Annotated in this window: 54 protein-coding genes and 1 pseudogene (2 of these 55 running past the window's edge); 32 read left to right on the top strand and 23 right to left on the bottom strand. The window is 73.0% G+C overall.

Annotated features, from left to right (window positions below):
- The 4 genes in view from Saso_RS35750 to Saso_RS35735 are tightly spaced (at most 5 nt apart) and all read left to right on the top strand, a layout consistent with a single transcriptional unit that may run on beyond the window.
- Positions 1-646 carry the 3' portion of an ABC transporter ATP-binding protein gene (locus Saso_RS35750; RefSeq protein ID WP_189920072.1) on the top strand. 290 nt of this gene lie to the left of the window's left edge, so only the last 646 of its 936 coding nucleotides appear in the window; its start codon lies beyond the left edge, outside the window; its stop codon occupies positions 644-646.
- On the top strand, positions 643-1,383 hold the full coding sequence (locus Saso_RS35745; protein WP_189920070.1) for an ABC transporter permease: 741 nt from the start codon (positions 643-645) through the stop codon (positions 1,381-1,383). Before Saso_RS35750 ends, Saso_RS35745 begins: the two co-directional genes overlap by 4 nt.
- Positions 1,384-1,388: 5 nt before the next feature.
- Positions 1,389-2,591 carry a sensor histidine kinase gene (locus Saso_RS35740; protein WP_189920534.1) on the top strand — a complete coding sequence of 401 codons (1,203 nt, stop codon included), beginning with the start codon at positions 1,389-1,391 and terminating at the stop codon, positions 2,589-2,591.
- Entirely contained in the window at positions 2,588-3,205 is a 618-nt protein-coding gene (locus Saso_RS35735; protein WP_189920068.1) for a response regulator transcription factor, read from the top strand. The genes Saso_RS35740 and Saso_RS35735 overlap by 4 nt, the downstream gene beginning before the upstream one ends.
- Before the next feature lie 29 nt (positions 3,206-3,234).
- Here the strand turns inward: Saso_RS35735 and Saso_RS35730 are convergent, their stop codons facing one another.
- Both Saso_RS35730 and Saso_RS35725 read right to left on the bottom strand, forming a co-directional pair.
- Positions 3,235-4,074, bottom strand: a complete 840-nt coding sequence (locus Saso_RS35730; RefSeq protein ID WP_189920066.1) for a transglutaminase family protein — start codon at positions 4,072-4,074, stop codon at positions 3,235-3,237.
- Complete coding sequence (locus tag Saso_RS35725; protein WP_189920532.1) at positions 4,071-5,114, bottom strand: GNAT family N-acetyltransferase; 1,044 nt, start codon at positions 5,112-5,114, stop codon at positions 4,071-4,073. The genes Saso_RS35730 and Saso_RS35725 overlap by 4 nt, the downstream gene beginning before the upstream one ends.
- A gap of 140 nt (positions 5,115-5,254) precedes the next feature.
- On the opposite strand from Saso_RS35725, the gene fdxA reads away from it, so the two are divergent.
- Together fdxA and Saso_RS35715 are read left to right on the top strand one after the other, a co-directional pair.
- Entirely contained in the window at positions 5,255-5,575 is a 321-nt protein-coding gene (gene fdxA, locus Saso_RS35720) for a ferredoxin (protein WP_003973842.1), read from the top strand.
- Between the two features lie 116 nt (positions 5,576-5,691).
- A complete protein-coding gene (locus Saso_RS35715) occupies positions 5,692-6,837 on the top strand; it encodes a bifunctional succinyldiaminopimelate transaminase/glutamate-prephenate aminotransferase (protein ID WP_189920064.1) in 1,146 nt (381 codons plus the stop codon).
- A 102-nt stretch (positions 6,838-6,939) separates the two neighbouring features.
- On the opposite strand, the gene Saso_RS35710 is transcribed toward Saso_RS35715, so the two are convergent.
- Both Saso_RS35710 and Saso_RS35705 read right to left on the bottom strand, forming a co-directional pair.
- Complete coding sequence (locus tag Saso_RS35710; protein ID WP_189920062.1) at positions 6,940-7,389, bottom strand: ATP-binding protein; 450 nt, start codon at positions 7,387-7,389, stop codon at positions 6,940-6,942.
- A gap of 312 nt (positions 7,390-7,701) precedes the next feature.
- Complete coding sequence (locus Saso_RS35705; protein WP_189920060.1) at positions 7,702-8,730, bottom strand: heavy metal transporter; 1,029 nt, start codon at positions 8,728-8,730, stop codon at positions 7,702-7,704.
- Between the two features lie 93 nt (positions 8,731-8,823).
- On the opposite strand from Saso_RS35705, the gene dapE reads away from it, so the two are divergent.
- Together dapE and Saso_RS35695 are read left to right on the top strand one after the other, a co-directional pair.
- Entirely contained in the window at positions 8,824-9,903 is a 1,080-nt protein-coding gene (gene dapE / locus Saso_RS35700; protein ID WP_189920058.1) for a succinyl-diaminopimelate desuccinylase, read from the top strand.
- Between the two features lie 148 nt (positions 9,904-10,051).
- A complete protein-coding gene (locus Saso_RS35695; RefSeq protein ID WP_189920056.1) occupies positions 10,052-10,810 on the top strand; it encodes an LOG family protein in 759 nt (252 codons plus the stop codon).
- Positions 10,811-10,927: 117 nt separating this feature from the next.
- Here Saso_RS35695 and folP read toward each other — a convergent pair whose 3' ends face one another.
- Positions 10,928-11,788 carry a dihydropteroate synthase gene (folP, locus tag Saso_RS35690; protein ID WP_189920054.1) on the bottom strand — a complete coding sequence of 287 codons (861 nt, stop codon included), beginning with the start codon at positions 11,786-11,788 and terminating at the stop codon, positions 10,928-10,930.
- Between the two features lie 124 nt (positions 11,789-11,912).
- Here folP and Saso_RS35685 point away from each other — a divergent pair, with 124 nt between their 5' ends.
- Both Saso_RS35685 and Saso_RS35680 read left to right on the top strand, forming a co-directional pair.
- Complete coding sequence (locus Saso_RS35685) at positions 11,913-12,275, top strand: DivIVA domain-containing protein (RefSeq protein ID WP_189920052.1); 363 nt, start codon at positions 11,913-11,915, stop codon at positions 12,273-12,275.
- Positions 12,272-12,910, top strand: coding sequence for a DNA-3-methyladenine glycosylase I (locus tag Saso_RS35680; protein ID WP_189920050.1), 639 nt, complete (start codon positions 12,272-12,274; stop codon positions 12,908-12,910). Before Saso_RS35685 ends, Saso_RS35680 begins: the two co-directional genes overlap by 4 nt.
- 37 nt (positions 12,911-12,947) lie before the next feature.
- Here Saso_RS35680 and chcB read toward each other — a convergent pair whose 3' ends face one another.
- Entirely contained in the window at positions 12,948-13,739 is a 792-nt protein-coding gene (chcB, locus tag Saso_RS35675; RefSeq protein WP_189920048.1) for a 2-cyclohexenylcarbonyl CoA isomerase, read from the bottom strand.
- On the opposite strand from chcB, the gene Saso_RS35670 reads away from it, so the two are divergent.
- Positions 13,738-13,968, top strand: coding sequence for a hypothetical protein (locus Saso_RS35670; RefSeq protein ID WP_189920046.1), 231 nt, complete (start codon positions 13,738-13,740; stop codon positions 13,966-13,968). The two genes, chcB and Saso_RS35670, sit on opposite strands and share 2 nt — an antisense overlap.
- 146 nt (positions 13,969-14,114) lie before the next feature.
- Positions 14,115-14,282, top strand: coding sequence for a DUF3117 domain-containing protein (locus Saso_RS35665; RefSeq protein WP_003966491.1), 168 nt, complete (start codon positions 14,115-14,117; stop codon positions 14,280-14,282).
- Positions 14,283-14,471: 189 nt separating this feature from the next.
- On the opposite strand, the gene Saso_RS35660 is transcribed toward Saso_RS35665, so the two are convergent.
- Positions 14,472-15,170, bottom strand: a complete 699-nt coding sequence (locus tag Saso_RS35660) for an O-methyltransferase (RefSeq protein ID WP_189920530.1) — start codon at positions 15,168-15,170, stop codon at positions 14,472-14,474.
- Positions 15,171-15,333: 163 nt separating this feature from the next.
- On the opposite strand from Saso_RS35660, the gene sigE reads away from it, so the two are divergent.
- The 5 genes from sigE (at position 15,334) to Saso_RS35635 (ending at position 21,385) form a co-directional block, all read left to right on the top strand.
- Positions 15,334-16,125: an RNA polymerase sigma factor SigE gene (gene sigE, locus Saso_RS35655; RefSeq protein WP_229901197.1), complete on the top strand. Its 792-nt coding sequence runs from the start codon at positions 15,334-15,336 to the stop codon at positions 16,123-16,125.
- Positions 16,122-17,075 carry an anti-sigma factor family protein gene (locus Saso_RS35650; RefSeq protein ID WP_189920044.1) on the top strand — a complete coding sequence of 318 codons (954 nt, stop codon included), beginning with the start codon at positions 16,122-16,124 and terminating at the stop codon, positions 17,073-17,075. Before sigE ends, Saso_RS35650 begins: the two co-directional genes overlap by 4 nt.
- Before the next feature lie 932 nt (positions 17,076-18,007).
- Positions 18,008-19,894: a S1C family serine protease gene (locus tag Saso_RS38585; protein ID WP_229901196.1), complete on the top strand. Its 1,887-nt coding sequence runs from the start codon at positions 18,008-18,010 to the stop codon at positions 19,892-19,894.
- A 209-nt stretch (positions 19,895-20,103) separates the two neighbouring features.
- Positions 20,104-20,556 (top strand): sec-independent translocase, encoded by a 453-nt coding sequence (locus Saso_RS35640; protein WP_189920042.1) that lies wholly within the window; start codon positions 20,104-20,106, stop codon positions 20,554-20,556.
- 169 nt (positions 20,557-20,725) lie between these two features.
- Positions 20,726-21,385, top strand: coding sequence for a hypothetical protein (locus Saso_RS35635; RefSeq protein WP_189920040.1), 660 nt, complete (start codon positions 20,726-20,728; stop codon positions 21,383-21,385).
- 74 nt (positions 21,386-21,459) lie between these two features.
- Here the strand turns inward: Saso_RS35635 and Saso_RS35630 are convergent, their stop codons facing one another.
- From Saso_RS35630 to Saso_RS35620, 3 genes are read right to left on the bottom strand one after another with little or no spacing between them, the layout of a single operon-like run.
- Positions 21,460-22,593 carry an Mrp/NBP35 family ATP-binding protein gene (locus Saso_RS35630; protein ID WP_189920038.1) on the bottom strand — a complete coding sequence of 378 codons (1,134 nt, stop codon included), beginning with the start codon at positions 22,591-22,593 and terminating at the stop codon, positions 21,460-21,462.
- A gap of 43 nt (positions 22,594-22,636) precedes the next feature.
- Positions 22,637-23,233, bottom strand: coding sequence for a DUF1003 domain-containing protein (locus tag Saso_RS35625; protein ID WP_189920036.1), 597 nt, complete (start codon positions 23,231-23,233; stop codon positions 22,637-22,639).
- Entirely contained in the window at positions 23,223-24,518 is a 1,296-nt protein-coding gene (locus tag Saso_RS35620) for a magnesium transporter MgtE N-terminal domain-containing protein (protein WP_189920034.1), read from the bottom strand. The genes Saso_RS35625 and Saso_RS35620 overlap by 11 nt, the downstream gene beginning before the upstream one ends.
- Positions 24,519-24,720: 202 nt before the next feature.
- Here Saso_RS35620 and Saso_RS35615 point away from each other — a divergent pair, with 202 nt between their 5' ends.
- Entirely contained in the window at positions 24,721-25,479 is a 759-nt protein-coding gene (locus tag Saso_RS35615; RefSeq protein ID WP_189920032.1) for a hypothetical protein, read from the top strand.
- A gap of 53 nt (positions 25,480-25,532) precedes the next feature.
- Here the strand turns inward: Saso_RS35615 and Saso_RS35610 are convergent, their stop codons facing one another.
- Together Saso_RS35610 and Saso_RS35605 are read right to left on the bottom strand one after the other, a co-directional pair.
- On the bottom strand, positions 25,533-26,051 hold the full coding sequence (locus tag Saso_RS35610) for a hypothetical protein (protein ID WP_189920030.1): 519 nt from the start codon (positions 26,049-26,051) through the stop codon (positions 25,533-25,535).
- A 32-nt stretch (positions 26,052-26,083) separates the two neighbouring features.
- Positions 26,084-27,214: a magnesium and cobalt transport protein CorA gene (locus tag Saso_RS35605; protein WP_189920028.1), complete on the bottom strand. Its 1,131-nt coding sequence runs from the start codon at positions 27,212-27,214 to the stop codon at positions 26,084-26,086.
- 523 nt (positions 27,215-27,737) lie between these two features.
- On the opposite strand from Saso_RS35605, the gene Saso_RS35600 reads away from it, so the two are divergent.
- Entirely contained in the window at positions 27,738-28,322 is a 585-nt protein-coding gene (locus tag Saso_RS35600) for a suppressor of fused domain protein (RefSeq protein ID WP_189920027.1), read from the top strand.
- 93 nt (positions 28,323-28,415) lie between these two features.
- Here the strand turns inward: Saso_RS35600 and Saso_RS35595 are convergent, their stop codons facing one another.
- On the bottom strand, positions 28,416-29,639 hold the full coding sequence (locus tag Saso_RS35595; protein WP_189920025.1) for an MFS transporter: 1,224 nt from the start codon (positions 29,637-29,639) through the stop codon (positions 28,416-28,418).
- A gap of 159 nt (positions 29,640-29,798) precedes the next feature.
- Between Saso_RS35595 and Saso_RS35590 the strand changes: the two genes are divergently transcribed.
- From Saso_RS35590 to Saso_RS35580, 3 genes are all read left to right on the top strand, one after another.
- A complete protein-coding gene (locus Saso_RS35590; RefSeq protein ID WP_189920023.1) occupies positions 29,799-30,440 on the top strand; it encodes a DUF6758 family protein in 642 nt (213 codons plus the stop codon).
- Positions 30,441-30,639: 199 nt separating this feature from the next.
- The gene (locus Saso_RS35585) at positions 30,640-31,497 is read left to right on the top strand and encodes a PHP domain-containing protein (RefSeq protein WP_189920021.1); all 858 of its coding nucleotides are present in this window, start codon (positions 30,640-30,642) and stop codon (positions 31,495-31,497) included.
- A 52-nt stretch (positions 31,498-31,549) separates the two neighbouring features.
- Positions 31,550-32,155, top strand: coding sequence for a MarC family protein (locus tag Saso_RS35580; protein ID WP_189920019.1), 606 nt, complete (start codon positions 31,550-31,552; stop codon positions 32,153-32,155).
- Positions 32,156-32,237: 82 nt separating this feature from the next.
- Here Saso_RS35580 and Saso_RS35575 read toward each other — a convergent pair whose 3' ends face one another.
- Positions 32,238-32,390 (bottom strand): hypothetical protein, encoded by a 153-nt coding sequence (locus Saso_RS35575; protein ID WP_189920017.1) that lies wholly within the window; start codon positions 32,388-32,390, stop codon positions 32,238-32,240.
- Between the two features lie 196 nt (positions 32,391-32,586).
- Here Saso_RS35575 and Saso_RS35570 point away from each other — a divergent pair, with 196 nt between their 5' ends.
- On the top strand, positions 32,587-33,483 hold the full coding sequence (locus Saso_RS35570) for an NYN domain-containing protein (RefSeq protein ID WP_189920526.1): 897 nt from the start codon (positions 32,587-32,589) through the stop codon (positions 33,481-33,483).
- Positions 33,484-33,514: 31 nt separating this feature from the next.
- On the opposite strand, the gene Saso_RS35565 is transcribed toward Saso_RS35570, so the two are convergent.
- Together Saso_RS35565 and Saso_RS35560 are read right to left on the bottom strand one after the other, a co-directional pair.
- Entirely contained in the window at positions 33,515-34,408 is an 894-nt protein-coding gene (locus Saso_RS35565) for an alpha/beta fold hydrolase (RefSeq protein ID WP_189920015.1), read from the bottom strand.
- Positions 34,409-34,534: 126 nt separating this feature from the next.
- Entirely contained in the window at positions 34,535-37,363 is a 2,829-nt protein-coding gene (locus Saso_RS35560; protein WP_189920525.1) for a DEAD/DEAH box helicase, read from the bottom strand.
- 495 nt (positions 37,364-37,858) lie between these two features.
- On the opposite strand from Saso_RS35560, the gene Saso_RS35555 reads away from it, so the two are divergent.
- Positions 37,859-38,596 carry a ferritin-like fold-containing protein gene (locus Saso_RS35555; RefSeq protein ID WP_189920013.1) on the top strand — a complete coding sequence of 246 codons (738 nt, stop codon included), beginning with the start codon at positions 37,859-37,861 and terminating at the stop codon, positions 38,594-38,596.
- Positions 38,597-38,651: 55 nt separating this feature from the next.
- On the opposite strand, the gene Saso_RS35550 is transcribed toward Saso_RS35555, so the two are convergent.
- From Saso_RS35550 to Saso_RS35535, 4 genes are all read right to left on the bottom strand, one after another.
- A complete protein-coding gene (locus tag Saso_RS35550) occupies positions 38,652-38,921 on the bottom strand; it encodes a hypothetical protein (protein ID WP_189920011.1) in 270 nt (89 codons plus the stop codon).
- A gap of 249 nt (positions 38,922-39,170) precedes the next feature.
- Positions 39,171-39,398: a DUF3107 domain-containing protein gene (locus tag Saso_RS35545; RefSeq protein WP_189920010.1), complete on the bottom strand. Its 228-nt coding sequence runs from the start codon at positions 39,396-39,398 to the stop codon at positions 39,171-39,173.
- A 146-nt stretch (positions 39,399-39,544) separates the two neighbouring features.
- Positions 39,545-40,186: a TetR/AcrR family transcriptional regulator gene (locus Saso_RS35540; protein WP_020130830.1), complete on the bottom strand. Its 642-nt coding sequence runs from the start codon at positions 40,184-40,186 to the stop codon at positions 39,545-39,547.
- Between the two features lie 179 nt (positions 40,187-40,365).
- On the bottom strand, positions 40,366-40,584 hold the full coding sequence (locus Saso_RS35535) for a hypothetical protein (RefSeq protein WP_189920007.1): 219 nt from the start codon (positions 40,582-40,584) through the stop codon (positions 40,366-40,368).
- A gap of 253 nt (positions 40,585-40,837) precedes the next feature.
- Here Saso_RS35535 and Saso_RS35530 point away from each other — a divergent pair, with 253 nt between their 5' ends.
- From Saso_RS35530 to moeZ, 8 genes and pseudogenes are all read left to right on the top strand, one after another.
- Positions 40,838-41,815 (top strand): alpha/beta fold hydrolase, encoded by a 978-nt coding sequence (locus tag Saso_RS35530; protein WP_189920005.1) that lies wholly within the window; start codon positions 40,838-40,840, stop codon positions 41,813-41,815.
- Positions 41,816-41,984: 169 nt separating this feature from the next.
- Positions 41,985-43,220: a DUF3152 domain-containing protein gene (locus tag Saso_RS35525; RefSeq protein ID WP_372442533.1), complete on the top strand. Its 1,236-nt coding sequence runs from the start codon at positions 41,985-41,987 to the stop codon at positions 43,218-43,220.
- Between the two features lie 57 nt (positions 43,221-43,277).
- Positions 43,278-43,758 (top strand): annotated as a pseudogene (locus Saso_RS35520) (ATP-binding cassette domain-containing protein); the annotation flags it as partial.
- A 235-nt stretch (positions 43,759-43,993) separates the two neighbouring features.
- Positions 43,994-45,832 carry a DUF3492 domain-containing protein gene (locus Saso_RS35515; protein WP_189920001.1) on the top strand — a complete coding sequence of 613 codons (1,839 nt, stop codon included), beginning with the start codon at positions 43,994-43,996 and terminating at the stop codon, positions 45,830-45,832.
- Positions 45,833-46,065: 233 nt separating this feature from the next.
- Positions 46,066-47,277, top strand: coding sequence for a hypothetical protein (locus Saso_RS35510; RefSeq protein WP_307822336.1), 1,212 nt, complete (start codon positions 46,066-46,068; stop codon positions 47,275-47,277).
- Between the two features lie 306 nt (positions 47,278-47,583).
- Positions 47,584-48,546, top strand: coding sequence for an NAD-dependent epimerase/dehydratase family protein (locus Saso_RS35505; RefSeq protein ID WP_189919999.1), 963 nt, complete (start codon positions 47,584-47,586; stop codon positions 48,544-48,546).
- Positions 48,534-49,292, top strand: a complete 759-nt coding sequence (locus Saso_RS35500; protein ID WP_189919997.1) for a spherulation-specific family 4 protein — start codon at positions 48,534-48,536, stop codon at positions 49,290-49,292. The genes Saso_RS35505 and Saso_RS35500 overlap by 13 nt, the downstream gene beginning before the upstream one ends.
- 63 nt (positions 49,293-49,355) lie before the next feature.
- Positions 49,356-50,534, top strand: coding sequence for an adenylyltransferase/sulfurtransferase MoeZ (gene moeZ, locus Saso_RS35495; RefSeq protein ID WP_189919995.1), 1,179 nt, complete (start codon positions 49,356-49,358; stop codon positions 50,532-50,534).
- Positions 50,535-50,620: 86 nt separating this feature from the next.
- On the opposite strand, the gene Saso_RS35490 is transcribed toward moeZ, so the two are convergent.
- The 3 genes from Saso_RS35490 to Saso_RS35480 form a co-directional block, all read right to left on the bottom strand.
- Positions 50,621-52,183, bottom strand: a complete 1,563-nt coding sequence (locus Saso_RS35490) for an alpha/beta hydrolase (RefSeq protein WP_189919993.1) — start codon at positions 52,181-52,183, stop codon at positions 50,621-50,623.
- A gap of 137 nt (positions 52,184-52,320) precedes the next feature.
- Positions 52,321-53,865 (bottom strand): alpha/beta hydrolase, encoded by a 1,545-nt coding sequence (locus Saso_RS35485; protein ID WP_189919991.1) that lies wholly within the window; start codon positions 53,863-53,865, stop codon positions 52,321-52,323.
- Positions 53,866-53,950: 85 nt separating this feature from the next.
- A protein-coding gene (locus tag Saso_RS35480) for a lysylphosphatidylglycerol synthase domain-containing protein (RefSeq protein ID WP_189919989.1) crosses the window boundary here: on the bottom strand, positions 53,951-56,253 show its 3' portion. 415 nt of this gene lie beyond the right edge of the window; 2,303 of the gene's 2,718 nt are visible here — the last part of the coding sequence; the start codon falls outside the window, past its right edge; the stop codon is at positions 53,951-53,953.

The raw sequence follows: 56,253 nt of genomic DNA, 5'->3' as shown, positions 1-56,253 counted from the left end.
ACTGGTGGGCCTGGCCTGCGGTCTCCACCCGCGGCCGTACCGGCCCGCCGACGTGCTGGCCCGCGCCGGCATCGCCCAGATCGCCGACCGCAAGGTCGACAAGCTCTCCGGCGGCCAGGCCCAGCGGGTCCGGTTCGCCCTCGCCACCGCCGGCGACAGCGACCTGATCGTCCTGGACGAGCCGACCACCGGCATGGACGTCACCACCCGGCAGGCCTTCTGGGCCACCATGCGCGAGCAGGCCGACCAGGGCCGCACGGTCCTGTTCGCCACCCACTACCTCGAAGAGGCCGACGCGATAGCCGACCGGGTGCTGGTCCTGCACCGGGGAGGACTGCTGGCCGACGGCACGGCGGCCGAGATCAAGGCGAAGGCGGGCGCCCGCCGGATCGCCTTCGACCTGGAGGGCGACCTCGACGAGGCCGCGCTGCGCGCCCTGCCGTTCGTCACCGCCCTGACCCTGTCCGGCGGCACCGCCGCCTCGGGCGCCGGCCGCACCGTCCGCATCCAGTCCACCGACGCCGACGCCACCGTCCACGCGGTCTACGGCCTCGGCCTCTACCCCCGCAACCTCGAGGTCGCCGGGCTGGGCCTGGAGCAGGCCTTCGTCGCCCTCACCACCGCCGAGGAGGCGAAGTCCGAGTGAACGGCCTGATCAAGCTGGAACTCACCCGCGCCCTGCGCAACCGCAAGTTCCTGTTCTTCTCGGTGATCTACCCGTCGGTCCTGTTCCTGCTCATCGCGGGCAGCGCCTCCGCCACGGAGAAGGTCGACGGCACGGGCCTGACCCTGCCCACGTACATGATGGTCTCGATGGCCTCCTTCGGCGCGCTCACGGCCGTCCTGATGGGCAACAGCGAACGCATCGCCAAGGAGCGCCAGAGCGGCTGGGTCAGGCAGTTGCGCCTGACCACGCTCCCGGGCCGCGGCTACGTCCTCGCCAAGACCGCGAGCGCGGCCGTGGTCAGCCTGCCCTCGATCGTCGTCGTCTTCGCCGTTGCCGCGGCCGTGAAGGACGTCCGGCTCGACGCCTGGCAGTGGGCCGCCCTGACCGGCGCGATCTGGGCCGGCAGCCTCGTCTTCGCCGCCCTGGGCGTGGCGATCGGCTACCTCGCGACCGGGGACGCGGTCCGCCCGATCACGATGATCACCTACTTCGGCCTGTCGATCCTCGGCGGCCTGTGGATGCCGACGACGACCTTCCCGGCCTGGTTGCAGGACGTGGCCAGGTGGGTGCCGACGCACGCGTACGCTGCCCTGGGCCAGTCCATCGAACAGAGTCGGGCCCCGCACGCCCAGGACATCGTCATCCTGGCCGTCTCCTTCGCCCTGTTCACGGGCGGCGCGGCCTGGCTGTACCGGAAGGACACGCTGAAGGCGTGAACGCCATGACGGACGACCCGCTCCGCGAGAACCCCGCCCGGCGGTTCTCGCCGATCGCGCTCGGCGAGACCGCCCGCACCCCGCGCGAGCTGTGGCGGCGCAAGCTGCTGTGGATCGGCGTCTGGCTGGTGTTCCTCAGCTCGCCGGTCCACGACCTCCTGTCGGGCCACCACACCACGGGCGGCACGGTGGCCGGCTGGCTGGGGCTGGCGGTCTTCGTCGCGCTCTATCTGTCGCTGCTCTTCCGCAACATGGGGGCCGCGCCCTTCGCCGACGCGACCGTCACCGCCCTGATCGGCTCCATGGCGGTGCTCGCCACCGTCCTCGGCCTCACCCTCGGCTCCGCCTGGCTCGGCCTGTACTGCTACGTCTCCGTGGCCTGCGGGATGGTGCTGCCGCTGCGGGCGGCGTTCTGGACGATCCCGGGCACGGCCGCGGTGCTTCTTCTGGTCGGGCTGCGCACCGACGAGGAGCAGGCGCTCAACCTGCTCCTGCTGGTCCTGCTCATCGGCTTCGCGATGACGGGGGTCAGCCAGCTGGTCCGCACGACGGTGGAGCTGCGCAAGGCCCGGGCCACGGTCGCCCAGCTCGCCGCGAACGAGGAACGGCTGCGCCTGGCCAGGGACCTGCACGACCTGCTGGGCCACTCGCTGTCGCTGATCACGCTGAAGAGCGAGCTGGCCGGCCGGATGCTGCCCGGACACCCCGACAAGGCCGCGCAGCAGGTCGCCGACATCGAACAGGTCAGCCGCCAGGCCCTGGTGGACGTCCGGGAGGCCGTCACCGGCTACCGGCGCCCCCGGCTGGCCGCCGAACTGGCGGGTGCGCAGGTCGCGTTGACCGCGGCGGGCATCACCGCGGCGATCCCCGGCGAGCCGGAGCTGGACGGCGTCCCCGACGAGAGCGAGGCCGCCCTCGCCTGGACCCTGCGCGAGGCGGTCACCAACGTCGTGCGGCACAGCGGCGGCACCCGTTGCATGGTGGACCTCGTGCGGCGTCAGACCCTGGACGGCCCGGTCCTCGAACTCTGCGTCGAGGACGACGGCTCCGGCGGTCCGGGCAAGGGTCCGGGCAACGGCCTCACCGGCCTCGCCGAACGGCTGGAGAAGGCCGGCGGCACCCTGGAGGCGGGCCGCGTCAAGCGCGGCTTCCGGCTGACCGCCCGGGTCCCGGCGGGCCCGGTGCCGGACGTAGGATCCCGCTCATGAGTGGTGGCACGATCAAGGTCCTGCTGGCCGAGGACCAGTCGATGGTCCGCGAGGCCCTGGCAGCCCTGCTCGGGCTCGAGGACGACATCGAGGTGGTCGCCCAGGTGGCGCGCGGCGACGAGGTCCTCGCGGCCGCCCGCGCCCACGACGTCGACGTGGCCCTCCTCGACATCGAGATGCCGGGCGCGACGGGCATCGAGGCCGCGGCGCAACTCCACAAGGAGCTGCCCGCGTTGAAGCTGGTGGTCCTGACGACCTTCGGCCGCCCCGGCTATCTGCGCAGCGCCATGGAGGCCGGCGCCGACGCCTTCCTCGTCAAGGACGCGCCCGCGGCCCAGCTCGCGGCGGCCGTCCGCAAGGTCCTGGCCGGTGAGCGGGTCATCGACCCCACCCTCGCCGCCGCCGCCCTGGCGGGGGGCGCCAACCCCCTCACCGACCGCGAGCGGGAGGTGCTGCGCGCCGCGGCCGACGGGTCGACCAACGCCGAACTGGCCACGGCCCTGCACCTGTCCCAGGGCACGGTCCGCAACTACCTCTCGACGGCGATACAGAAGCTGGCCGTACGCAACCGCGCGGAGGCGGTCCGCACCGCGAGGGAGAAGGGCTGGCTGTAGGCGGCCGCCGGTCCGCCGGGCCTCGCGGGTCAGTTCAGCAGGGCCCGCGCGGCGAACGCCTCCTTGCGCACCCGCTCGGCGGCGCCCTCGTCCACCACCTCCACCAGCCCGGCGTACTCCTCCAGTTCGGCCGCGCCGCCCAGGAAGTCCCCGCGCCGGACCAGCAACTGCCCCTTCTCGTACCGCAGCAGGGCCGGGTGGGAGGGCACCGCGAGCCCCAGCTCCACGGCCCACAGCGCCACGTCCGACCGCTCCGGGCGGGCCGCGGCCCACGAGCGGATGTTGTTCAGGATCCGCGTCACCACCTCCAGCGGCTCGGCCGGCTCCAGCATCGACGGTTCGAGCCGCGACCCGGTCGCGCCGGAGACCAGCGAGTCGGCGTCGTCCCGCGACAGGATCCGGCCCCCGTCGAAGGGATCGACGAGCACCTGTTCGTCCCCGTCCGGCGGCCCGAGGCCCACCACGAAGTGCCCAGGCAATGCGACCCCGTACACCGGCGCCCCCGCCCGCCGCGCCACCTCCACCCACACCACCGACAGCAGGATCGGCAGGCCCCTGCGCCGGACCAGCACCCGGTGCAGCAGCGACGACTCCAGCCGCTCGTAGTCGGCGGCCGCGCCCCGGAAGCCGTACCGCTCGCCGAGCAGCTCCCGCAGCGCCCGCGCCCACGCCCGCGGCCCGCCCGGCCGGTACGGCAGCTGCCCCGCCAGCCCGTCCAGCTCGATCTGGGCTGCGTCCAGCGCGGCCTCGTCCAGCTCCGGGTCCGGCCCCGCGCCGATCAGCAGGCACAGCAGCGCCAGGTCGGGCCGTTCGGCCCGGGCCTCCTCGGCGAACCGCTCCCGGGCCTCCCGCGCCCCGAAGCCGCTCACGAGGAGCTCCCCGACGCCGGTTCCCGGTAGTGGTGGTACACGTGGTGTTCCGTGAAGCCGAGGCCGGTGTAGAGCGCCCGCGCCCCCGCGTTGTCCTCCTCCACCTGGAGCCAGGCGGCCGAGGCGCCCTCTGCCAGGGCCCGCCGGGCGAGCGCGGCCATCACTACGGTGGCCAGCCCCTGCCGCCGCCGCGCCGGATCGACCTCGACCGCCGCGAACCCGGCCCACCGTCCGTCCACGACACACCGGCCGATCGCGGCGGGAGCCTCGCCGGCCGTCCCCGGTACGGCCGCGAACCACACCGAGGGACCGTCCCCGTCGCCCGCTCCTTCGGCATCCGGGGCTCCTCCCAGCACCTTCAGGGCCACTTCGCTCGCCCCCTTGCGTCCGTACCGGGCGAGCCACCCCTCGTCGGCCTCCCGGGACAGCACCACGCCCTCGGTCCCCGCCCGGTCGGCCAGCGGCGCCAGAGCCCCGACCCAGAGCCCGGCGGTCACCTCACGCACCCACCCGCGCCGCTCCAGCTCCGCGCACAGCGCCTCCTGGGTGCCCTGCGCCCCCGTCGCCGTCTGGACGTAGGCGGGCAGCCCGCGCTCGCCGTACCACCGCCGCACGGCGTCCAGGGCCCTGTCGAGCGGCATGTCCGGGGTGCCGAGCGGCAGTACCGAGTTGGCACGGCGGGTGAACCCCGCGGCGGCCCGCAGCTCCCATCCGCCGAGCCGCGCCGTCTCCAGGGGCCGCCAGGCGCGCGCGGCGGCCCGCGCCAGCTCCTCGTACCCGGCCGCGGGGCCCCTGCGGCGGGCGGGGGCGGCGGGGACGACCTTTCCGGCGACCAACGAGGGCGCGTCCACACGGACGCGCTCCCCGTCCCTTCGTGTGATCACGAGCACATCATCGTCCCATGATGTGAGAACACCTACCGTGTCGGTGAATTTCCCCCCGGGTGCTCCACCGTCGATCAAGCTTCGGACGGAGACACGTTTGCCCACGTCAGCAGCGGTGACACGGACCTCGAGACGTCCGGCGGCCGAGAATTCCACAGGTCGGTTCACCCCTCCTGTTCGGATCATGCCCAAGAACGGAGATACTAGAGGCGGGCATCGACGACGCCGCGCTCCCGCGCGCCAGGCGGCGGAGCCTGGACAGGCCCGCCAGCGCCCTATCGAGGAGGAACGACAGCGTGACCTACGTCATCGCGCAGCCTTGTGTCGACGTCAAGGACAAGGCGTGCATCGAGGAGTGCCCGGTCGACTGCATCTACGAGGGCCAGCGGTCCTTGTACATCCACCCGGACGAATGCGTCGACTGCGGAGCCTGTGAGCCGGTCTGCCCGGTCGAGGCGATCTTCTACGAGGACGACACTCCGGAGGAGTGGAAGGACTACTACAAGGCGAACGTCGAGTTCTTCGACGAGCTCGGCTCGCCCGGCGGCGCGAGCAAGCTCGGTCTGATCGAGCGCGACCACCCCTTCGTCGCCGCGCTGCCGCCGCAGAACCAGTAAGAGCGGCCCGCTTCGCGCCGCCTCGGTCCCGTACGGCCTGATCGCCCCAGATCGCCGTGCGGGACCGAGGCGTTTGCCGTAGCGGCCGTCGCCGCACAGAAAGTGAGCCAGAAGCCGTGTCCGCAGTCTCCGACCGCCCTCCCGTCACCCGCCACCACCCTTCCGGGGAGTCGCCGCGCGACCGCCTTCCGGTCTTCCCCTGGGACAAGCTGGCGCCGTACAAGGCGACGGCCGCCGCCCACCGGGACGGCATCGTCGACCTGTCCGTCGGCACCCCGGTCGACCCGGTCCCCGCGCTGATCCAGAAGGCCCTGATCGACGCGGCCGACTCGCCCGGCTACCCGACGGTCTGGGGCACGCCCGAGCTGCGCGACGCGATCACCGGCTGGGTGGAGCGGCGGCTCGGCGCCCGCGGCGTGACCCACCGGCACGTGCTGCCGATCGTCGGCTCCAAGGAACTGGTGGCCTGGCTGCCGACCCAGCTGGGTCTCGGCCCCGGCGACCGGGTCGCCTACCCGCGCCTGGCCTACCCGACCTACGAGGTCGGCGCGCGCCTGGCCCGCGCCGGGTACGAGGTCTACGACGACCCCACGGACCTGGACCCGGAGGGGCTGAAGCTGCTCTGGCTCAACTCGCCGTCCAACCCCACGGGCAAGGTGCTCGCCAAGGACGAGCTGACCCGGATCGTGGCCTGGGCCCGCGAACACGGCGTCCTGGTCTTCTCCGACGAGTGCTACCTGGAGCTCGGCTGGGAGGCCGACCCCGTCTCGGTGCTGCACCCGGACGTCAACGGCGGCTCCTACGAGGGCATCGTCTCGGTCCACTCGCTGTCCAAGCGGTCGAACCTGGCGGGATACCGGGCGGCCTTCCTGGCGGGCGACCCGGCCGTCCTGGCGCCGCTCCTGGAGATCCGCAAGCACGGCGGCATGATGACCCCGGCGACCACCCAGGCCGCGGCCGCGGCGGCGCTGGGTGACGACACGCACGTCCGGGAGCAGCGCGAGAGGTACGCGGCGCGCCGCACCGCGCTGCGCGAGGCGCTGCTCGCCCACGGCTTCCGCATCGAACACAGCGAGGCCAGCCTCTACCTCTGGGCGACCCGGGACGAGTCCTGCTGGAGCACCGTCGCCCACCTCGCCGAGCTGGGCATCCTGGTGGCCCCCGGCGACTTCTACGGCGAGGCCGGCGAGAAGTTCGTCCGCGTGGCCCTGACCGCCACGGACGAGCGCGTCGCGGCCGCGGTCCGCAGGCTCACCGCCTGACCCGCGCCGCCCCCTGCGGGCGGGCGGCCGGGCGCGGGCGGACAGCGCGACGGGGCCCAGGGAGCACCCTGGACCCCGTCGTCGGCCGCGGAGCCGCCGGCGTCAGCCGAGCGGCAGGCTCTTCACGGGCAGCGTCTCGGCCCCGGGCAGCCCGCCCTTGGTGAGGGAGTCCGTCGGCAGCCCGCCCTTGGTGGCGGTCGACGCGGTCTCCCCGAGGAGGTTCCCGGCGGAGCCCGCCGCCTCGCCGGCCGTCTTCTGCGCCACCGGCGCCGCCTTCTTCACGGCCTTGCCGCCGTTCTTGCCCGCGGCCGGCACCGCCTGCTTGACGGCCTGGCCGCCGGCCTCGCCCGCGAGCCCGGTGACGTGCTGCGTCGCGCCCTCGACGGTGTTGCCGACGCCCGCCGCGTCCAGGGCGGTGAGCCCGCCGAGGTTCGGCGTGGCGGGCAGGGCGGGAGCCGCACCGGCGGAGCCGGCCGCACCGACCCCGGCGGCCGCTCCTGCGGCGACGAGCAGCGCGGCGCGGGCGATCCGGCGGGTCAGGGGGAGGGACATGGTGCTCCTTCGACGGGAGAGAACAAGGACTGTCTGTGACTGCGATGACTGTCTGTCTGTCCGGGCCCGGACGCAGTGACTACCGCTCGAAGCCCACGAAGGTTGCGCACGGCCGACGCAAAGAGTTGGCAATGCGTCGCATTATCGGCTGCGGATAAAAGCGGGCAAAAACCGTCCGATGTGAAAGTCCGCCAAACCCTCGCATCCCTTTGACCGCAAGGGTTTCACCGGTCACGGGGGTGACGGCGCGAAAACCTGAGCAGACGCCCGTCCGGACGTCCCGCACGTGACCCGGCCGGGTGAAGGGTCGTACTACTGCGCGGTGACGATCCGTACGCTGCCGGTCCCGCCGCCCGCCCCGCCGGCACCGGCGGCCTCCGCCCCCGTCGAGTCCGTCGCCCGCCACTTGCTGTCGGTGTTCCCGGCGATCCACTCCCGGCCCGCGTACGACACGCGCTCGATGCGCAGCGCCGACGCGTTGGCCACCGCCCAGTGCGCCAGCTGCCAGCCCCGCTCACCGGCGCTGCGGCCGTCGGCGGAGGTGTCCGCGGTCACCGGCACGGTCACGGTCCGCCCGGAGCTCTCGGCGGCCGGCGTCCCCGCGTCCGTCCCGGTACCGCCCGAGGACGCGGCGGACGAGGGCGTGGCCGACGCGTCCGCCGACACCTCCGCGCCCGCCTGCTGGAGCGCCTCCCGCCCGAAGTCGCGCACCAGCGCCGCCCGCACCCCGTCCGGGCCCGTCGCCTTCGACGTGGCGTCCGAGCGGCCGGTACAGGTCAGCGTGCCCGGCGACGTGCCGGTCAGCGCGGCGGCCAGCACCGTGGCGTCCGGCTCGTGCTTGGCGTACGCCTCCGGATAGCCGCTGCGCTGCACGCGCTGCGCCGCGACGGTGAGCGGGAGCTCGGTGTAGCCGCGGACCTTCGCGAGGTGCTCGTAGAAGATGTTCGCCGCGTACGCCGGGTCCGTGACCTGCTGCTCGGTGCCCCAGCCCTGGGAGGGGCGCTGCTGGAACAGTCCGAGCGAATCCCGGTCGCCGTGGGCGAGGTTGCGCAGCCCCGACTCCTGGAGCGCGGTCGCGAGCGCGATCGCCACGGCCCGCTCCGGCATCGCCCGGTCGGTGCCGACGGCGGCGATCGTGGCGGCGTTCACCGCCTGCTCCGGCGTGAACTCGTACGTCGTCCCGGCCGCGTCGCCCGCGACGACTTTGCAGCCCGGGTCCGCGGTGCCGCCGGTGACGTACTGCACCACGACATAACCCGCGACGGCGGACAGGACCACGCAGGACGCCCCGAGACGAAGGAGGCGGCCGCGGCGCTTGGGGGAGGGGGACGGCTTCGGCACGGGTACAAGGTACTGGAGAGTACTGAGGAGCAGGAGAGCCCTGCGCACACTGTGAAAAGCGTGACGGCGGAGCGGCGCGTTAGGGTCGGCGCCATGGCCGACACCGCACTTGACCTCACGCTGGACGCCGCCGTACTCACCGCGCGGCTCGTCGACTTCCGTTCGGAGAGCGGCACCGAGAAGCCGCTCGCCGACGCGATCGAGACCGCCCTGCGCTCGCTGCCGCACCTCACGGTGGACCGCTACGGCAACAACGTGGTCGCGCGCACCGACCTGGGCCGCGCGGAGCGCGTGGTCCTCGCCGGTCACATCGACACGGTCCCGATCGCCGGCAACGTCCCCTCGCGACTCGACGAGGACGGCGTCCTGTGGGGCTGCGGCACCTGCGACATGAAGTCCGGGGTCGCGGTCCAGCTGCGCATCGCGGCGACCGTCCCGGCCCCCAACCGCGACCTGACCTTCGTCTTCTACGACAACGAGGAGGTCGCCGCCGACCTCAACGGCCTCAAGCACGTGGCCGAGCAGCGCCCCGAGTGGCTGGCGGGCGACTTCGCGGTGCTGCTGGAGCCCTCCGACGGCCAGGTGGAGGGCGGCTGCCAGGGCACCCTGCGGGTGCTGCTGAGGACGAAGGGCGAGCGGGCCCACTCGGCGCGCGGCTGGATGGGCTCCAACGCCGTCCACGCGGCGGCCCCGATCCTGGCCCGGCTGGCCGCCTACGAGCCGCGCCACCCGGTCATCGACGGCCTGGAGTACCGCGAGGGGCTCAACGCGGTCGGCATCACCGGCGGCGTGGCCGGCAACGTCATTCCCGACGAGTGCGTCGTCACCGTCAACTTCCGCTACGCGCCGGACCGCAGCGAGGAGGAGGCCGTCGAGCACGTCCGCGAGGTCTTCGCGGACTGCGGGGTCGCCGAGTTCGTCGTCGACGACCACAGCCCCGCCGCGCTCCCCGGTCTCTCCCACCCGGCGGCGGCGGCCTTCGTCGAGGCGGTCGGCGGCACCCCGATGCCCAAGTACGGCTGGACGGACGTCAGTCGCTTCTCCGCGCTCGGTGTGCCCGCGGTCAACTACGGCCCCGGCAACCCGCACTTGGCGCACAAGGTGGACGAACGGGTGGAAACGGCCAAGATCCTGGCGGGCGAGGAGCGGCTGAGGGCCTGGCTCACCGCCTGAACCGACCTCCGGCGTGTCGGCGCTGGACGGCGGACACGCCGACGTCCCCCGTCCGTAACCCGGGTGGATCTACGCTGAGGCGGTACGACCTTCCCCGGCCCGAGGCCCGCCCCGGCCGGGGAGACCTCAATCGCGGAGGGAGCTCACCATGGCCACAGGGAACCCCGAGGGCAAGAAGCAGCCACCGGACGAACAGCGCCTGGGACCCGTCCTCCGCAGGCGCGACCAGGTGCAGGCGAGCACCACGGACCAGCGGCTGCTCGACGAGCGCGCCCCCTCCGACTGGGTCCACACGGACCCCTGGCGGGTCCTGCGCATCCAGTCGGAGTTCATCGAAGGCTTCGGCGCCCTCGCCGAACTCCCCCCGGCCATCAGCGTGTTCGGCTCCGCCCGCACCCCGGTCGGCTCCCCGGAGTACGAGGCGGGAGTCCGGCTCGGCAGCGCCCTCGTCGAGGCCGGATGGGCCGTCATCACGGGCGGCGGGCCAGGCGCGATGGAGGCGGCCAACAAGGGGGCGAGCGAGGCGGGCGGCACCTCGGTGGGGCTCGGCATCGAGCTCCCCTTCGAGCAGGGCCTCAACCCGTACGTCGACATCGGCCTGAACTTCCGCTACTTCTTCGTGCGGAAGATGATGTTCGTGAAGTACGCGCAGGGTTTCGTGGTCCTGCCCGGCGGGCTCGGCACGCTGGACGAACTCTTCGAGGCCCTCACCCTCGTCCAGACCCAGAAGGTCACCCGCTTCCCGATCGTCCTCTTCGGCACGGAGTACTGGGGCGGACTGATCGACTGGCTGACGAACACCCTGATCGCCCAGGGCAAGGCGTCCGAGAAGGACCTCCTCCTCTTCCACGTCACGGACGACGTGGAGGAGGCGGTGGCCCTGGTGTCGAAGGAGGCGGGCCGGTAGGACTCCCGTCACGCGCCGGGCGGGCTCCACCGGCCCGTCCGGCGTACGAGGACGACGGGGACTGTTCCGGGCCGGCGGGGGTCCATGGGGCGCAGCCCCCGGTACGGCACTCGCGGCCTACGCCAGCCCCCGCCGCGCCACCGCCGGAGGCCGGTGCCCCGCGATCGACGCCACCATGTCCAGCACCTGCCGGGTCTCCGCCACCTCGTGCACCCGGTACACCTGCGCCCCCAGCCACGCCGACACCGCGGTCGTCGCCAGCGTCCCCACCACCCGCTCCTTGACCGGACGGTCCAGCGTCTCGCCCACGAAGTCCTTGTTGGACAGGGACACCAGCACCGGCCACCCCGTCTCCACCATCTCCCCGAGCCGCCGGGTCGCCTCCAGGCTGTGCCGGGTGTTCTTCCCGAAGTCGTGCCCGGGATCGATCATGATCGACTCCCTCGGCACCCCCAGCTCCGCGGCCCGCTCCGCCAGCCCCACGGTCACCCGCAGGATGTCGGCCACGACGTCGTCGTACGTCACGCGGTGCGGACGGGTGCGCGGCTCGGCGCCCCCCGCGTGCGTGCACACCAGACCGGCCCCGTACCGCGCCGCGACCTCCGCGAGCCGCGGGTCCACCCCGCCCCACGCGTCGTTGAGCAGGTCCGCCCCCGCCTCGCAGACCGCCTCGCCCACCTCGGACCGCCAGGTGTCCACACTGATGACCACGTCCGGGAAGCGCCGCCGCACCTCGGCCACGAAGCCGACGGTCCGCCGGGCCTCCTCCCGCGCGGTGACCTCTTCCCCCGGGCCGGCCTTGACGCCGCCGATGTCGATGATCGCCGCGCCCTCCGCCACCGCCTGCTCCACGCGCGCGAGGGCCGGCTCGTCGCGGAAGGTCGCCCCCTGGTCGTAGAAGGAGTCGGGAGTCCGGTTCACGATCGCCATGACCACCGGCTCGTGCGCGCCGAATTCACGCCTGCCCAGCCTGAGCATCCGCTGTGACCTCTCCTAGTACGTCCCGCACATCCACCGCCTGCGACCCTAACCGCCGCACCCGCATGGCACGATCGGACCCAAGCACATCCACTCCGAGCACTCCGAGCGTGGGGACCCACCGATGGTTATGTTCTTGTTCCTGGTCATCGCGCTCGCCGTCGTGGTCGCCGCGGTGACACTCGCCGTGGTGGGCGGCGGCGAGGGCAGCGGCCCGCTGCCGGAGGCCGCCCCCGAGCGGCTGCACGACCCGCTGCCCCCGGACCGCCCGGTCGACCGCTCCGACATCGACCACCTCCGCTTCCCGCTGGCCGTGCGCGGCTACCGGATGGCCGACGTGGACGACGCCCTCAACCGCGTGGCCGCCGAGCTCGCCGAGCGCGACGCGCGCATCGCCGACCTGGAGTCCGCCCTGGCCGGCGCCCGGCACGCGGGCGGCGGCGACCGGATCTCCATGGACAAGCCGGCCCCGCAGGACCACCAGTGAGCGACGGGAGCGCCCTGGCCGGCGCGGACGGCGCGCTGCGCTGCCCCTGGGCCCTGTCCACGCCGGACTACGTGGCGTACCACGACGAGGAGTGGGGCCGCCCGGTCCACGGCGACGACGCCCTGTTCGAGCGCCTCAGCCTGGAGGCGTTCCAGTCCGGCCTGTCCTGGATCACGATCCTGCGCCGCCGCCCGGGCTTCCGCGCCGCCTTCGCCGACTTCAGGATCGCCTCGGTGGCCGTCTTCACCGACGAGGACCGCGCACGCCTCCTCGCCGACCCGGGCATCATCCGCAACCGCGCCAAGGTCGACGCCACCCTCGCCAACGCGCGCGTGTTGGCCGGCTGGGCGCCCGGTGACCTGGACGAGCTCATCTGGTCGCACGCCCCCGACCCGGCGGTCCGCCCGGTCCCGAAGACCCTCGCGGACGTCCCGGCGGTGACGGACGAGTCGACCGCCCTGTCCAAGGCCCTCAAGAAGCGGGGCCTGCGCTTCGTCGGCCCGACGACGGCCTACGCGCTGATGCAGGCGTGCGGCCTGGTCGACGACCACCTGGAGACGTGCGTGAGCCGGGCGGCCCCGGGAGCGGCCCGCGCGGCGGGGCACGGCGCGAAGGGGCCCGCCGCGGGCGCGTGACCGGCCGGTCCGCCGCCCGCGACCCCGCCGCGCCGGCTCAGCGGCCGAGGTACTTGGGCGTGCCCTTCTCGACGAAAGCCCGCACCGCGATGGTGTGGTCCTGCGACGCCCCCGCCCGGGTCTGGAGCTCGTCCTCCTTCACCAGCGTCTCGGCGAGCGAGTGCGAGTACCCGTACGCGACGGCCTCCTTGATCGCCGCGTACGCCACCGTCGGCCCCTCGGCCAGCATCCGCGCGAGCTGCTCGGCCGCCGTCCGCAGCGAGGCCGCCGGGACGATCCGGTTGGCGATGCCGAGTTCGAGCGCTTCCTTCGCGGTGATGCTGCGCGGGAAGAGCAGCAGGTCGGCGGCCCGGCCGGGACCGATCACCCGGGGCAGGGTCCACGAGACGCCGGAGTCGGCGGTGAGCGCGACCCCCGCGAACGAGGTGTTGAAGGACGCGGTGTCGGCCACCAGGCGGTAGTCCGCGGCGAGCGCGAAGCCGAAGCCGGCACCGGCGGCGACGCCGTTCACGGCGGCGACCACCGGCTTCGGCGCCTCGGTCAGCGCCCGGACGATCGGGTTGTAGTGCTCCGCCACCGTGCTCATCACGTGCTGCGAACCCTCGGCGAGCAGGCCGATGTGCTCCTTGAGGTCCTGCCCCACGCAGAACGCCCGCTCACCGGCGGCGGTCAGCAGCACGGCCCGCACCGCCTCGTCGGCGGCCGCGGACTCGACCGCCTCCCTGAGGGCGACCTTGGCGGCGATGTTCAGCGCGTTCATCGCCTCGGGGCGGTTCAGCGTGATCGTCGCGAGCCCGTCGCTCACCTCGTAGAGCACGGTGTCGGCCATGGCGTTTCCCCTCCGTCGCGGCTCGGCGTACTACTGGTCAGTACGTCCGGTGTACGAGGACAGCATGGCGGAGATCACCGTCCGCGCGCCGGACCCGACGTGTGACCTGCGTCAAAGAAATCGGCAGGGTTTCCGGTGCGCGGAAGTCCGTGCGGCGGTGCAGTATCGCAGTCACATCGCCGAATTGAGTGGTTTTGCTCGCGCGCGTTGCCCAAGCGATGCCGACTGATGTTGGTCATCGGGTCCTGAGATGCGGGATAATGGCCTCGAAACAATGTGTTCGATGCCGGTGTCGCGTGTCCCACGCTGGATCGCGGCTGCCCTCCACGGGCCGTCGGCTTTGGCGATGAGCTGGTTTCAGGAAGGGGAACGAGCATGGCGGCCATGAAGCCGCGAACGGGTGATGGCCCGCTCGAGGTGACCAAGGAGGGGCGGGGCATCGTCATGCGCGTTCCGCTCGAAGGCGGCGGTCGACTCGTCGTCGAGCTGACCCCTGACGAGGCCGACGCGCTCGGCGACGCCCTCAAGAAGGTCGTCGGCTGACGCGCAAGCGACCCTACTCTGACAACCGCTCCGGCATCCACGAGGGTGTCGGAGCGGTTGTTTTCGTGGCGCCCGCGGGGTTTGCGGCGACCGCGTGGCCCGAAAGGCCCAACGGCCGCCCACGTCATGTCCGCGGGCCGTGCCCGCTGCGGAGGTCGTGCGGGAGGTGCGGGTCGTGCGGTGGGCGGCTCAGCGCTTGACCGCGCACAGCAGGCCGTCGCCCACCGGCAGCAGCGACGTCACCAGCTCCTGACTCTCGCGCACCGCCCGCAGCAGCTCCCGGATCCGTATGACCTCCGTGGGCTGGGGCCCGGAATCGACCGTGCGGCCGTTGGCGAAGACGCCCTCGAAGACGACCAGGCCACCGGGGCGCAGCAGACGCAACGATTCAGCGAGGTATTCGAGGAGTTCCAGCCGGTCACCGTCGCAGAACACGAGGTCGTAGCCGGAGTCCGCCAGGCGGGGCAGGACGTCGAGCGCGCGGCCGGGGATGAACCGGGCCCGGTTGCTGGCGAAGCCGCAGAAGCGGAAGGCCTGCCGGGCGAACTGCTGGTGCTCCGGCTCGGGGTCGACGGTCGTCAGGACGCCGTCCGGGCGCATCCCGTGCAGCAGGTGGATGCCGGAGACGCCGGTACCGGTACCGATCTCCGCGACCGCCTTCGCGTCCACGGTGGCGGCGAGCATCCGCAGTGCGGCGCCCGTGCTGGGCGACACCGAGCGCAGCCCTGCCTCGCGTGCCCGGTCACGGGCCCACAGCAGCGCTTCGTCCTCGGCGGCATAGGCGTCGGCGAACGCCCAGCTTGCCTGCCGGTTGCCGGTAATGACCCTCTCCTGTCCCCGTGGTTGCCTGGGCGTGACTGTATCCGTTGCCGCCGGGAACCCGCAGATGGGACCGGGCGTTTGAAGGGGTGGGAACGACAACGGGGGGACACGGTTGGATCACGATGAGGGACCCGGCGCAGACCAAGTGCTGACGCAGCCGTATGAGCGGTGTCAGCGCACATCAATTTCTCGTAAAACCGCTTATCCGGAGCTAACGGGCGAGGTGGCTATGGTAGGGGCTCCGCTGGACATCACCACCAGAGCCGACAGGGGAGGTGCGGCCGCGCCTGTGGATCGGGGAGGAGTGCTGCGGCGCTTTCTCGGGTCGGCAGTCAGGCCGAAATCCGTGAACGACACCGCTGCTGACCACAGCCAGGCCGCCGGCACCCCCGCCGGCCCCGCCCAGACCGCGACCTTCTCCACCGACGCGGACGGGCAGGCGTGGACTCCGCCCACGTGGGAGGAGATCGTCAGCATGCACAGCGGCCGGGTCTACCGGCTCGCCTACCGTCTGACCGGCAACCAGCACGACGCCGAGGACCTCACGCAGGAGGTCTTCGTCCGCGTCTTCCGCTCCCTGTCGACCTACACCCCGGGCACCTTCGAGGGCTGGCTGCACCGCATCACCACCAACCTCTTCCTGGACATGGTCCGTCGCAAGCAGCGCATCCGCTTCGACGCGCTCGGCGACGACGCCGCGGAGCGGCTGCCCAGCAAGGAGCCCACCCCCCAGCAGATCTTCAACGACGCCCACTTCGACGCGGACGTGCAGCAGGCGCTCGACACCCTCGCGCCGGAGTTCCGCGCCGCGGTCGTCCTGTGCGACATCGAAGGCCTCTCCTACGAGGAGATCGCCGCGACCCTGGGCGTCAAGCTGGGCACCGTCCGCTCGCGCATCCACCGTGGCCGCTCGCAGCTGCGCAAGGCCCTCGCGCACCGCTCGCCCGAGGCACGGGCCGAGCGCCGCTCCTTCGTGCCGCGCGTTGCCGCCCTGGGAGGAGGAAGGGGCGCGAGCGCGTGAGTGGATCCCGACACAGCGCAGCCGAGAGGCTCCTCGCGGAGCAGCACCTCGGAGACCGTCTCTCCGCCCTGGTGGACGGCGAGCTCGGTCATGACACCCGTGAGCGGGTGCTGGCGCACGTGGCGACCTGTACCAGGTGCAAGTCCGAGGTCGACGCGCAGCGCCGGCTGAAGAACGTCTTCGCCGAGGTCGCACCGCCCGCCCCCTCCGAAAGCTTTCTCGCCCGCCTCCAGGGCCTGCCCGGAGGAGGTGACCCGGACGGCGGTGGTACGCCGCTGGGCGGGGGAGGGTTCGCCGACGGAGTCTTCACGGTGAGAGGGCCGAGACGGGACGAGCCCTTCGAGTTCGGCTACGTGCCCGCCCGCGACCACGGCTCCGTCCTGTCCCCCGCCGCGGAGCGGGGCTTTCGCATCCACCCCGTCGGGCGCGGCGACCGCCATGACGCCGAGCGCTCGCGCGGGATGCGGTTCGCGTTCGTCGCCGCCGGCGCGGTGTCGCTGGCCGCGATCGCGCTGGGCGGGATGACGACCGTCGCACCGGTCGACACCACGGCGGACGGCCGCACGGGATCGGGAAGCAATGTGACACCGGCCCGCACACCGGGCTCCGGCTCGGCGACGAGCCCGGAGAGCCAGCGCCGCCGCACCGCCGGTCCGCTGCTCTCGCAGGGCGGCCAGCTCGGCGACTCCCCGGTCGCCCCGACCGAGGTGTCCGCACCGCTGCTGCCCGGCGTGCCGTCCCCGGCCGGCGGACCGGTCGAAGAGGCCCTGCACCGGCTCACCTCGCCGATGGTGGTCGGGGCCGCGGTGATGTCCCCGCTGATACGTCCGCTGGGCACCACCTCGCCGATCACCCTGACGACCACCGGCCCTGGGGCCGGCGTTCCCGGCCTGCTCGCCGCACCCGTCCCCGCCGGCTCCGCCTCACCCTCCTCGCACCACACCCGTTGACGCGGGGCCCGCGCCGCCGCGCCGGGAACCTGGTTGAATCCCGTGAGAACCGCGTCCTGCCAGGCGGCAGGGCGCGAAGGGGTTCGTGCCGTCGGTCCGGCGCCGCGGCTTCGGGGTGAGGGGCTTCAGTGGGGGAGAACATGGACGAGGGGAAGTCCCCGCGGGCGAAGCGGTGGGGCCGTCCTCGGCCACGGCCGGAGCAGGGCGGCCCCGCGGGTCCGGCAGCCGAGCCGCTCCCCGGGGCCACGGTCCCCGCACCCCCGACCACCCCCGAAGACTTCGAGCTGGCCCAACCCACCCCGAAAACCGCTCCGTCCGACACCACCCGGGCGGACGGTCCCGCGGCGGACGCCGACCCTGCGGCGGGCGGGCAGGTGGCGGATGCCGGGCGGGTGGACGGCCTTGCGGCCGGCACCGACCCGGCGGACGGACCCGTGTCCGACGCCGATCCTGCGGGCGGGCAGGCGGTCGACGCCGACCGTGAGGACGGACAGGCGGTCGACGCCGACCGGGTGGGCGGACGGGTGACCGACGCGAGTACAGCCGAGGTCGGCTCGGCCGAGGCGTGCGGGGCCGACAGGGCTGACGGCGTTCCGGACGCCGTCGTCCCGCGTGCTGTCGCTCCGGTCGGCGCGGGGCAGGACGCCCTTGTTCCGGCCGACGGTGACTACGAACTGAGCCGTCCGGCAGGGCCCGGGCCCGTGTCTCTCCCCACCCCCTCCATATCCGATGCCGTCCGGCCCGACCTCGCCGCCGAGGACGGCCGGGCCGACCAGGCTTACGCTGCCGCCGAGGTGGACCGGGCGCACCAGGCCGACCCGACGCACCTCGCCGCCGCCGAGGCGGACCGGGTGGAGGCCGGTGCCGGTGGGCTGCCCGGCGCCGGAGGCGATGTCGCCTTCACGGCGGAGGTCGCTCCCGCCCAGGGCGCGGTGACCGACCAGCGGCCCAAGCCGCTGCACGACCCCGACCCCTACGGCACCCCGCCCTACGGCGAACCCGGCCCCTGGGCGCCCGCGCCGCCCGTTCAGCACCCGTCGGTGCTGTCCGTGCCCGGCGCCACCGACGCGGTACCCCCGGCGGGGGCTCTCATGGGCGGCGGCCCGGGCCCGGGCCCGTACCCGGCGCCGGGCCCTGCCCCGGCCGTGGGGCCGGCGCCGTCGCCCGCGCCGGCCTTCCCGCCCGCCACCGGCGCCGTACCGCCCGCGTCGGGCTCCGTTCCGGCGGCCGGGCCTGGCCCGTCGCCTGCGGCGAGCCCCGCGACCGCCGTCGAGTCAGGTGCCCCGCTCGGGGCGGCCCTCCAGACCGAGGCAGGTTCCCCGCCCGGGATGGCCGTTCCGCCCGCTGCCGCCCCGCCGGAGGCCTCGCCCGAGGCGCCGTCCGCCGGCCCGGCACCGGCACCCGGCCTGGTACCCGGCCCCGCACCGGCACCCGGCCCGGCACCTGCGTCCGGCCCAGCACCGGCACCCGGCCCGGCACCGGCGCCCGGTCCCGCACTTCTGCCGGGTTCGGCACCTCTGCCCGGGACGACATCCGACCCGGCACTTGTGCCCGGCCCGGCACCTCTGCCCGGCCCGGGACCCGGGCAGGAACAGGGCGTGGATCCCTGGCAGCGGTACGACCCCTGGGCCGTTGCGGCCGGGGGGCCGGGGGCCGGGGTCCTTCAGGTCGGTGGGGGCGCGCACGGCGACGCCGAGGCCGAGCGGCGTCGGCAGGCGCGGACGCGCCTGGTGGGCGCCGCCCTGGCCCTCGCGCTGGTCTCCGGCGTCCTCGGCGGAGTCGTGGGCGCCCACCTGGAGCGCAACGGCGGACTCAACCCCGTACGGCTGCCGCAGGCCTCCGCGGAGCCCACCGGCCGCCCCGCGGACAGCGTGGCCGGGATCGCCGCGCGGGCCCTGCCCGGCGTGGTCACCCTGCACGTCAGCGGCAGCGACGACTCCGGCACCGGCACCGGATTCGTGCTGGACGGGCTCGGCTACATCCTCACCAACAACCACGTCGTGGAACCCGCCGGGGGAGACGGCCGGATATCCGTCGTCTTCAGCGGCGGGCAGACCGTCCCCGCCGAGGTCGTGGGCCGGGACAGCGGGTACGACCTCGCCGTGGTGCGGGTCAGCGGGGTGAAGGGGCTGAAGCCCCTCGCCCTCGGCAACTCCGACAACGTCCGGGTCGGCGACCCGGTCGTCGCCATCGGCGCCCCCTTCGACCTGGAGGGCACCGTCACCTCCGGCATCATCAGTGCCCGGGAGCGGCCCATCACCGCGGGCGGCCGCAGCGGGGACGGGAGCGACGTCTCGTACGTCGACGCGTTGCAGACGGACGCCCCGATCAACCCCGGGAACTCCGGCGGGCCCCTCCTCGACACGCAGGGCCGTGTCATCGGGATCAACTCCGCCATCCGTTCCGCCGACGACGGCACGGACTCCGGCACCGCCGGGGCGGGCTCCATCGGACTGGGCTTCGCCATCCCCATCAACCAGGGCCGGCGCGTCGCCGAGGAGCTGATCAACACCGGAAAGGCGACGCACCCGGTCATCGGCGTCACGCTCGACCTGGACTACGCGGGGGACGGCGCGCGCGTCGGCACGCAGGACGGCACAGCCGGCTCCCCGGTCACCGCGGGCGGACCCGCCGACCGGGCCGGCATCCGGGCGGGTGACGTCATCACCCAGGTGGACGGCAGGCCCGTCCACTCCGGTGAGGAACTGATCGTCAGGACCCGCGCCCACCGCCCCGGCGACCGGCTCTCGCTGACCGTCGAACGCGGCGGCCGGGCACGTACGCTCACCCTGGTCCTCGGCTCGTCCGGCGGCGATTGACAGAAACGTCACAGGCCGGGCCCCGAAACCCGGCCCCACAAGGCAAACAACGCGGAAAACCGGCCGCGTACACGCACGCGGACGCCCCGGGACGGTACCGGTCGGACAGGTGCGACAGGTACCGTGGACCCGGCCCGGACCACGGAAGACCCGAACTTGACCACTGAGGGCCGAGGGCCGAGGACCGCGGACATCGCAAGGAGCTTCAGGTGTTCAATGACATAGGACCGCTCGAGCTGGTGACGATCGTCGTCCTGGCCGTGCTCGTCTTCGGTCCGGACAAGCTCCCGAAGGTCATCCAGGACGTGATGCGCACCGTCCGGAAGATCCGTGAGTTCTCGGAGAGCGCCAAGGCGGACATCCGCAGCGAACTGGGCCCGGAGTTCAAGGACTTCGAGTTCGAGGACCTCAACCCCAAGACGTTCATCCGCAAGCAGCTGGACAACGACGAGCTGGGGCTCAAGGAGATCCGCAACGGCTTCGACCTGAAGAAGGAGATGGCCGAGGTCACGGACGCGGTCCACAGCCGCGACACGGACACCTCGGCATCGGGTTCTTCGGGATCGTCGGCCTCCTCGGGGGGCGGGCGCATCGACATGACCAAGAAGCCCGAGGAGCCCGCCAAGGACGACCGTCCGCCCTTCGACGCGGACGCCACCTGAGCCACTCGCGCCCCCCGGTGTGAGGGGGCGCACGCCGCACGCGCCGGGCGGCTGCCCGGCAGCCCGGGGCGGGGTGGCTATGCTGCCTGGTTGTTGTGCGGAGCGGACGAGTACGCCCGAAGGGGGGCGGGCCGGTCGTTCCGTCGAGAACGAGGAGGCGTCCGGGCACATGGAGACGACGAGTCGGGCAGTCGCGCAGACGCCGGCCGCGGAGAGCGGACAACAGGTCCCCTCCGCCCGGCGCACGGTCGACGGCTACCTGGAGGCACCCTTCCCCTGGTACGGCCTCGACGAGGCCTTCACGGGGCCCCGCTGGCTGATGCAGGTGGGTTCGGCGGCCGACGGAGCGGTCGAGCACGGTTCCATCGGACACGGCGACGAGCCCTCCGTACGGCACGAGACGGCCGGTGAGGACCGGGGCAAGTTCGCGGTCGTCGTGACCGTCGCCGCGAACCCCGTGCGGCGCAGCCCGGACGGCACGGGCGTGCTGGAGGCCACCTCGGTGTCCTCGGCGGCCTGGCTCGCCGGAGTGGGCCTGCTGTCCTTCACCTGGCCGGGCCAGATGGACCACAGCCTGCGCGACGACTGGCTGGACCAGCAGACCGAGACGGCGTGGGTCCTCGCCGACGACCTCGCGGGAACGGACTGGTCGACGCTGTCCCTGCCGGTCGACGGCGTACCGACCCCGTTCCACTACCGCGAGTCCGAGTTCGGCTGGGTACTGGCCGGTTCGACGTCGCAGGGAGTGCACGTGGGGGCGTACGGGAGGGGCATGAGCGCGTACGGCCTCGGATTCGCCATGATCAAGGACATCGAGACGTACGCCTAGCGGCCGACCGCGGCGGGCGGGGAAGCGCGGGCCGTCCGTGGCCGGCCGCGCGGTCCCCGCGCCCCGCGGAGCGGCTAGAACTTGTTGCGGGGGGTGATCCCCAGCGACAGCCCCGACAGGCCGCGCTGGCGGCCGCCGAGCTTGCCCGCGATGGCCCGCAGGGCGGAGCCGGCCGGGGACTGCGGGTCGGTCAGGACGACCGGCCTGCCCTCGTCGCCGCCCTCGCGCAGCCGGACGTCGATCGGGATCGAGCCGAGCACCGGGACGGTGGCGCCGGTGGTCCGGGTGAGGCCCTCCGCCACCGACTGGCCGCCGCCCGTGCCGAAGACGTCGACCATCTCTCCGCAGTGCGGACAGGGCAGGCCGGACATGTTCTCCACCACGCCGACGATCTTCTGGTGGGTCTGGACGGCGATGGAGCCGGCCCGCTCGGCGACCTCGGCCGCCGCCTGCTGAGGGGTCGTCACGACCAGGATCTCGGCGTTCGGTACCAGTTGGGCCACCGAGATCGCGATGTCGCCGGTGCCCGGCGGGAGGTCGAGCAGCAGCACGTCCAGGTCGCCCCAGTACACGTCCGCCAGGAACTGCTGGAGCGCGCGGTGCAGCATCGGCCCGCGCCAGACGACCGGCGCGTTGCCCGGGGTGAACATGCCGATGGAGATGACCTTCACGCCGTTCGCGGACGGCGGCATGATCATGTTCTCGACCTGGGTCGGACGGCCCTCCGCGCCCAGCATCCGCGGCACGCTGTGGCCGTAGATGTCGGCGTCGACCACGCCCACCTTCAGACCGTCGGCCGCCATCGCCGCCGCCAGGTTCACCGTCACCGACGACTTGCCGACGCCGCCCTTGCCGGACGCGACCGCGTACACCCGGGTCAGCGAGCCCGGCTTGGCGAACGGGACCTCGCGCTCGGTCTGGCCGCCGCGCAGCGCGTTGGCGAGCTCCTTGCGCTGCTCGTCGCTCATGACGTCGAGGGTGACGTCGACGCGGGTGACGCCGTCCACCCCCGAGACCGCGTCCGTCACGCGCTGCGTGATCGTCTCGCGCATGGGGCAGCCGGAGACCGTCAGGTACACGGTGACCGCGACCGCCCCGTCCGCGCCGATCTCCACCGACTTGACCATCCCGAGTTCCGTGATGGGCCGGTTGATCTCGGGGTCGTTCACCGTCGCCAGTGCCTCGCGCACCGCGTCTTCGCTAGCCATAGGGACGATGGTACGGCGACCTGTGTCGGCGCCGGTAAGCCCGTCACCGGTCGTCTACGTCACGTCCCCGCGGCCGTTCTGCCGGGAATACGGCATGTTCGCGGTGCCCGTCCCGCCGCTCCTCGAGCTCCTTGACCATGTCCTGGAGCTCGGAGCGGATCCAGTCCCGGGTGGCGACCTCGCCCAGACCGATCCGCAGGGCGGCGACCTCCCGCGTCAGGTACTCGGTGTCGGCGATGGACCGCTCGTTCTGCTTGCGGTCCTGCTCCAGGTTGACCCGGTCGCGGTCGTCCTGCCGGTTCTGCGCGAGCAGGATCAGCGGGGCCGCGTAGGAGGCCTGGAGCGAGAGCATCAGGGTCAGGAAGATGAAGGGGTAGTTGTCGAAGCGCAGGTCGCGCGGGGCGAACACGTTCCACAGGACCCAGACGATGATGACGACCGTCATCCAGACGATGAACCGCCCGGTGCCGAGGAAGCGCGCGATGCGCTCCGACAGCCGCCCGAAGGCCTCCGGGTCCCATTCGGGCAGGATCCGGTGCCGGGGCGGCCTGGGCTGGTCCAGGCGGGCCCGGGGGCGGCTCGTCGCGGTCGCGCCGGCCGGGGTGCGCTCGCCGCGCGCCGTCTCGCGCTCAGGAGCCATGCGGACCGACCTCCTCGGCGGTGCCCTCGTCGAGGTGGAACTCCGTCTCGCGCCAGTCCTCCGGCAGCATGTGGTCCAGGACGTCGTCCACGGTCACCGCGCCCAGCAGCGAGCCCGCCTCGTCGACGACGGGCGCCGCGACCATGTCGTACGTCGCGAAGAACCCGGCGACGACCGGCAGGGCCGCGTCGGGCGCCAGGGACTGGAGGTCCTCGTCGATCATCGAGCTGACCAGCGTGTACGGGGGGTCGCGCAGCAGCCGCTGGAAGTGGACCGTGCCCAGGTACTTGCCGGTCGGTGTCTCGTCGGGCGGCCGGCACACGTAGACCTGGGCGGCGAGGGCGGGGGAGAGGTCGCGGTTGCGCACCCGGGCCAGGGCGTCGGCGACGGTGGCGTCGGGACGCAGCACGATCGGCTCGGTGGTCATCAGACCGCCCGCTGTGTGCTCCTCGTACGACATCAGACGGCGCATGTCGGCCGCGTCGTCGGGCTGCATCAGGCTCAGCAGCCGCTCCTGGTCCTGCTCGGGCAGCTCGGAGAGCAGGTCGGCCGCGTCGTCGGGGTCCATGGCCTCCAGGACGTCCGCCGCGCGCTCCTCCTTCAGCTTGCCGAGGATCTCGATCTGGTCGTCCTCGGGGAGTTCCTCCAGGACGTCGGCGAGCCGGTCGTCGTCGAGCGCGGCGGCGACCTCGGCGCGCCGCTTCGGCGACAGGTGGTGCAGGACGTTGGCGAGGTCGGCGGGGCGCAACTGCTCGAAGGTGGCGAGGAGGCTCTCCGCGCCCTGTCCGTGCTCCTCCAGGGAGAACCCGGTGACGGCCGACCACTCGACGGTCAGCGTCTCGCCCTTCGCCCGCCGGAAGGTGCTCGCCTTCTTGCCCTTGCGCACGAAGACCCGGTCGATCTCCCAGTCCCGGCGGGCCGGCAGGTGCTGCACCGACACGTCCAGGACGCTGACCTCCTCGCCGGTCTCGACGAGCGTGACGCGCCGGTCGAGGAGCTCACCGAAGACGAGACGTTCGGTGGGCCGCTGCTCGAAGCGGCGCACGTTCAGCACGCCGGTGGTGATGACCTGGCCGGACTCGATGCCGGTCACCCGGGTCATGGGCAGGAAGATCCGGCGCCGCGTGGACAGTTCGACGACGAGTCCGAGCACCCGCGGCGGCCGCCGCCGTACCCGCAGCATGACGACGAGATCGCGGACGCGGCCCACCTGGTCGCCGCTCGGGTCGAAGACGGGAACGCCGGAGAGGTGGGACACGAAGATCCGCGGGGCGCCCGCCGCCATGACCGGACCTCCTTCTGTGCCGCTGCTGTTGCCGGTGATGTTCTTTTCCCGATTGCCCGCCTGTGCGGGCTTCAGGCTAGCCCGTCCCGATCGGATCCGCCCTGGTGGGCGGTCCGGACGGACTGGCTCCGCCGCCCGGCCGCGGCCCCGGTACGCTGCCGTACGCCGCTCAGCACACCCCCGCAGAAAGGCAGCCGTCTTCGTGACTGCGATTCCCCAGGGCCGAACCCGCCGGGCCACGCTGGTGGGCGCGATGTGCGCACTGGTGCTGGGCATGACCACGGGACTGACCGGCTGCGCCGAGGACCCGGACGCGGGCACCAACGGGGTGGGCAAACTGTCCCCCGCGCAGATCCAGGCGCGGACGAAGTCGGCGGCGGGCGCCGTGGACGCGGTGCGGCTGTCCGGCAGCGTGGTCACCAGCGGGCACACGTACAAGGTCGACATGCGGCTGAAGGCGGACGGCGGCAGCGGGTCGGTCACCGCGGAAGGAGCCACCTTCCATCTGCTGCGGGTCGGCGAGCAGCTGTTCCTGAAGGCCGACGCGGCGTTCTGGGACAAGCAGGACGGCAAGTCCGGCGACGGCGGCGCGGACACGGCGGCCGGCGACAAGCTGGGCGGCAAGTACGTCAAGGTGCCGTCGGGCGACCCCTCGTACAAGAAGTTCAGCGGCTTCACGGACAAGGACCTCCTCCTCGACGGTCTGCTGACCCTGCACGGGACCCTGGCCACCGACGGCCACCACGAACAGTCGGGGGTGCGCACGATCCGCATCACCGGCGACGGCGGCTCGGGCGGCACTCTTGACGTGTCGCTGGAGGGCAAGCCCTACCCGCTGCGCCTGGAGCGCGCGGGAGGCGCCGGCACCCTGAGTTTCTCCTCCTGGGGCAAGGACTTCGTCCTGGAGGAACCGGCGAAGGACGACACGGTGGACTACGGCAAGCAGCTGCCGGCGTCGTGACCGGCCGGCCGCGTGAGCCGGCGCCGGTGGGCCGGCCGGGCGCGGGGCGGCGGCTATCTGCGTCCGCGTCTGCCGAGCAGCAGCTTCGGCAGTCCCGCCGGCGCCGGCTCACGCGTGGTGGCGGGGCTCGGCACCGGACGCGCCGCGAGGTCACCGTCGGGCAGCGGCAGCACGGTCCCCGTCGGCTCGAGCCGCAGCACCCGGCACTCGCGCGCCCAGCGCCCGGTCATCGCCTCGCCGTCGGGCGCGTTCAGCCGCTTGCCCTTCAGTTCGCCGACGGCCGCCTCCCAGGCCTCGGAGCCGGGAGCGAGCGCCACGACCCGCGCCGTCCAGCAGACCAGCCGGCCGCCCTTGTCCTTGCTGCGGACGGTGACCTCGGCCGAACCGCCCTCGGCCAGCCCGGTCAGGGGCTGTTCACCGGGCCCGTCGCCGACCAGGCAGACCGCGCCCTCGTGCCACACGTGCCACAGCGCCCGCGCGGCCGGTTCGCCGTCGCCCCGGACCCAGACGAGGCCGGACTTCTTGGTGGCCTCCTCGACGAGGGCCCGGTCGAGCAGCAGCTCTCTAGTCATGGGCTCACCCTAACGAGGCGGTACCGGGGCGCTCACAGCCAGCCGTTGCGCTTCAGCGTGCGGTGGATGCCCACACAGAGCGCCACCATGGCCGACATGACCACCGGATAGCCGTACCGCGAGTGCAGTTCCGGCATGTAGTCGAAGTTCATGCCGTACACCCCGCACACCATCGTCGGCACGGCGATGATGGCGGCCCAGGAGGTGATCTTCCGCATGTCTTCGTTCTGCGCGACGGACGCCTGCGCGAGGTTGGCCTGGAGGATCGAGTTGAGCAGCTCGTCGAAGCCGACGACCTGCTCCTGCACCCGGGCGAGGTGGTCGGCGACATCGCGGAAGTACTTCTGGATGTCGGGGTCGACCAGCCGCATCGGCCGCTCGCTCAGCAGCTGCATCGGCCGCAGCAGCGGCGACACCGCGCGCTTGAACTCCAGTACCTCGCGCTTGAGTTGGTAGATCCGGCCGGCGTCCGTACCGCGCGGGGTGCCCTTGCGGCCCGGCGAGAACACCTCCGTCTCGACCTCGTCGATGTCGTCCTGCACGGCGTCCGCGACCGCGACGTAGCCGTCGACCACGTGGTCGGCGATGGCGTGCAGCACCGCCGACGGGCCCTTGGCGAGCAGCTCGGGGTCGTCCTGGAGACGGTGGCGCAGGGCGCGCAGCGAGCCCTGGCCGCCGTGCCGGACGGTGATGAAGAAGTCCTTGCCGGTGAAGCACATGACCTCACCGGTCTCGACGACCTCGCTGTTGGCCGTGAGACGGTCGTGCTCGATGTAGTGGATGGTCTTGAAGACGGTGAACAGGGAGTCGTCGTAGCGCTCCAGCTTGGGCCGCTGGTGCGCCTGCACGGCGTCCTCCACGGCCAGCGGGTGCAGCCCGAACTCGCTCGCGATACCCGCGAATTCGGCCTCGGTCGGCTCGTGCAGACCGATCCACACGAAGCCTCCGTCGCGCCGCACCCGGCGCATGGCCTCCTGCGGGGTCGGCGGCTGCGGGTACGCGACGCGCGAGCCGTCGCGGTAGACCGCGCAGTCGACGACGGCCGACGGCGTGGCGGGGTCGCGGGTGGTGTCGTAGGCGCCGGTGTCCGTGCGCCCGCCCCCCTTGCGCAGGGAGGGGCGGGCAGGGCGGACCACGGCACGGAGGTCACGGATCATCGACATGGCAGGCTCCTTCGCGACGAGCAAAGAAAGACCGCCACGACGGATGGAACTGCCCGGAATGGGGACGTCCTGACTGAGGATGTTCGGCACGTCCACAAAGCGGGGAGCACCGCTCCGTCGCGGTGGCGAGCTTCGCTGCTGAATCTGACCGGAGAGATCTGGCAGACCGGAGTGATCGGGCAGATCAGGTAAAGAACGAAACGAAGTGCTCTTCCGCATGAAGATGAGCGCGTAGGACGGCGGGCGGCCGGAGGCCGGGATGCCGGAGCGGCTGCGTCAGCGGCCGGAAGAGCGAGTGGTACTGCACGGGTGACTTCGATCCATGACAGCCCCACCTCCTCCAGCCGGTCCCTCGTAAGGGAGTCTCGTCTGCGCCGGGACAAGATCGCGACGTCCCCTTGTGCCCTGCGGGCCGGGGGGACCATCACCTGCGTGTTGCCCCGAAGTACCGGGCAAGAGTAGCAGTCGGGCGAAGTGTCAAGGCGCTGCTTTGCCCCGCGCAGACGAGTTCTATGCTCGCCGCATGGCAGAAGTTCTTCCTCTGGTCGAGGCTCGTTTGCGCAGCGCGCTGGGCGAGCCGGACGCCCGTGCCGCGGTCACCTTCCTCGGCACCGACCGTCTCGAGGTACTGCGTTTCCGCGACGGCGACGTCGTCCGCTACGCCACGCTCGGCATGTCCGCGCAGCCGATGAGCGACCCGACGGCCGTGCTCGCCGACCCGGTCAAGGGTCCGCGCGCCGAGCTGGTGCTGTCCGTCAGGCCCGGCGCCGCCGCGACCGACCAGGTGCTCCGCCCGCTCGCCGTGCTCGCCGCTTCCCCGCAGGTCGAGGGCGTGATCGTGGCCCCCGGCAGCTCGCTCGACGTGGGTGAACCCCTGTGGCCCGGCGCCCCGTTCACCTCGGTCCTGGTCGCCGAGCCGGGCGGTCTCGTCGAGGACCTCGCGCTCGACGAGCCCCTCGACCCGGTCCGCTTCCTGCCCCTGCTGCCCATGACCCCCAACGAGGCCGCCTGGAAGCGGGTGCACGGCGCCCAGGCCCTCCAGGAGCGCTGGCTGACGAACGGGACGGACCTGCGGGATCCGTCCCGCAGGTCCGTGTCGCTCGACTGACGCCGGGGTGACCGATATCACCAACGCCGAAGGGCCGGCCGACGTTTGACGTCCGGTCACCCCGGCGGCCGGCCGGCGGTCCGCCGGCTCGGCTCAGCCGGCGAAGACCGTGACCCCGTCCTCGGTCGCGTGCTTCGGCTCCAGTTCCTCGGCCTCGTGGGTGAGCGCCTTGCGGCGGACGACGACCACGACCGCGCCGAGGACCGCGGTGACCGCCGCGACGGCGAACGGGACGCGGATGTCGGTCCACTCCTCGATCTTCGGCGCGAAGTAGGGCGCCGCCGCGGCCGCGAACCACCGGACGAAGTTGTATCCGGCGCTGGCCACCGGGCGCGGGGCGTCCGAGACGCCGAGCGCCAGCTCCGTGTAGACGGTGTTGTTCACGCCGATGAACGCGCCCGACGCGATCGTGCAGACCACCGCCGTGGTGTGGTCGCCGTACCCGAGGGCGAGGACGTCGGCGGCCAGCAGCACCAGCGAGCCGCCGAGCACCTTCAGCGAGCCGAACCTCTTCTGGAGCCACGGTGCCACGAGGACCGAGAAGACCGCGAGCAGCACACCCCAGGCGAAGAACACCGCACCCGACCTGTACGGGGTCATGTTCAGCACGAACGGGGTGAAGGCCAGCACGGTGAAGAACGTGTAGTTGTAGAAGAACGCCGAGGCGGCGGCGGAGGCGAGCCCTCCGTGGCCGAGCGCCCTGAGCGGGTCCAGGACGGAGATCCTGCGGGCCGGCTTCGGCTGCTCCTTGAGGAACGCCGTGATGCACAGGAAGCCGACCGCCATCAGGAACGCGGTGCCGAAGAAGGGGTAGCGCCAGCTGGCGTTGCCGAGCAGCGCGCCCAGCAGCGGTCCGCAGGCCATGCCGAGGCCGAGGGCGGACTCGTACAGCAGGATCGCGGCCGCGCTGCCGCCGGCCGCCGCGCCGACGATCACGGCCAGCGCGGTCGACACGAACAGCGCGTTGCCGAGGCCCCAGCCCGCCCGGAAGCCGACCAGTTCGCCGACCGAGCCCGAGGTGCCCGCCAGTGCGGCGAAGACGACGACGAGGGCGAGGCCCAGCAGCAGCGTCCGGCGGCCGCCGATGCGGCTGGAGACGAAGCCGGTCAGCAGCATCGCGAAGGCGGTGATCAGGAAGTACGAGGTGAAGAGCAGGGAGACCTGGCCGGCCGTGGCGTCCAGCCCCTGGGCGATGGACGGCAGGATCGGGTCGACGAGGCCGATGCCCATGAAGGCGACGACGGAGGCGCCGGCCGTCGCCCACACCGCCTTCGGCTGCCGCAGGATGCTTCCGGCTCCCGCTTCGAATGGGTCCATGGTTCCTCTCACCCCTCAGCAAGATGGTTGGTATATACACACAGTAGGTTAGGGTGCCTAATGAATGCAAGTTACATCTACCTTCTTCGGGTGGTCCCTTCCGTCCGGACGGGTGATCGTCCTTGACGTGGGCGTGCTCGGGTAGGACCGTGGGGCTCTATGAGGGGCGAACCCAGTTGCCCGAAGTGTGGTGGCCGGGTCAGGGCTCCCGGACTCTTCGCCGATTCCTGGCAGTGCGACGCACACGGGACGGTGTATCCGCTCCAGCCCGTGATCCCGCCGAGCGTCGAGGCGCTCAGCGTCGTCGTGCACCGCACTCAGGTGCCCGTGTGGATGCCGTGGCCGCTGCCCGTCGGCTGGCTCTTCACGGGCGTCACGTACGCGGGTGACGACCGCAGCGGAGGCCGCGCCACCGCGGTCGCCTGCACCGGTCCCGGTCCGCTCGGCGGGATGGGTGAGCTGATCCTCGTCGCCGAGGAACTGGGTGTCGGGCTCGGCGCGCGCTACGCCGGCGTCGACGGACCCGACCCCGGTCCGTACATGAGTGTCGAGAAACCCCCGCAGGCGAAGGTCCTGGCAGCCGGCCGCCCGACCCCGCTCTGGCATGTCTCGGCCACGCCGGACGACCGGGCCGTCTTCGCGGGTGAGGCGCGCGGGCTGTGGCTGTGGGCGGTGGTCTGGCCCGAGCAGTCCGGGCTCCTGATGTACGACGAACTCGTGCTCACGGATCTGCGGGACGCCGGCGCCGAGGTGGAACTCGTACCGTGCGGGGCGCTGTCCCCGAGACTCCTCAAGCCCTGACGGCGGCCGCGTCGCGATGCCCGCTCCGCCGTGACGCGGGCTCCGCCGCGATGCCCTCTCCGTCCCGAGGTGGCTCCGCCGTGACGTTCGCGGCCGGGGTGTAGGGGGCGCTACGGGGTTTCGGGTGTGACAGGAGGGGGCCGGACTGCGGCTATGCTGGAGCGTCCCCTTCCGTTCCGTCCCGCCTGGAGTCCGCGTCGTGCGCATCGATCTGCACTGCCACTCCACGGCTTCGGACGGCACGGACACGCCCGCCGAGCTGGTGCGCAACGCGGCCGCGGCCGGGCTGGACGTCGTCGCGCTGACCGACCACGACACCACCCGCGGCCACGCCGAGGCCGTCGCCGCGCTGCCGCCGGGCCTCACGCTCGTCACCGGCGCCGAACTGTCCTGCCGGCTCGACGGCGTCAGCATGCACATGCTGGCCTACCTCTTCGACCCCGAGGAGCCCGCCCTGCTCGCCGAGCGCGAGCTGGTGCGCGACGACCGGGTCCCGCGGGCGCGGGCCATGGTCGCCCGGCTCAACGAACTGGGTGTGGGCGTCACGTGGGAGCAGGTCGCGCGGATCGCGGGGGAGGGCTCCGTCGGCCGGCCGCACGTCGCCACCGCGCTGGTCGAGCTCGGCGTCGTGCCGACGGTGAACGACGCCTTCACCCGGGACTGGCTCGCCGACGGCGGCCGGGCCCACGTGGCCAAGCACGAGACCGACCCCTTCGAGGCGATCCGGCTGGTCAAGGGCGCGGGCGGCGTCACCGTCTTCGCCCACCCGGGCGCGAGCAAGCGCGGCCGCACGGTGTCCGAGTCGCAGATCGCCGAGCTGGCCGCCGCGGGCCTGGACGGCATCGAGGTCGACCACATGGACCACGACGCGGACACGCGCGCCGGGCTGCGCGCCCTGGCCGCCGATCTGGGACTGCTGGTCACCGGGTCGTCGGACTACCACGGCAGCCGCAAGACCTGTGTGCTCGGCGAGTACACGACCCATCCCGAGGTGTACGGCGAGATCACCCGGCGGGCGACCGGGGCGTTCCCGGTGCCGGGGACCGGCGGGGCCTGAGCTCCCCTCCGCGCCCACCGGTCCACCCCTTTCCCGCAAGGCTTCAGTACTGATGTTCGACTTCGCCGTCTTCGGCTCCCTCTTCCTCACCCTGTTCGTCATCATGGATCCCCCCGGGATCACCCCGATCTTCCTCGCGCTGACCGCCGGCCGCCCCGCCAAGGTGCAGAAGCGGATGGCCTTCCAGGCGGTCTGCGTGGCGGGCGGGGTCATCACCGTCTTCGGACTCCTGGGGCACCAGATCCTCGACTACCTGCACGTCTCGGTACCCGCCCTGATGATCGCGGGCGGCCTGCTGCTCCTGCTGATCGCGCTCGACCTGCTCACCGGCAAGAACGACGAGCCCCAGCAGACCAAGGATGTCAACGTCGCCCTCGTTCCGCTGGGTATGCCCCTGCTGGCCGGGCCGGGCGCGATCGTGTCCGTCATCCTCGCCGTCCAGAAGGCCGACACGGTGACGACGCAGGTCTCGCTCTGGACGGCCATCCTCGCCATCCATGTCGTGCTCTGGCTGGTGATGCGGTACTCGCTGCTGATCATCCGGGTCATCAAGGACGGCGGTGTGGTCCTCGTGACCAGGCTCGCGGGCATGATGCTCTCCGCGATCGCCGTGCAGCAGATCATCAACGGCGTCACCCAGGTGATCCGGGCCGGCTGACCGGCCCGGCCCCGGCGCGCACGCGCGGAGCCCCCCTGCGGCGACGCCGCAGGGGGGCTCCGAAACTGTAGAGGGATCCGCGTTATGAGGCCGTGGTGCCGGCCGGACGGATCCACAGTCGCTGCCCGATGGCGGCGGCCTGCTGAACGATCCGGTTGACGGAGGCGGCGTCCACGACGGTGCTGTCCACGGGGGTACCGTCGACGTCGTCGAGTCGCATGATTTCGAAGCGCATGGCTTCTCCCTTCGTCTGGTCATCCTCCTGAGGAGAACTACTTGGTTACGTAGGGAGTCAACGGGGTGCGTGTTACAAACATTCCCTACGCTAAAGAAATTTTTCGAACGACTAATTACTAACGAGTAAGAGAGTTCGACGGGGACTGAACGGGACCGGTTGTGTTCGCAGCGTGACCACCGGAACAATGGACGCGATGAACGACGACCTCCCGGCCCTCGCCGCCCGCATCGACCGCACGAACGAGCTGCTCACCCGCATGCTTGCCGAGGTGGCCAAGACGCCCTCCACCCACGCGATCTTCGTGGACGCGGGGTACCTGTACGCGGCGGCGGGCCGTCTGGTGGCCGGGACCGAGGACCGCCGGGCCTTCGACCTCGACGCCGAGGGCCTCATCGAGGCGCTCATCGACCGCGCCCGTTCGATCTTCGCCGACAGCCGGCTGCTGCGCGTCTACTGGTACGACGGCGCCCGGCGCCGCATCCACACCACCGAGCAGCAGTGCATCGCCGAACTGCCCGACGTCAAGGTCCGGTTGGGCAACCTGAACGCCAACAACCAGCAGAAGGGCGTCGATTCGCTGATCCGCACGGACCTGGAGTCCCTGGCCCGGCACCGGGCGATCAGCGACGCGGCCCTGCTCGGCGGTGACGAGGACCTGGTCTCGGCGGTGGAGGCCGCCCAGGGGTACGGCGCCCGCGTGCACCTGTGGGGCATCGAGGCGCCGGAGGGCCGCAACCAGGCCGAGCCGCTGCTCTGGGAGGTCGACAGCCAGCGCACCCTCGACCTGGACTTCTTCAAGCCGTACGTCTCACGGCGCACCGCCGCGGCCTACGAGCAGGCCGGCGTGAACCGGCCCACCCGGGAGGCCGTCCGCTTCGTCGGGGCGCAGGTCGCGGCGAAGTGGCTGTCGGCGCGGGGCAGACAGGCGCTGGCGGAGCTGCTGCCCGGTCACCCCTACCTCCCGGGCTCCGTCGACCAGGACCTCCTCGTGGAGGCCGAGGGCATCCTCCAGTACTCCCTGCGCGGCCAGGCCGACCTCAGGCGTGCGCTGCGGGACGGCTTCTGGGAACACGTCCAGACGCAGTACTAGAACCCGCCCCCCCCGCGGACGCCGGGTCCGGCTACGGACGGTTCCTGTCCCCGGGGTGCAGGTCGAAGAAGTCGGCGAGCGCCCGCGCGGTCGCCAGGGGCTGCTCCTGGTTCGGCGAGTGCTCGGCGCCCGCGATGATCGTCCGGCGCGCGCCCAGCTCCACGGCCATGGCGTCGAGCAGGGGGACCGGCCAGGTGTCGTCCAGCGCGCCCGACAGGACGTGGAACGGCAGTGCCACGGCGGCGAGTTCGGCCACCCGGTTCGGTTCGGCCAGCAACTGGCGCCCCGTCGCCAGGAGTTGCGCGGGCTTGTGGTTCAGCCAGCGTCGGCGCAGCAGTTCGGGTGCGAGGGAACCGCTGGCCGGCCCGCCCACCTCCTCCGGTGGCCCCATCGCGAGGATCGCCTCCCACACCTGCGGCATCGTCATCACCGCGAGCGCGTCGTGCAGCAGTTTCACGCGCTGCTTCTGGGATTCCGAGATCTCGGCCGGACCCGAGGCCATGAGCGTGAACGAGACGAAGGGGGAGGGGTCGAGGAGCACGGCGGCCCGGGCGATCTGGCCGCCCAGGGAGTGCCCGACGAGGTGCAGGGGGGTGTCCAGTGCCGCCGCCTGGGCCAGCGCGTCCCGCGCCAACTCCTCGCGAGCGTAAGGAGATTCGTCGTCGGCGGGCCCGTCGGACTCGTTCTGCCCCCGTCCGTCCACGGCGACGACCCGGTAGCCGCGGGCCGCGAGCGGCCCGTGCAACCGGTGGAAGTCCTCCTTGCTCCCGGTGAAGCCGGGCATCAGCAGCGCGACACCGCGGGGCTCGACGCCGTCGGGCACGGGCGCGTCGACCACGGCGAACCGGCCGCGCCCGGTCCGCAGGTGGTACGCCCGCGCTCCGGGAGGCGGCGGGAAGGGGGAGGGGGAGCTCGACTCGGTCACGTCCCGAGGCTACCGGGAGGGCATGCGGTGCGCCGTGGGCGGGACCGGTCCCGGGACGCCGACGGGAACGCCGACGGCCCGGCCCCTCGACGAGGGGGGACCGGGCCGTCGGGTCGTGCGCTCGGATCAGCCGTCCGCGGGCTCCGCCGTGGCCGTGGCCTTGCGGGTGCGGCGCACCCGGGGCTTGGCCTCGGTGGCTTCCGCCGTGTCGACCGCGGCTTCGGCGGCGGTCCCGGCCGGAGCCGTGGCGGCCGTCTTGCGGGTGCGGCGCGGCTTGGTGGCTTCCGCTTCCGGGGTCGCCTGGGCCGGGATGTCGGCGGTGGCGGCCGGTGCCTCGGCCGTGGCCGTGGCCTTGCGGGTGCGGCGTACCCGGGGCTTGGCCTCGGTGGCCTCGGCCGTGTCGACCGCGGTCCCGGCTGCGGTCTCGGCCGGGGCGGTGGCCGCGGTCTTGCGGGTGCGGCGGGGCTTGACCACCGTCTCGGCGGCGGCCTCCGCGGCCGGCTCCGCCGCCGTCGCCGTGGCCTGGGCGGCCGTGGCGGCGGTCTTGCGGGTACGGCGCGGCTTCGCCTCCACGGCCTCGGCCGTGTCGAGCGCGGCCTCGGCCGCAGCCGCCGTCTTGCGGGTGCGGCGCGGCTTGGCCTCGGCCTCCGCGACCGGAGCCTCGACCGTCGCCGGGGCGGCGGTCTTGCGGGTACGGCGCGGCTTGGCCTCGACCGTCTCCGCCGTGTCGACGACGGTCTCGGCCGTGGCCTTGCGGGTGCGGCGCACCCGGGGCTTGGCCTCGGTGGCTTCCGCCGTGTCGACCGCGGCTTCGGCGGCGGTCCCGGCCGGAGCCGCGGCGGCCGTCTTGCGGGTGCGGCGCGGCTTGGTGGCTTCCGCTTCCGGGGTCGCCTGGGCCGGGATGTCGGCGGTGGCGGCCGGTGCCTCGGCCGTGGCCGTGGCCTTGCGGGTGCGGCGCACCCGGGGCTTGGCCTCGGTGGCTTCCGCCGTGTCGACTGCGGTCTCGGCCGGGGCGGTGGCCGCGGTCTTGCGGGTGCGGCGCGGCTTGACCACCGTCTCGGCGGCCGCGAGGGCCTCCGGGGCGTCGACGGCCGTGACCGTCCCGGCCGGGGTCTCGGCCACAGCCGTCGCCTTGCGGGTGCGGCGGCGCGGTGCGGCCACCGGGGCCTCGGCGGGGTCGACGGCCACCACGGGCGCGGCGGCCTCGGCGGCCGGCGCCTCCGTCACCGGGGCCGGAGCGCTCGCCACGGACTGCGTGTCCGCGACGACGTCGGCGGCGGTCTCGGCGGTCTTGCGGGTACGGCGGCGGCGCGTCCTGGCCGGGGCCTGCGGTGCGGACTCCGCGGTGTCCAGGACGGTGCCCTCGACCGCCGCCGAGGCTGCCTCCGCGGCCTCGGCGACAGCCTCGGCGGCGGGCGCGGAAGCCGTCACGGCCGTCGCGGCGACGGCGTCCTGCGCGGCACCGTTGCGGGTGCGGCGACGGCGGCGCGGGGTGCGCGGACCGGCGGCCTCGTCGCTCACCGGCGCCGGCTCGGTCACCGGGGCCTGGGCCGCAGCGGTGGTCGCGGCGGGCGCGGGCGTCGCGTCGAGCGGCGAGCCGTTGCGGGTACGGCGACGGCGGCGGGGCGTGCGCGCCGAACGCTCACGCTCCTCGGACCGCTCGTCGGTGGAACGGGACCGGGACTCGCCCCGGCCACCCCGGTCACCGCGGCCGCCGCGGTCACGGCCGCCCCGGTCACCACGACCGCGCGCACCCCGGCCGCCCGGCTCGCCGAGGTCCTCGAGCTCCTCGGCGTCGAGCCCGGCGCGCGTACGCTCCGAGCGCGGCAGGATGCCCTTGGTGCCCGCGGGGATGCCGAGGTCCTCGTAGAAGTGCGGAGAGGTGGAGTACGTCTCCGGCGGGTCGCTGAAGTCCAGCTCCAGCGCCTTGTTGATGAGCTGCCAGCGCGGGATGTCGTCCCAGTCGACCAGCGTGATCGCGATGCCCTTGGCGCCCGCGCGACCGGTACGGCCGATGCGGTGCAGGTACGTCTTCTCGTCCTCGGGGGACTGGTAGTTGATGACGTGGGTCACGCCCTCGACGTCGATGCCGCGGGCGGCGACGTCGGTGCAGACGAGGACGTCGACCTTGCCGTTGCGGAAGGCGCGCAGCGCCTGCTCGCGGGCGCCCTGGCCGAGGTCGCCGTGGACCGCGCCGGAGGCGAAGCCGCGCTGCTGGAGCTGGTCGGCCAGGTCGGCCGCCGTGCGCTTGGTACGGCAGAACACCATGACCAGGCCGCGGCCCTCGGCCTGGAGGATGCGCGCCACCATCTCGGGCTTGTCCATGTTGTGCGCGCGGTAGACGTGCTGCTTGGTGTTGGCGACGGTCCTGCCCGCGTCGTCGGGCGAGGTCGCGTTGATGTGCGTCGGCTGCGACATGTAGCGGCGTGCGAGGCCGATGACCGCGCCCGGCATGGTCGCCGAGAACAGCATGGTCTGGCGCTTCACCGGAAGCATGTTGATGATCTTCTCGACGTCGGGCAGGAAGCCCAGGTCGAGCATCTCGTCGGCCTCGTCGAGGACGAGCGACTTGATGTGCTTGAGGTCGAGCTTCTTCTGGCCCGCGAGGTCCAGCAGCCGGCCCGGGGTGCCGACGACGACGTCGACGCCCTTCTTCAGGGCCTCGACCTGGGGCTCGTAGGCGCGGCCGCCGTAGATGGCGAGGACGCGCACGTTGCGTACCTTGCCCGCGGTCAGCAGGTCGTTGGTGACCTGCGTGCACAGCTCACGCGTCGGGACGACGATGAGCGCCTGCGGCGCGTCGGTGAGGTCCTCGGGACGCGCGCGGCCGGCCTCGACGTCGGCGGGGACGGTCACGCGCTCCAGGAGCGGGAGGCCGAAGCCGAGCGTCTTGCCGGTGCCCGTCTTGGCCTGGCCGATGACGTCCGTGCCCGTGAGGGCGACGGGGAGCGTCAGCTCCTGGATGGGGAACGGGCTGGTGATGCCGACGGCCTCAAGGGCCTCGGCGGTCTCGGAAAGGATGCCGAGCTCTCGGAACGTAGTCAGGGTGCTGCCTCTTCTGTGTGCGCGGTGCGAGGCGAGCGCGGGGGTCGTGTCCGGACCGTGCCGGGGACGTCGGCCGCCTCACGGGCGGCCGGCAGGACACGGGACCTCTGCCGACGCTCTAGCGCTCGTACCGCTGAGGGGGTCCCCTCCGGGTTCCGTACGCACAGTGCCTTACGGACGAGGAGGGCTGTCGGGTCGGAGCCGATCGGGCCACCGACCGGGCATCCTCATACGTGCGGCCCGTCGAATATTCGGCAGGCGCATTACCACCATACCTCGGATCCGTGCACATGCGATGGCCGATACGGTCACGTTGTGGTTGTCACAGTGCCTGGAGTGGTCTCGCACGTCTTCGTCGTCACACTGATTGAGCAGGGACTTCCACCGTGCGGCGAGCGGGCTATTGTGCGCTTCATGACGACCTCTGACAAGCCTGAGAACACCGTTACCGGCATCGCCGCCCAGGACTGGGCGACGGCCTCGGCCGATCCGCAGTACCGGGCCGCGGTCGTGGATCTGCTGGGCGCGCTGGCGTACGGCGAGCTGGCGGCGTTCGAGCGGCTCGCGGAGGACGCCAAGCTGGCGCCCACGCTGGAGGACAAGGCGGAGCTGGCGAAGATGGCGTCGGCCGAGTTCCACCACTTCGAGCGGCTGCGCGACCGCCTCACGGAGATCGGTGAGGAGCCGACGCTCGCGATGGAGCCGTTCGTCGCCGCGCTCGACGGCTTCCACCGGCAGACGGCCCCGTCGGACTGGCTGGAGGGCCTGGTCAAGGCGTACGTCGGCGACTCGATCGCCAGCGACTTCTACCGTGAGGTCGCGGTGCGCCTGGACACGGACAGCCGCGCCCTGGTCCTGGCCGTGCTGGACGACACCGGTCACGCGGGCTTCGCCGTGGACCGGGTGCGCGCCGCGATCGACGCTGAGCCCCGGGTGGGCGGCCGCCTCGCGCTGTGGGCACGGCGGCTGATGGGCGAGGCGCTGTCGCAGTCCCAGCGGGTGGTCGCGGACCGCGACGCGCTGTCGACGATGCTCGTGGGCGGTGTCGCGGACGGCTTCGACCTCGCCGAGGTCGGCCGGATGTTCTCGCGGATCACCGAGGCGCACACCAAGCGCATGTCGGCGCTGGGCCTGGCCGCCTAGCCTTCGGCCGCTCGGCTCTGCCGGGGGGGGGCGGCGTCAGGGCGCGCGCGGCGTCCTACGCCGGGGCCGATCGTCGCCTGAGCCGCCCGGCCGGGCGCAGCAGCAGGGAGACCGAGGCCGCGGAGACGATCGCCGCGCCCAGCAGGCTCGCCAGGGCGTTGCCGGGGCCCAGCGCGCTGTGGGTGACGAAGTCGCCGAACAGCGCTCCGGCGACGCCCGTGGCGAAGACGAGGGTGCGGACCGGCAGGCGGTGGGAGAAGCGGTGGACCGCCGCCCACGCGAGGACGAGACCCAGCACAGCGGAGCCGAGCGCTTCCAAGATCATGTGGGTCCCTCCCGGACGGTGGGGCTGTGCACCAGGGTCGTAGCCCGTCATACCCGTGACCTGCGGAATGCAATCCTCCCCTGTGGCCGGCTTGTGCTCCATCCGTGGAGAAGACGCCCACAGCGAAATCGGCCGCCGTCGCGCCGCCCCGGACACCGGCCGTGACGGCGTCCGGGGCGGCGCCAGAACACGGAGGAGGGGCCCGGTGACCGACCGGTCACCGGGCCCCTCCTCCGTGCTGCTTTCCGCCTACAGTGCGCCGAAGCCCACCTTGCGCGGGGCGGCCTCGCCCAGCTCGACGTAGGCCAGACGGTCGGCCGGCACCAGGACCTTGCGGCCGTGCTGGTCCACGAGGCTGAGCAGCTGCGACTTCCCGGCCAGTGCCTCGGCCACCACGCGCTCGACCTCCTCGGGAGTCTGACCGCTCTCCAGAACGATCTCACGAGGCGCGTGCAGCACGCCGATCTTGACCTCCACGGCTATGTCCCTCCGACGGTCACGAGGTGCGCGGGCGTCCGCGCCGTATGCTGCACACATTAGCCCGGTGAGGGGACGTACACGGCGCGGCCGTCCACGCCAGGAGCGAACAGCGGGCGGGAACAAACGGCCGACCGCCCCCGCGGTCAGTGCTGATCGGTGCCGTGCAGCGGGAAACCGGCGATGCCGCGCCAGGCCAGCGAGGCCAGCAGCTGCACCGCCTGGTCGCGCGGCACGCTGCGGTCGCTGTGCAGCCAGGACCGTGCCACGACCTGGGCGAGGCCGCCGAGGCCGGAGGCCAGCAGCATCGACTCCGCGCGGGAGAGGCCGGTGTCCTCCGCGATGACCTCGCAGATCGCCTCGGCGCACTCGGTGGTGACCTTGTCGACGCGCTCGCGCACCGCGGGCTCGTTGGTCAGGTCCGACTCGAAGACCAGGCGGAAGGCGCCGCCGTCGTCCTCGACGTACGCGAAGTACGCGTCCATCGTGGCGCGCACGCGCTGCTTGTTGTCGGTCGTCGAGGCGAGCGCACCGCGCACCGCCTGGATGAGCGACTCGCAGTGCTGGTCCAGCAGTGCCAGGTAGAGGTCGAGCTTGCCGGGGAAGTGCTGGTACAGCACCGGCTTGCTGACACCGGCCCGCTCGGCGATGTCGTCCATGGCGGCCGAGTGGTAGCCCTGCGCCACGAAGACTTCCTGGGCGGCGCCCAGCAGCTGGTTCCGACGGGCACGGCGCGGCAGGCGGGTGCCTCGCGGGCGCGCCGCCTCTGTCTGCTCGATGGCTGTCACGCCGCCTCCCAAAGTGGTCCTCTTGCGGTGAGCGCCGCGCCGCCATCGTACTTTTCGGTAACCGTGGTGTGCGCGGTGCGAGCGCAGAATTTCACGGACTGGACGACGACAAAAGCGGTGGAAACGGTTTCGGATCGGGATGTTACGGGCATACTCTGCGCCGCTCCAGCTCGGGCAGGTCAGCGGTAGTCGTCCTCGTCGAGCGCGACGACGCGGGCCTGTTCGACGAGATCGGCCTCGTCGGCCCGGGCGGGATCCACGTCCTCGAGAGGCGTGTCCCGCTGCGGCGTGACGTCCGCGTACTGCTCGGCGGCGTCGTTCTCCGGCGCCTCGACGTCGATCTCCCCGAAGTCGTCGTCCTCTTCGAACGTCTCCGGGTCGGTGGGGTCAACGGCCATGGTGGGCTCCCTTCCTACGAACGTCCCTGCGAGGTGCAGGGGCCACAAGCGGGTGCCCTCGGTACGAGCCTAGGAGACACCTGTTTGGGACGCTATGCGATCGCTGGGCGCAGTGCCCCCGATTCGGGGCGATATGGCACCGGGGCGGTGCCCGGACGGCGCCCGACGCGGTACCCCTCCGGCCCGCACACCACACATGCCTGTGACGCCGAACACACAAAGTTGCGCGTGATCGTCTCGTAACATTGCCCGCATGTCTTCGACCGAGCTGCCCTCCGTGCCGCCCACCAGCGTGCTGCCGAAGGCGATCGCCGTCCGGGTCGCCGAGGGGGAGAGGCTCCGGTCCGTCGGACTGCCGGGGGTCACGCTCTCGGTCCGTTCCAGGCCGCCCGCGCGCGAGGGGCTCGAGCCCGCGCTGTACGTCCACGGCCTGGGCGGTTCCTCGCAGAACTGGTCCGCGCTGATGGCCCTGCTCGACGGGGTGGTGGCGAGCGAGGCCGTCGACCTGCCCGGTTTCGGCGACTCCCCGCCACCGGACGACGGCAACTACTCCATCACCGCACACGCGCGTGCCGTGATCCGCTACCTCGACGCCGTCGACCGCGGGCCCGTGCACCTCCTCGGCAACTCCCTCGGCGGCGCGGTGTCCACGCGCGTCGCCGCGGTCCGGCCCGACCTCGTGCGGACCCTGACGCTCGTCTCGCCCGCGCTGCCCGAACTGCGGGTGCAGCGGACCGCGCTGCCGACGGGGCTGGTCGGGCTGCCGGGGGTGGCCGCGCTCTTCACCCGGCTCACCCGGGAGTGGACGGCCGAGCAGCGCGTCCGCGGCGTCACCGCGCTCTGTTACGGCGACCCCGGCAGGGTCGCCCCGGACGCGTTCCGGCACGCCGTGGACGAGCTGGAGCGGCGCCTCCAGCTCCCGTACTTCTGGGACGCGCTCACCCGCTCCACGCGCGGGCTGCTCAGCGCCTACACGCTCGGCGGTCAGCACGGGCTCTGGCGGCAGGCCGAGCGCGTCCTCGCCCCCACCCTCCTCGTCTACGGCGGCCGTGACCAGCTCGTCGGCTTCCGCATGGCGCAGCGCGCCGCCCGGACCTTCCGTGACTCCCGTCTGCTCACGCTGCCCGACGCCGGGCACGTGGCGATGATGGAGTACCCCGAGACCGTGGCGACGGCCTTCCGGGAGCTCCTCGCGGACTCCGCCGCCCCGACCGAGACCGCGGGGGGCTGAGGCCGACGTGGGACGCCACAGCCGGCGGGGGCCCGCGCCCAAGGGTGCCGCCAAGGGAGGGCCGCGGGGATCCGCCGCGGAGCCGCCCGCCCCGGGGGACCCACGCGGAGGCCGCCCGCCCGCACCGCCCCGGGAGCACGACGAGTACGACGGGACGCCCTCGCACGGAGTGCCCCGCTTCCCCTTCTCCGAGGGGACTCCGGCCCACGGTTTCCCCCAGGTGCGGGGCGGACACCCCGAGCAGCGCGAAGGCGGAGGCGGCTGGGGGGACTTGAGAGGACGATCAGCGGGTACCGGGCAGCCCGTGATACCGCGTCAGCGAACCATGCCCCAGGACGGCCCGCGCCAGGGTCCCCGGCCCGGCCCCCGTCAGGGCCCCCGCCAGGAGTACCTCGACGCCTTCGGCGAGGAGGACGAGGACGTCTTCACGCGCGCGAGGACGCCGTACGCGGCCACGCGCGTGCGGGACTCCCGCTTCCCGCGGACGGCCGACCGGGAGGATGTCACCCCCGCGACCGCCCCGGCCGGCACCGGCGGGGACGAGGACGGGCCGCCCTCCGGCGGGTCCACGGCCGCTCCCGGTGTCAAGGGACGGGCGTTCGGGGGCATCGCGGCCGCCGCCGTCACCACGGTGCTGGCGGTCGTGGTGGCGGGACAGGTGGCCACCGGCCGGGACGACGACTCCGGCCGTTCGCGGTCGACCGCCTCCGGGCAGACACGTGAGGCCGTCGACGACGGAGCCGCGCGCGGGGGCGACCGGCCGAGCCCGTCCGTGTCCGCGGGCGCCGGCGGCGGCGCGGTCACGCTGACGTACGCGCAGCGGATGCAGGCGAAGTACCCGCTCAGCCCCAAGTTCAAGGGATCGGGGAAGTTCGACGCCGTCGCGGGCATCGCCAAGGCGCCCGGCAAGGGGCGCAAGTACACCTACCGCGTGGACGTGGAACAGGGTCTAGGGCTCGACGGCGAACTTTTCGCGCAGGCCGTGCAGAAGACCCTCAACGACGGGCGCAGCTGGGCCCACGGCGGTGCCCGGACCTTCGAGCGGATCCAGTCGGGCAAGGCCGACTTCGTCATCACGCTCGCCAGTCCCGCCACCACCGCCGTGTGGTGCGCCAAGTCCGGCCTGGACACCACGCAGGACAACGTCTCCTGCGACTCGGCGTCGACCGAGCGGGTCATGATCAACGCCTACCGGTGGGCGCAGGGGTCGGTGACCTTCGGCAACCAGATGTACGCCTACCGGCAGATGCTGATCAACCACGAGGTGGGCCACCGGCTGGGCTTCGGCCATGTCACGTGCGACAAGGACGGCGAGCTGGCGCCGGTCATGCAGCAGCAGACGAAGTTCCTCGACCACGACGGGATCCACTGTCTGCCCAACGCCTGGCCGTACCCCAACAGTTGAGCCCCGGGGCTGGTCAGGCGCCCCAGGGGTCACGTTGACATGCCCGTGCGGTGAGGGTTCGGACGGGGCAAGCGGTCCTTCGCGGCCGTGGACGGCGTGTCCCTGACCGTTCGCCATGGCGAGACCCTCGGCGTCGTCGGGGAGAGCGGCAGCGACAGGGCCACGCTCGGCCGGATGCCGGTCGGGCTGCTGGAGCCGACGGCCGGCGAGATCCGTTACGAGGGCCGGGTGCCGTCGGGGGTCGATCCCACCGTGCAGATGGTCTTCCAGGACCCCGTCTCCTCGCTCGACCCGGGCCGCAGCGAGGGCGAGACCGTCGCGGACCCGCTCCGCGCGCGGGGCGTGCGGGAGGGACGAGGCGCGCGTCAGGGGGCGCGTGAGGAAACTCCTGGAGCGCGTGGGGCTCGGGGCGGCGCACTACGACCGCTACCCGCACGAGTTCAGCGGCGGTCGGCGCCGACGCGTCGGCATCGCCCGGGCGCTAGCCGCCGACCCGCGCGTCATCGTCCGCGACGAGCCCGTCTCGGCGCTCGACGTGCCGGGAGCCGGCCCACGCCTGAGTCCCGCACGACTCGGGTGGCGTGACGTTTCGCTGTCGGATGATCTCTTAGCGCGACGGAACGCCACCCGTACGGGAAAGTTACGACCGTTCACCCCTTTTGGTGGTGCGACGGACAACCGTCCGTCGCACCACCGCCTCGTCCGCATACGTTCGTCCCGCTGCGAGCCGCCGGGTCAACGGCGGCTCCCCAAACGGGAGATCGGGAGCGGGCGTGCGCATCGGAATGCTGACGGAGGGTGGCTATCCGTATCTGAACGGAGACGCCGGACTCTGGTGCGACCGGCTCGTACGCGGGCTCGGGCAGCACGAGTTCGACGTCTACGCGCTCAGCCGCGGCCCGCACCAGGCGGACACGGGCTGGGTCGACCTTCCGCCGCAGGTCGTCCGGGTCCGTACGGCACCGCTGTGGAAGGCCGAGGACGACGGCGTCACGTACGGCAGGCGCGCGCGCCGGCGTTTCACGGAGTCCTACGACGAGTTGGCGTCCGTGCTGTGCCAAGCCGTGGTGCACGAGGAGGAACCGCCGGGGTCCCCGAACGCCTCCGAGGCCCCTCCCGCCGCTCAGGCGGACCGTTTCGCCAACGCGCTGTACGGCCTCGCCGAACTCGCCCGGGACGAGGGCGGGCTGGTGGGAGCGCTCCGCTCGGAGAGCGCCGTGCGCGCCCTGGAGCGTGCGTGCCGCGCGCCCGGCGCGCTGCGCACGGCGCGCGAGGCGCGCGTGTCCGACCTCCTCGCCGTCGCCGCACACCTCGAACGCGCCCTGCGCCCCCTCTCACTCGACTGGTACGACGACGTGACGGGCGACGGGAGCGAGTGCCTCGGCGCGGTCGACGTGTGTCATGCCACCTCCGGCGGCGCCGCCGCGTTGCCCGGGCTGCTCGCCCGGCACTTCCACGACGTGCCGTTCCTGCTGACCGAGTACGGCGTACGGCTGCGGACGCACTACCTCGGCTCGGGAACCGGTGACGCGCAGGCGCGCTCCGCGGGCGGGCCGTCCGGTGAACCCGCGCCCGCGTCCGACATCGCGTCCGGCGCCGCGTCCGCCGCGGCGCAGGCTCCCGCCGTGCGCGCCCTGGCGGCCGCCTTCCACAACCGGCTCGCCGCGGAGGTGTACCGGCAGGCGGCCTGCGTCACCCCCGGCAACGCGCACGCGCGCCGCTGGCAGGAGCGCTGCGGTGCCGACCGCGCCACCCTGCGCACCGTCTACCCGGGCATGGAGGCGTCCCGGTTCGCCGAGGTGGGTGACTCCGCGGACACCGCCGACCCGCACACCCTGGTCTGGGTGGGCCGCGTGGAGCCCGCCAAGGACCTGGTCTCCCTGCTGCACGCCTTCGGCGCACTGCGCGGGCGGGAACCCCGGGCCCGCCTGCGGATCGTCGGGACCGCGGCCGGGGCCGAGGGCCGCGCCTACCTCGGCCACTGCAAGGCGCTGGCCGCCCAGCTCTTCCCCGACGAGGCGGAGGGACCGCATGCCGTCGGGCACAACCCGGTGTCCTTCGAGGAGATCGGCGGTCCGGAGGCGCCGACGCTCGCCGAGGCGTACGCGGCCGGGGCGGTCGTCGTCCTGTCCAGTGTCGTCGAGGGGTTCCCGGTCGGTCTGGTCGAGGCGATGTTCTGCGGCCGGGCGACCGTCTCGACCGACGTCGGCGCCGTCGTCGAGGTGATCGGCGGCACGGGACTGGTCGTCCCGCCGCGCAACCCGCGGGCGCTCGCGGAGGCGTGCGTGGCGTTGCTGCGCGACCCCGAGCGCCGTGCACGCCTGGGCGCGGCCGCCCGCGCCCGCGCCCTCGAGCTCTTCACGGTGGAGCAGAACGTCGCCGCGTTCCACGGTATCTACCTGGAGCTCGTCTCCCGGGCGCCGCTGCGCCGGTCCGTCCGGGACGACGCCCGCGGCCCCCGTCCGTTCGCCGTTCCCGCCGAGGCGTGCCTGCCCGGCCCCTGGCCCGCCGCGGACGCCCGCGTCGCCGCCCGGATCACCCCGGGCCGGACGCCGGGGCCGCCCCCGGTACGGGGTGCCACGCCCGTCGTCGCGACGGAGGGCGCGCGATGAGCGGCCTCGACGAACTGGACCGACCGGGACCCGCGACGGCAGCGGCGACGTCCGCGACAGCGGGACCGGGGGCGGCAGCGGGGCCGGCGGCGGGATCGGGACCGGCGTCGGCAGTGGGACCGGCGACGGGAGTGGGGAGACCAGCGGGCCCGGCCTTGTCGGTGGGGTCAGCGGTGTCGGTGGGGTCAGCGGGAACGGTGGGATCGGGCGAGGCAGCGGGACCGGACGAGCCGATGGTGATCGAGGGGTCCGAGGGATCCGAGTGGTCCCAGGGATCCGAGTGGTCCCGGAAGTCCGGGGAGGCGTCGGGCGAGGCCGACGGGGACGGGCGCAGGGCGGCCGCGCCGCGCCGCGGCGGGGCGGTCGATCCGGTGAAGGCCCTCATGCACCGGCACCGTGAGCTGTGCGAGCGGGCCGTCGACCCGCTGGAGATCGCGGCGGGCCTGGAGGCCCACGGGGTCACCGACCGCACCGCCGCCCGTTTCCGGCACCGGGACGTGTTCTCCCTCGCGGAGGAGATGTACGCCCGCGTGTCCCGCGACGTCGAGACGCCCCCGCTCACCACCCCCGTCGCGCTCCCGGGACCGCGACTGGACCGGGCGCTGCTCACCCTCGCGCCGGGCGTCCTGTGCGCGGCGGCACTGACCGGCGTCCGCCTGACCGAGGGGCGGACGCGCCTTCTCGTCGCCGCCTGCGGTCTCCTGGCCATCAGCCTCGCCCTGCGTACGGTGATGCGGCGCGGTCCGCTGGCCCCGCGCGTCGGCGTCCACCGCGGCCCGCACCGGACCGGCGCCTGGACCTGCTGGCTCCTCGGCTACGCGGCCCTCGGCGACAGTCTCCTGCGCGCCGCCGTCGCCGGAGGCCCCGACGGTCTGCCCGACGGGACGACGGACGGCCCCTGGCCCGTCGCCGCCGCCCCCCTGCTGACCCTCGCGCTGGCCTGCGCGCCCGCCGCCTGGAGCGCCCACCTGTTCGCCGTGCGCGCCAGGCGCCGCATCGACACCAGCCGGGGACTCGACGAGTTCGCCTCCTCGGCACGGCCGTTGCTGCTCGGCGTCCTCGCCCTGTTCCTGTGCGCGACGGCCGCCCTGGCGCCCCTGTGCGCCGCGGCCCTCGGCGAGCCGGTCGGCTACGGCAACGTCCTCACCCTGGGCGCGCTCCTCTTCCTCGCCCGCCTCCTCACCGTGCACGGCTTCACCCAGGTCCCGGCGGTCGTCCTCGCGGCCGCCGGCACGGCCGAGGTCCTCGCCCCGGCCACCGTCTTCGCCGGCCGGCTGCCCGGGTGCGGCTTCCTCGCCCTGCCCGTGGAGACCCTCGTGACCGCCCGCGGTCCGGGCGGGGTCCCTTCCCTCGTCTGCGGAGCCGCCGCCCTGGCCCTGCTGTTCCACGCCACCCGCACCCTGACCAGGGCCTCCGCCCACGCGCGAACCGATCCGCCGGGCTGACCCGGGCCGGCGGGGCCTCCCGCCGGCGCCACGGGCAGCCCGTGCCGCGCACCCGGTGCGCCCACCGCCCGACCCACGCGTTCCTCCATCCAGCCGCAACCCACCGCAACACCCTTCAAGGAGAGACCAGATGACCACCTCCCGATCCGGAGGGACCTCAGCCGCCGGGGCACCCGCGGTCGCAGGAGCCCCCGCGGCCACAGGAACGACCGGCGCGACCGGCGGGCACCGGGCCGCCGGACACCGGGCCGGCGGAGCCCACCCGGCCCCGACCGCGGCCCCGGCGCACACCCGGAGGGCCGCACGATGAGGGTTCTCCTGATCGGAGCCAACGGCTACCTCGGCCGCTTCGTCGCCGACCGTCTGCTCGCCGACCCGGCCGTCCAGCTCACCGCGCTCGGCCGCGGCGACGACGCCGACGTCCGCTTCGACCTCGCGTCCGGCAGCCCGGGCGCCCTCACCCGCTTCCTCGACGCGGTCCACCCCCAGGTCGTCGTCAACTGCGCGGGCACCACCCGGGGCGGCGCCCGCGAACTCACCCGGCACAACACCGTCGCCGTCGCCACCGTCTGCGAGGCACTGCGGCGCAGCGGCTGCGGCGCCCGGCTGGTGCAGATCGGCTGCGGCGCCGAGTACGGTCCGAGCCAGCCCGGCTCCTCCACGGCCGAGGACGCCGTGCCCCGCCCCGGTGGCCCGTACGGGGTCAGCAAGCTCGCCGCCACCGAACTCGTCCTCGGCTCGGGCCTCGACGCCGTCGTCCTGCGGGTCTTCTCGCCCGCCGGTCCCGGCACGCCCGCCGGCTCACCGCTGGGCCGGCTCGCCGAGGCCATGCGCCGGGCCATGCAGTCCGGCGACGGCGAACTCAAGCTCGGCGGCCTCGGCGTGCAGCGCGACTTCGTCGACGTCCGGGACGTCGCCCGGGCCGTGCACGCGGCCTCCCTCTCCGCCGCCCAGGGCGTCATCAACATCGGTTCCGGCCGCGCCGTCCGGCTGCGGGACGCCGCCGCGGTCCTCGCGCGGGTCGCCGGGTACGGCGGCGCCCTCCACGAACTCGACGGTCCGCCCGGTGCCCACCTCAGGTCGGCCATCGGCCACCCGCGCCCCGAACCTGACCACGCCGGCCCCGTCGCGTACCCGTATCCGGACGGCTGCGGCAGCTGGCAGCAGGCCGACGTCCGCACCGCCCGCGACCGGCTCGGCTGGCGCCCCCGCATCAACCTCGAGGAGTCCCTCGCCGACATCTGGATGGAGGCGGCATGTCGTATCTGACCGGAACCCCGGCAGGCACGGCGAGCCCCGGCGCCACCGACCTGCGCACCGGCTTCGGCGCCCCGGGCATCGCGCACCCGCTGCTCGCGCCGTCCGAATGGGCCGAACTCGCCCGTCCCGGCAGAGCCCTGCACTGGGTCGTCCTCGATGTGGCCGACGGCCCCGGCGTACGCCCCGATCCGCGCTGCCTGGAAGCCGCGGGCCGGCTGCGCAACACCGGTGTGCGGGTCCTCGGCCACCTCGACCTGCGCCACGGCGCCCGCCCCTTCGCCGAGGTGATCTCCGACGCGCGACGGCACCTCGACTGGTACCAGGTGGACGGCTTCCTGCTGGACCGGTGCCCCGCCGGACGCGGCGACCTCCTCGAAGTGCGGCGCACGCTCGCCGCCCTGCGCACTCTGTGCGAGGCGCCGCACGTCGTCCTCGGTCACGGCACGCACCCCTACCCCGGCTACGCCGAACACGCCGACCAGCTGGTCACCTTCTCGGGCCCGTGGAGCGACTACCGCTGGTCGCAGGTGGCCGAGTGGACCGCCGAGCACCCGCCCGAGCGCTTCTGCCACTTCGTGCACGGCGTGCCGCGCGGTCATCTCGACGAGGCGCTGCGCGTCGCCCGCTGGCAGGGCGCGGCGACGATCTGGTTCACCGACGGCACCGCCCGCGGGGGTGCGGGGGACGCGTGGGAGGGCCTGCCCGGCTACTGGGACGAACTCGTCTCGCGGATCGGAACGGGTGTCTCGGAATGAAGAAGCCCATGGCAGTGTTACAGGGAGAACAACTGTAGTGATCGACCGACCAACGGAGTCCCCGTGTCGCTGCCACCCCTGGTCGAGCCAGCCTCTGAGCTCACCGTAGACGAGGTTCGCAGGTACTCCCGCCACCTGATCATCCCCGATGTCGGGATGGACGGGCAGAAGCGGCTGAAGAACGCCAAGGTCCTCTGTGTGGGCGCCGGCGGCCTGGGTTCGCCGGCGCTGATGTACCTGGCTGCGGCGGGGGTGGGCACGCTCGGCATCGTGGAGTTCGACGAGGTCGACGAGTCCAACCTCCAGCGGCAGATCATCCACAGCCAGGCCGACATCGGCCGCTCCAAGGCCGAGTCCGCCCGTGACTCCGTCCTCGGCATCAACCCGTACGTCAACCTGGTCCTGCACGAAGAGCGGCTCGAGGCCGACAACGTGATGGACATCTTCGCCCAGTACGACCTGATCGTCGACGGCACGGACAACTTCGCGACCCGCTACCTGGTCAACGACGCGTGCGTGCTGCTGAACAAGCCGTACGTGTGGGGCTCGATCTACCGCTTCGACGGCCAGGCGTCCGTCTTCTGGTCCGAGCACGGCCCCTGCTACCGCTGCCTCTACCCGGAGCCCCCGCCGCCGGGCATGGTCCCCTCCTGCGCCGAGGGCGGCGTGCTGGGCGTGCTGTGCGCGTCCATCGGCTCCATCCAGGTCAACGAGGCGATCAAGCTCCTCGCGGGCATCGGCGAGCCGCTGGTCGGCCGTCTGATGATCTACGACGCCCTGGAGATGCAGTACCGCCAGGTCAAGGTCCGCAAGGACCCCGACTGCGCGGTCTGCGGCGAGAACCCGACCGTCACCGAGCTCATCGACTACGAGGCCTTCTGCGGCGTCGTCTCCGAGGAGGCCCAGGCGGCCGCGGCCGGTTCGACGATCACTCCCAAGCAGCTCAAGGAGTGGATCGACGACGGCGAGAACATCGAGATCATCGACGTCCGCGAGCAGAACGAGTACGAGATCGTCTCGATCCCGGGCGCCCGGCTGATCCCGAAGAACGAGTTCCTCCTCGGCACCGCCCTCCAGAACCTCCCGCAGGACAAGAAGATCGTCCTGCACTGCAAGACGGGCGTCCGCAGTGCGGAAGTCCTCGCCGTGCTGAAGTCCGCGGGCTTCGCGGACGCCGTGCACGTCGGCGGCGGCGTGATCGGCTGGGTCAACCAGATCGAGCCGAGCAAGCCGGTCTACTGACCCGGCTGCCCGCCACGCCCACCTGGGTTCCCGGTCCGACCGGCGGGGGCTTCGCGTACCACGAGTGCGCGAAGCCCCCGCCGTCGTCATGAGCAGACCTTGCCGTCCTTCGGCACCGTCCCCTTCAACAGGTACGAGTCCACCGTCGAGTCGACGCAGTCGCTCCCGCTGCCGTAGGCCCCGTGCCCCTCGCCCTTCCAGGTGAGCAGCACACCGACACCCTTGCCGAGCTCGTCCGCCATCTTGCGCGCGCCCTCGTACGGCGTCGCCGGGTCCCCGGTGTTGCCCACCAACAGGATCGGCGCCGCGCCCGCCGCGCTCACTTCCGGGGTGTCGAACTGCCCGGCCACCGGCCAGTCGTGGCACCAGCCGGCCGTGTCCCAGCCGAGGAAGTCCCCGAACACGGGCGAGATCTTCTCGAACTCCGGCAGCAGCTTCCTGGTCTCCTCGGCGGTCGGCCGCTGCTTGTCGTCCAGGCACGATATGACCCGTTGCGAGTGGGCCGTCGTGCCGTAGTGCCCCGAGGTGTCGCGCTCGTTGTACCCGTCGGCGAACGTCAGCAGCTCGGAGCCGTCACCGGCCTCGGCCGCCTTCAGGGCGCTGGTCAGGCCCGGCCAGCCCTGCTCGCTGTACAGGGGCAGGACGATGCCGGTGACCGCGAGCGTCTGCGTCAGCTTGCGCCCGTCGGACGTGGGCAGCGGGTCGCTGTCGATGCGGTCGAGCAGCGCCGCGATCTTCCTGCTGCCCTTCGCCGGGTCCTGGCCCGTGGACTCGAGGTAGTCGTCGAGTGCCCGCTGGAATCCGCGGGCCTGGTTGCGCGCGTGGCCCACCGAGTCGGCGCTCGGGTCGACGACCGCGTCCAGGATCAGCCGGCCCACGTTCTTCGGGAACAGGTGGGCGTACACACCGCCCAGTTCGGTGCCGTACGAGATGCCGAAGTAGTGCATCTTCGTGTCCCCGAGGACCTGGCGCATCAGGTCCATGTCGCGCGCGGTGTCGGTCGTGGACACATGCGCCAGCAGCTTGCCGGCGGCCTTGGCGCAGCCCTTGCCGAAGGCGGTGGCGTCCTTGAAGTACGCCTGCTCCTCGGCCGGGGTGTCCGGCGTGGAGTCGAGGGACTCGGCGGCCTGGATGGCCTTGTCCCCGCGGCAGCGGACGCCCTCGCTCGCGCCCACCCCGCGCGGGTCCCAGCTCACCAGGTCGTAGCGCTCGCGCAGCGAGGAGAAGGTGGAGCCGTAGGAAGGGAGCGTGGAGACGCCGGAGCCGCCGGGGCCGCCGAAGTTGAACAGCAGTGAGCCGGCCCGGTCGCCGCCCTGGGCACGGGACTTGGTGCGCACCAGGGCGAGACCGATGGTGTTGCCGTCGGGCTCGGACCAGTCCAGCGGTACCTTCAGCGTCGCGCACTGCCAGTCGCTGCCGGGCGCCGCCGAGTCCTCGGTGGCCTTGCAGCGGCCCCAGTCCAGCTTCTGTCCGGTCAGGGAGGCGGGCGGTGCGACCGCCGTGCCGGTCGCGGCGGAGGAGGCGGCCGAAGGGGGTGCGCCGGCCGTGGCGCCCTTGTCGTCCCCGCCCCCGTCCGACGAGCCGCCGCTACAGCCCGCCATCAGCAGCGCGGCGGCGGTCAGCGCCGTCCACCGTACGGATCGCGCCATGTACGTTTCCCCCCTCGTGGGCCGTCCGCGCTCGGCGGCGGGCGGCTGTCAGGCCATGGTAGGTGGCGGGCGACCAGCCCGTCGGAGCCTGTGGATAACCCTCTGACCTGAGCATTCATCGGTGCTTCGGGGGCGGGTCAGGAGCAGACCGTGCCCGCGGCGGGCACCTTTCCGTCCAGCAGGTAGCCGTTCACGGCGCTCTGGACACAGGTGTTCTTGCTGCCGTACGCGCCGTGTCCCTGGCCTTTGTAGGTCAGCTCGACGCCCACCCCGCGGCCCAGCGCGTCCACCATCTTGCGGGCCCCCTGGTACGGGGTCGCCGGGTCGCCGGTGTTGCCCACGACGAGGATCGGCGCCGACCCCGGCGCGCCGACGTCCGGGTGGTCGGCGGCGCCGGGCACCGGCCAGTCCGTGCAGCCGACCAGGGACCAGGCCAGGAAGTCCCCGAACACGGGGGACGCGGCACGGAACCGCGGCAGCTTCTCCTGCACCTGAGCGGTCGAGTAACGCGGCTTGTCGTCGGCGCAGTTGATGGAGACGTTGGCGGCCGTGATGTTGCTGTACTCGCCGTTCTCGCTCCGGCCGTTCATCAGGTCGGACAGCAGCATGAGGACCTTGCCGTCGCCCGAGTAGGCCTGCTCCAGGCCCTCGGTGAGGTACTCCCAGAAATCCTGCGAGTACAGCGCCTGCGCGATGCCATTGGTCGCGGCGCTCTGGGTCAGCAGGCGCGGGAAGATGCCGGGGAGCGGCTTCTTGTCGAGGGTCCGCAGCAGGTCCGCGATGCGGTTCTCGACGTCCTGGGCGGTGTCCCCGACGGGGCAGTCCTGGGTCCCGGAGGTGCAGTGGGCGGCGAAGTTGTCGAGCGCGAGCTGGAAGCCCCGCGCCTGCCCGAGAGAGCTCTGCTCGGCGTCCTGCGTCGGGTCGACGACGGCGTCGAACACGGCGCGTCCCACGTGCCGGGGGAACAAGTGGGCGTACACACCGCCCAGTTCGGTGCCGTAGGAGATGCCGAAGTAGTACAGCCGGTCGTCGCCCAGCACCTGGCGCATCAGGTCCATGTCCCGGGCCGCGTCGGTGGTCCGCACGTGGGGCAGCATCCTGGCGGAGTTCTTCTCGCAGGCCGTGTTGAAGTCCTTGGTGTGTGCGAGCAGCGCGGTGCGCTCGGCGGTGTCGTCCGGTGTGCCGTCCTGCTGGAAGTACGCGTCGAGCTGCCGGTCGTTCTCGCACCGGACGCCGGCACTGCGCCCGACCCCGCGCGGGTCGAAGCTGACGAGGTCGTAGCGGGTGCGCAGGGCCGCGTACTCGTCGCCGAAGGCGGGCAGGGTGGAGACGCCCGAGCCGCCGGGACCGCCGAAGTTGAAGATCAGCGAGCCGATCCGGCGGCTCTCGTCACCGCTCGCGCGGGCCCGGATCAGCGCGATGCCGATCGTGTCGCCCTCGGGGTCGTCCCAGTCCAGGGGCGCCTGCATGGTGGCGCACTGCCACGCGTCGCCGTCGGGCAGCGGGGAGGGGGCGCTGCCGCCGCCCTCCGCCTGGGACGGGGCCGGACAGTCCTTCCAGCTCAGCTCCTGGGCCGTCAGGTCCTCGTCCTGCGCGTCGCCGCCGCAGCCCGCCACCGAGCAGGTCAGCAGCAGGGCGGTGACGGTCACGGCGGCGGCGCGCAGGCGGCAGGGGCTGGGCATGATCCCATCCTGCGGTCGGCCCCGGGCCCGCGCGCGGGGCGCGGGCCGTACGAGGTACCGGCGCGCGCCCCGCGGCGGAGCGGCTCTACAGGGCGCCCTTGCGGGACAGGTGGTTGAAGGCCAGCCAGCCCGGCAGCACCGGCAGCCACAGCGTCAGCAGACGGAAGAGGAGCACCGCGGGAGCCGCGACCTCCTTGGGCAGTCCGACCGCGATGAGACCGACCGTCAGGGTCGCCTCGACGGCGCCGACCCCGCCCGGGGTCGGCGCGGCCGAACCGAGCGCGTTTCCGGCGAGGAAGACGACGGCGACGCTGGCGATGCTGAGCGAGGTCGACTCGTCGCCGAACGCGCGGATGGAGGCGTCGAGGCACATCACGAAGCAGGCGGTGAGCAGGAGCATGCCGCCGATGCCGGTGACCAGCTTCTGCGGCCGCTGGAGGACGTCGAGCATGCGCGGCACGACACCGGCGAACAGCGACCGCACGCGCGTGACGACGAACTTGCGCAGGAAAGGCACCGAGGTCACCACGAGCACCAGGACCGCCACCGTGAGCAGACCGGCGATGACCGTGCGGGACGGCGACAGCGACGGGGTCTTCTCGGTGCCGGTCAGATAGCCGAAGGACAGCAGCATCAGGATGTGGCAGCCGAGTCCGAACAGCTGCGAGGCGCCGACGCTGGCCACCGCGAGGCCGGGCCGCACGCCCGAGCGCTGGAGGAAGCGGGTGTTGAGGGCGACCCCGCCGACCGCGGCCGGTGCCACGATCTTCACGAACGACCCGGCGACCTGCGCGGCCACGGTCCGCGGGAAGGGCACCCGTTCGGGCACGAAGCCCAGCAGGCTCATCGCCGCCGCCACGTAGCTCGCCGCGGAGAACAGGACGGCCGCGGCCACCCAGCCCCACTCGGCGTTGGCGACCAGTGGACCGAACTCGATGTGGGTCAGCTGCGTGAGCAGGAAGTAGGCGCCGATGGCGCCGGCGATGAAGCTCATCAGGGTGCGCGGCCGCACCCGCTCGAGGCGGGCGGGCTCGACCGGTGCCTGCGGACGGATCAGCAGGACCTGGTGCCGGATCTGCGTCAGCAGATCCTCCTCGCGGGCTTCCTCGATCGCGTCGTCGATGGCCCGCTTCTCGGCCCGCGCCTCCGCGCGGACGGCCTTCTTGTCCGGCTTCTCCAGGACGACGGGTCCGGTGCCGTGCCCGGCCGCCTCCAGACGGGCCTGCTTCGCCTGCTGGGAGGCTTCCAGGACGGCCTCGCGTTCGCGCTGCGCACGCTCGCGTGCCAGTCGGCGCAGCGTCGCGCGCGTGGAGCGGGTGAGCGCGATGGGCTGGAGCATCGGCAGACAGTCCGCGACCGCGTCCGGCCCGAGGACGCCCACCGCGCAGGCCACCGCCCGCTCGGCGCCCACCCGCAGGCCGAGCGTCGTCACGAGCTGGGCGACGTCCATGCGCAGCAGCAGATCGCCGGCCGCGATCTCGCCGCCGCGCAGATCGGTGAGGATCACGGTGCCGGAACGATCCACCAGGATCGCGTCGCCGGCCAGCCTGCGGTGGGCGATCCGCCGCGACTGGAGCGCCTGCACCTGGAGCCAGGTGTTGCGCAGCAGCTCGTCGGTGATCTCGTCGTCGGCCAGCGAGTCGAGGGTGCGGCCGCCGGTGTGCTCGTAGACGAGCATGACCGCGTCGGGGCCGAGCTCGGAGGTGGCGATCAGCTTCGGCGCGTTGGCGCCGGCCGCGATGGCCGCGTAGGCGAGCAGCGCCTCCTGCTCGAGTGCCTGGCGCAGCGACTGGAGGCTGCTGCGGGTGGCGAAGCCGCGCAGGGTGAGGTTGCGCCACGCGCGGTAGAAGAACCCCTGGGCCTGCTGTTCGCGGTCGACCACGGTGACGTCGAGCGGCGGGCCGTCCTCCAGGGTGACGAAGTAGCGTCTGCCCCGGTCGTTCTCCGCCGCGTCCGGCGCCTCCTCGCGGGCCGCGCTCACCGGGTGGAAGCCGACGTGCCGCAGGCCCGCCATCAGCGTGCGCCCTGTGGGGCGCACGTTCGGCGAGCCGACCGCGTACAGCGTCCCGTACGCCACCGTCCAGCCGATCAGCACCGTGAGGATGATCGAGAACGGTGTGGTGTAGCCGGTGACGAGCATCGAGAAGGCGTCGAGGAGCAGCACGATCCACAGCACCGAGCGCCAGCGCGGCCGGCGGGACATGCCGACGGCCGTCATATAGGCGATGACGGGCGCCAGGTAGCCGTGCACCGGGTCGGTGAGGGCGTGGATGTCGCCGGGGGAGGGCTGGGTGAGCGCCTCCTGGATCGAGTCCGGGGCGCCCTTGGCGACCCACAGGTCGGTGGCGAGGGTCACACCGTGCGCGAGGACCGCGGCGAGCACGCCGT

This window comes from Streptomyces asoensis, assembly GCF_016860545.1.
Classification (GTDB): domain Bacteria; phylum Actinomycetota; class Actinomycetes; order Streptomycetales; family Streptomycetaceae; genus Streptomyces; species Streptomyces asoensis.
The sequence above is the reverse complement of the archived record's forward strand: the minus strand, read 5'-3'. Positions and strand labels throughout refer to the sequence as shown.

Excerpts from the sequence above, each read along its gene's own strand:
- Saso_RS35740 (WP_189920534.1), top strand. The coding sequence starts at position 1,389 with ATGACGGACGACCCGCTCCGCGAGAACCCCGCCCGGCGGTTCTCGCCG.
- Saso_RS35735 (WP_189920068.1), top strand. The coding sequence starts at position 2,588 with ATGAGTGGTGGCACGATCAAGGTCCTGCTGGCCGAGGACCAGTCGATG.
- Saso_RS35710 (WP_189920062.1), bottom strand. The coding sequence starts at position 7,389 with ATGTCCCTCCCCCTGACCCGCCGGATCGCCCGCGCCGCGCTGCTCGTC.
- dapE (WP_189920058.1), top strand. The coding sequence starts at position 8,824 with ATGGCCGACACCGCACTTGACCTCACGCTGGACGCCGCCGTACTCACC.
- Saso_RS35695 (WP_189920056.1), top strand. The coding sequence starts at position 10,052 with ATGGCCACAGGGAACCCCGAGGGCAAGAAGCAGCCACCGGACGAACAG.
- folP (WP_189920054.1), bottom strand. The coding sequence starts at position 11,788 with ATGCTCAGGCTGGGCAGGCGTGAATTCGGCGCGCACGAGCCGGTGGTC.
- Saso_RS35685 (WP_189920052.1), top strand. The coding sequence starts at position 11,913 with ATGGTTATGTTCTTGTTCCTGGTCATCGCGCTCGCCGTCGTGGTCGCC.
- Saso_RS35670 (WP_189920046.1), top strand. The coding sequence starts at position 13,738 with ATGGCGTTTCCCCTCCGTCGCGGCTCGGCGTACTACTGGTCAGTACGT.
- chcB (WP_189920048.1), bottom strand. The coding sequence starts at position 13,739 with ATGGCCGACACCGTGCTCTACGAGGTGAGCGACGGGCTCGCGACGATC.
- Saso_RS35665 (WP_003966491.1), top strand. The coding sequence starts at position 14,115 with ATGGCGGCCATGAAGCCGCGAACGGGTGATGGCCCGCTCGAGGTGACC.
- sigE (WP_229901197.1), top strand. The coding sequence starts at position 15,334 with ATGGTAGGGGCTCCGCTGGACATCACCACCAGAGCCGACAGGGGAGGT.
- Saso_RS35635 (WP_189920040.1), top strand. The coding sequence starts at position 20,726 with ATGGAGACGACGAGTCGGGCAGTCGCGCAGACGCCGGCCGCGGAGAGC.
- Saso_RS35630 (WP_189920038.1), bottom strand. The coding sequence starts at position 22,593 with ATGGCTAGCGAAGACGCGGTGCGCGAGGCACTGGCGACGGTGAACGAC.
- Saso_RS35625 (WP_189920036.1), bottom strand. The coding sequence starts at position 23,233 with ATGGCTCCTGAGCGCGAGACGGCGCGCGGCGAGCGCACCCCGGCCGGC.
- Saso_RS35620 (WP_189920034.1), bottom strand. The coding sequence starts at position 24,518 with ATGGCGGCGGGCGCCCCGCGGATCTTCGTGTCCCACCTCTCCGGCGTT.
- Saso_RS35610 (WP_189920030.1), bottom strand. The coding sequence starts at position 26,051 with ATGACTAGAGAGCTGCTGCTCGACCGGGCCCTCGTCGAGGAGGCCACC.
- Saso_RS35605 (WP_189920028.1), bottom strand. The coding sequence starts at position 27,214 with ATGTCGATGATCCGTGACCTCCGTGCCGTGGTCCGCCCTGCCCGCCCC.
- Saso_RS35600 (WP_189920027.1), top strand. The coding sequence starts at position 27,738 with ATGGCAGAAGTTCTTCCTCTGGTCGAGGCTCGTTTGCGCAGCGCGCTG.
- Saso_RS35595 (WP_189920025.1), bottom strand. The coding sequence starts at position 29,639 with ATGGACCCATTCGAAGCGGGAGCCGGAAGCATCCTGCGGCAGCCGAAG.
- Saso_RS35590 (WP_189920023.1), top strand. The coding sequence starts at position 29,799 with ATGAGGGGCGAACCCAGTTGCCCGAAGTGTGGTGGCCGGGTCAGGGCT.
- Saso_RS35580 (WP_189920019.1), top strand. The coding sequence starts at position 31,550 with ATGTTCGACTTCGCCGTCTTCGGCTCCCTCTTCCTCACCCTGTTCGTC.
- Saso_RS35575 (WP_189920017.1), bottom strand. The coding sequence starts at position 32,390 with ATGCGCTTCGAAATCATGCGACTCGACGACGTCGACGGTACCCCCGTG.
- Saso_RS35570 (WP_189920526.1), top strand. The coding sequence starts at position 32,587 with ATGAACGACGACCTCCCGGCCCTCGCCGCCCGCATCGACCGCACGAAC.
- Saso_RS35550 (WP_189920011.1), bottom strand. The coding sequence starts at position 38,921 with ATGATCTTGGAAGCGCTCGGCTCCGCTGTGCTGGGTCTCGTCCTCGCG.
- Saso_RS35535 (WP_189920007.1), bottom strand. The coding sequence starts at position 40,584 with ATGGCCGTTGACCCCACCGACCCGGAGACGTTCGAAGAGGACGACGAC.
- Saso_RS35530 (WP_189920005.1), top strand. The coding sequence starts at position 40,838 with ATGTCTTCGACCGAGCTGCCCTCCGTGCCGCCCACCAGCGTGCTGCCG.
- Saso_RS35510 (WP_307822336.1), top strand. The coding sequence starts at position 46,066 with ATGGTGATCGAGGGGTCCGAGGGATCCGAGTGGTCCCAGGGATCCGAG.
- Saso_RS35505 (WP_189919999.1), top strand. The coding sequence starts at position 47,584 with ATGAGGGTTCTCCTGATCGGAGCCAACGGCTACCTCGGCCGCTTCGTC.
- Saso_RS35500 (WP_189919997.1), top strand. The coding sequence starts at position 48,534 with ATGTCGTATCTGACCGGAACCCCGGCAGGCACGGCGAGCCCCGGCGCC.
- Saso_RS35490 (WP_189919993.1), bottom strand. The coding sequence starts at position 52,183 with ATGGCGCGATCCGTACGGTGGACGGCGCTGACCGCCGCCGCGCTGCTG.
- Saso_RS35485 (WP_189919991.1), bottom strand. The coding sequence starts at position 53,865 with ATGCCCAGCCCCTGCCGCCTGCGCGCCGCCGCCGTGACCGTCACCGCC.